Source organism: Salinifilum ghardaiensis, from assembly GCF_054491345.1.
In genome coordinates this window covers 804,007-860,745 of record NZ_CM137101.1, presented here as the reverse complement: position 1 = coordinate 860,745, position 56,739 = coordinate 804,007, and the positions used below count along the sequence as shown (strand labels likewise).

The following is a 56,739-nucleotide window of genomic DNA, read 5'->3' as shown; positions in this document are numbered from 1 at the left end:
GCGACCTGCCGTGGCACCGCGTGCTGCGCGCCGACGGCACCCCTGCCGAGCACCTGCGCAGCCACCAGCTGGCCCTGCTGCGCGAAGAAGGGGTGACCACCGGGCGGCGGCGCATCGACATGCGCCGCTACCGCTGGGGCGCGGACTGACCGCAGCGGCCGAGGACCCCGATCGAGAACCCCGGTCGGGGAGAGCCGCGGGTGGTGAGATCCGGAAGAGCTCGGACGGTGCGGGCGCAGCCGACCGCTTTCCAGCTTAGAATGCCGCCGTGTCGGACGACGTGTGGGCGAGCCTCGCGGACCCCTTCCTCGGCGCGTACGGGACGGTGAAAGGTCGGGTGCGCACGTACGTGCTGCACCAGCACCTGGTGGACCACCTGCCGCTGCCGCCCGCGGCCGTGCTCGACGTGGGCGGAGGTGCAGGACACCAGTCGTTCCCGCTGGCTCGTCTGGGGTACGAGGTGGTTCTGCTCGACCCCTCCGAGGAAATGCTCGCCAAGGCCGAGCAGCGCCTGGCCGCCGAACCGGAGGACGTCCGGGACCGCGTCCGGCTGGTGCTCGGGGAGGGTGCGGACGCGCCCTCGGTGACCGGCGGTCAGCGGTTCGAAGCAGTGCTGTGCCACGGCGTGCTGCTGTACCTGGCCGACCCGGCCCCGGTGATCGAGGCGCTGTGCGCATGCGCTGCCCCGAACGGCGTGGTATCGGTGCTCGCGCTCAACGCCGCAACGCTGGCCGTCCGGCCCGCTCTGGAACGCCGGTGGCAGGACGCGCGGGCAGCCTTCGACGCGCGCGGCGAACGCGGTGTGCTCGGGCTGGACACGCGCGGCGACACCGTCGAGGAACTCTCCCGGATGCTCACCGAGCGCGGAGCCGAACCGCTGGAGTGGTACGGCGTCCTCCTGTTCACCGACTGGATGTCCCTCGACGCGGACGACGACGAGCTGCCGCGGATCGCCGAGGTGGAACTCGAAGCGAGCCGCCGCGACCCCTACCGGCGCCTCAGCCGGGCGTTCCACCTCCTCGCACGCACGTAGCCCGGTGCAGTTCCCAGCCCTCGAAAGGGCGCGGAGGTGACGACCGCCCGTGCAGCTCGGTCGACCAGTCGGAGCACGCGGAGCGGACCCGCCCGGCGTTCCGCCCGCACCTGCCGAAACCATCGGGAACGCCACCGAGCACTGCCGCAGCGCCTGCACCAGCGCAACCACCACCGCGGACGCCACCGCCCGGGAGGACACCCGGCCGTCAGCTGCGCACCCGAGCTCGCAGGTCAGTACAGCTAGTGATCCGCCGCGAGCCGCTCGGTCACGAGCTTCACCAGCGCCGCGGTGCGCGAACGCTCGGGCGTGACGTGCGGCAGCCCCGCCTCGGCGATCGGCGCGGCGGTGACCGGGCCGACGCAGGCCAGCAGCACCCGCTCGCGCAGAGCCGCGTCGAGCTCCGCGCGCCGGCCGATCCGCTCGGCCCTGCGCAGCAGGTTGGCCGCGGCCGGGGCGCTGGTGAACGGCAGCGCGTCGATCCCGCCGGCGATCACCTCGTCGATGAGCCGGTCCAGCGCGTCCAGGTCGACCGGGTCGGTCCAGCGGTACACGGGCACGGCGACGACCTCGGCCCCGGCCTCGGCCAGCCGCTCGCGGAACGTCCACATCGGATCGCCGTGCACCTGCACCACCACCCGCCTGCCCGCGACCCCGGAGCGCAGCAGGTGCTCCAGCACCTCGCCGGACTCCTCGCGCGGGGACGTCCAGCTCTCCCGCAAGCCCGCCGCGCGCACCGCGCCGCAGGCCTTCGCCCCGCGCGCCAGCACCTCCGCACCGGCCAGGTGCGCGGCGAGCCGCTCGCGCAGCCCGCGGTGCTCGGCGGCCTCGAACCAGCCGCGGAACCCCGTGCCGGTGATCGCCACGACGTGGTCCACCGGCCGGGCGAGCACCGCCTCGGTCGCCTCGGCCAGCTCGCCGTCCTCCGGCAGCGGGACCGTGCGCATCGCGGCGCCGTAGTGCACCCGCGCGCCGCGCCGCTCGAACGCGGCCCCGATCTCGGCGGCCTTGCGCTCGGCGGTGATGCCGATGGTGCGTCCCCGCAGCGTCGTCTCCTGCGGTTGCGTCGTGGTGGATTCGGTCACGGGGCGATCGTCGTCCACCGAGCCCGCGGCGCGCCAGCGAATGTGGCGGAAACCAGCGGATGCGGCGAAGCGGTCACAGCACGTCGAGCACCATCTGCGAGGAGCGCTCCAGCCCGCTCAGCGAGCGCAGCGTGGAGCGGGGGTGCAGCGCGTGCACCGCGAGGCGGAACAGCAGCGCCCGCAGCAGCACCTGCGGCCACTCGGACAGGTGCGACCAGCGCTCCACGATCGCAGGATCGGCCCCGCCCCAGGCGAGCGCGTCGATCACGGTGACCGCGGCGGCCCACTCGACGGGGCGCCAGTACGGGTGGAAGTCGATGATCCCCGGCGCGGCGTCGTGGTGGAACAGCACGTTGCCGAACAGGTCGCCGTGCACCACCTGCGCGGGCAGCCGCACCTCGCGCCGCGCGCCGACGAGCACGTCGTACAGCCGGCCGCCCTTGTCCTCGGGCAACCGGTACTCCTCCTCGCCCCAGGACATGCGGTCGGCCAGCGCGTAGATGTCCTGCCGGGCGTGCAGGAACCGCGGAACCTCCAGCTGGCGGCTCGCGGAGTGCAGCCGCAGCGACATGGCGACGACGTCGTCGTGCCGCGGTTCCGGTTGCCCGGCGATGTCCCGGCTGGCCGACCAGCCCGAGACCACCCAGCGGCCGTCGGTGGAGCGCAGCGGCCGCGACACCCGCACGTCCTCGGGGGAGAGGGTGTCCAGCGCCTGCGCGACCCACGCTGCTTCGGCGTTGTGCGCGGCGGGTTTGAGCAGGATGTCCCCGCAGCGCCAGGCAGCGGCGCTGGCGAGCAGTTCCGGCTCCTCCGCACGCGCACCGAACGCCGCGCGCACGTGCGGCGGTGGCGGCTCCGGCGTAGCGTTCACGGCCCCAGACGCTACCTGGCGCGCGGCCGAATCCCCAGCAGGCGCACCGCGTGCCGCGCGCAGCACTTCGCCGGGGCTCCCCGCTCGCCGGCCCCGAACAGCGACCGGGGCCGGTGCGCGCGGCACCGGCCCCGGTGGCAGCTGCTCGGCAGTGCGGTGATCAGTACGTGGGCAGGCTCGGGTCGACCTGGTTGGCCCAGCCGAGCACACCCCCGCCGACGTGCACCGCGTCCCCGAAACCGGCCTTGTGCAGCGCCGCCAGCGCCTCGGCGGAGCGCCCGCCGGACTTGCAGTGCAGCACGATCTGCCGGTCCTGCGGCAGTTCGGCGAGCGCATCGCCGGACAGGATGCGGTCCTTCGGGATGAGGCGGGAGCCGTCGATCTTGACGATCTCGTACTCGTGCGGCTCGCGGACGTCGACGAGCTCGAACTTCTCGCCGTTGTCGAACTTCTCCTTGAGCTCCTGCGGCGTGATGGTGCTCCCGGCCGTGGCCTGCTGCGCGTCGTCGGAGACCACACCGCAGAACGTCTCGTAGTCGATCAGCCCGGTGATCGGCTCCGCGTTCGGGTCCTTGCGGATCTTGACGGTGCGGTAGCTCATCTCGAGCGCGTCGTAGATCATCAGGCGGCCGAGCAGCGTCTCACCGATGCCGGCGATCAGCTTGATCGCCTCGTTGACCATGATCGACCCGATCGAGGCGCACAGCACGCCGAGCACACCGCCCTCGGCGCAGGACGGCACCATCCCCGGCGGCGGCGGCTCCGGGTAGAGGTCGCGGTAGTTCGGGCCGTGCTCGTCCCAGAAGACGCTGACCTGGCCCTCGAACCGGAAGATCGATCCCCACACGTACGGCTTGCCCTGCAGCACCGCCGTGTCGTTGACGAGGTACCGGGTGGCGAAGTTGTCGGTGCCGTCGACGACCAGGTCGTAGTCGGCGAAGATGCCCAGGGAGTTGTCCGAGGTCAGGTGCGTCTCGTGCAGGTTGACCTGCACGAACGGGTTGACCTCGTGGATCGACTCCTTCGCGGACTCCGCCTTGGACTTGCCCAGGTCGGACTGGCCGTGGATGACCTGGCGGTGCAGGTTGGACTCGTCGACCTCGTCGAACTCGACGATCCCGAGCGTGCCCACCCCGGCGGCGGCGAGGTACAGCAACGCGGGGCTGCCCAAGCCGCCGGCACCGATCACCAGCACCTTGGCGTTCTTCAGCCGCTTCTGACCCTCGACGCCGACATCCGGGATGATCAGGTGGCGGCTGTACCGCGCCACCTCTTCCTTGGTCAGCTCCGCCGCGGGTTCCACCAGCGGCGGCAGTGACGTTGCGCCGGACATTCCCAGCTCCTCCTCGATGGTCGGTGCCGGCCACCCTCTCGTGCCGGACCGCGCGGAGAGGACTCCGCTCGCGGTGGCGGCGGGACCGGCCCGGGGCTTTCGCACGAAGGCCGGTACCCGGCCCTCACCACACGTTCAACACCAGCGTGGCCCGCTGACTTCCCGCAGCCCAAGTCCTCCCACGATGCGGGAGCGGTGGGGCGCGCCCGCGCGGCCGGGGCGGGGCACGTCACTTCGCATCGGCCCGCGGGAACGGCCAGGCGTTGTACTCGCACGTCTTGCCGTCCGCCGGGATGTTGCTCCCTCCCTGGTCGGCGAGGTCGTTCAGCTGGTGCAGCTCGTTGTTGTCGGTGCTGAAGGTCTGCTGCATCATGATCGGCGCCAGCGCCCCGTCCTCCGAGCAGCCGACGTGGTCGTTGCCGAAGACGTGCCCCACCTCGTGGTTGATGAGGTAGCGCCGGTAGTTGCCGATGTCACCGTGGAAGTCCTTCGCGCCGCGCACCCAGCGCGCCGCGTTGAGCAGCACCTTGTCCCCGATGCGGCAGGAGGTGTCGTAGGGCAGCCCTTCGGAGTAGCCGCACATCTCCCGCGCCGTCTGCTGGCTGATGAGGATCACGCGGAAGTCGGGGCTCGGTCCGTCCGGGCCGACGCGCTGCACGGAGAGCCCTCCGCCCCGCGGGTTGGTCCAGCTGCGCGGGTCGGCCAGCGTGGCCTGCACGAGGCGTGCGTAGGACTCGTCGCCCTCCACCAGGTCCACCCCGACCTCGGTTTCCACGGTGTAGCGGTGGAGCTCGCCGCTGCCGGTCTTCGGCGATTCGCCTGGCAGCACCTCGAACGTGCGCGCACCGGTGGTGGGGAACGGCGGCCCGGCCGGCAGCTCCGCCGAGGAGCCCTCGTCCTCGGGCGGGTTCGGCTGCGGGGGCGGCGCGGTGACCACCGGCTCCTTCGGAGCGGCCGGCGCGGGGGCCTGCTCGGTCGCCCGGGTGTCGGAGCTCGCCGAGGACGGCAGCACCGACGGCGCGAAGCTCTGCACGAGGGCGAACCCGGTCAGCAGCGCCAGCAGCGGCACCGCGTAGATCCGCCACCCGTAGCGGGCGAGCAGCTGCCGGGGCCGCGAGCGCCGCACCGGCCCGCCGCCCGCGGCCTCGGGGATCTCGTCCTCCGGTCGCCACGACGCGGCCAGCGGGTCCGCGTCGTCGACGCGGGCTGAGCCCTCGTCCCGCGTCGCGGTGTTCCCCGCGCCGGCGGGGCTCCCTGCACGGGTGGGGCTCCTCCCGCGCGCGGGGGAGTCTGCTCGACCAGGCACGGCGACAAGACTGCCACAGCGTTCGCACAGCTCTTCGCCTCGGGAGCGCCCGACACGACCGATCTTGCCCGACCGGGTTAACCGGTGATCCCCTCCTCGGCGCGCCGGCGCGGGGGCGTCGTCGCGCGCACAACCTCCCGTTGCCGCTAGCGTTGTACTACCGGCGAGTAAAGTCCCGTACCCTGCACGGTCGGAATGCCGTGCCGGGGGGTGTGGTGACCCCGCACCCGTGCTCGACGATGGAGCGGGCGTCCCGACCAAACGGGTGAACCGCGCGACGCCGCGCAACCACCGGCGCCGCTCCTCCGGGAGCTGCCGGTGGCTGCGACGCGGTTCCCGAACGGAGTGGAGGCGAGGATGACCGAGACCGCGCAGCCGAACCGTGGCGTTCGGCTGCCCCGCGACGAGCGGCGGGCGCAGCTGCTGGAAGCCGCGAAGTACGTGTTCGTGCACAACGGCTACCACGCAGCCGCCATGGACGACATCGCCGAGCGCGCGGGGGTCAGCAAGCCGGTCCTCTACCAGCACTTCCCCGGCAAGCTCGAGCTCTACCTCGCGCTGCTGGAAACCCACGGCAACGAACTGGTCGACAGGGTGCGCGGCGCCATCGAGTCCACCCCGGACAACAAGCAGCGGGTGCGCGCCGCCGTCGGCGCGCTCTACGAGTTCGTCGCCGGCGAGGGCGGGGCCTTCCGCCTCGTCTTCGAGTCCGACATGCGCGGCGAACCGGCCGTGGAGCAGGCCGTGGAGACCGCCCTGTCCGGCTGCATCGACGCGGTCACCGAGGCCGTCACCGCCGATGCCGGCCTCGACGCCGAGCGCGCCCGCCTGCTGGCCGTCGGACTCGTCGGGCTGAGCCAGGTGACCGCGCGCTACTGGCTCGACGAGCAGCACGCCATCGGCCGCGAGGAGGCCGTGGGCCTGATGTCCACCCTCGCCTGGAAGGGCCTGTCCGGCTTCCCCCTGCAACCCGGGCAGTCCGCCTGAGCGGCGGGTTCCCGCCGAAGACCGCCGACCGTCGAAGACCACCGACCCGGGAGGCCACCGCCCGGGAAGCCACCGGCCGGGAAGCCACCGGCCGGGGAGATCACCGCCCGGGGACGGCGCCGCCCGCCGCGCCCGATCCGGGAGCGGGCCGACCGGTCGAGGCGGAGCGGCGAAGATTGGACTCGTTCCAGAGAGCGCAATTTTCATGAAAATTGGAAGTTGTCCCCACACGGGTGGAGCACAAACGATCACCACACCATCGGAGTGACCGCGCCCGGATTCCGCTCGTTCGGATGGGGATGCTCGCACGTGCGTCAGTCCCCACCCCGCGGTGACGGGGCGGTGACTAGCCCGCGGTGACTAGCCCGCGGCGGACTGCCCCGCGGTGGGCTGCCCCGCGGTGGGCTGCCGGGAACCGCGATCACCGGTGTCCGCGAGCACCGGCCTGATCAGCTCCGCCAGCCGCGCGGTGACCTCCTCGGTGCGCTCCAGCGGCAGCATGTGCCCGGCACCGCCGTAGCCGATCAGCCGCGCGTCCGGCAGCTCCTCGGCGATGCGCTGCGCCTGCCGGTACGGCGTGAGCCGATCGGCGAAGCCGCCGAGCACCACGCACGGCAGCGAGCGCAGCGGCTCCAGGCTCCCCGCGCGCTCGTGCTCGGCCAGCGACCAGCGGAACTCGGCGAACGCGCGCGGTTCGCACGCCGCGACGGCCTCGGCCGCGGCGGCGATGTCGGCGCGGCGCGGTCGGCGCCCGAACAGCAGCCACCGCAGCCCGGGTCGCAGCGGTGCCGAGCGGCGGACGGCGCGGCGCCCCGGCAGGCGCCCCATCCCGCGGGCGAGCGCCTGCTCACCGAGGTAGGCCACCTCGGACAGCGGGTGGGGCAGCCCGAGCGCCACCTTGGCCAGCCCGCCCGCGGCGGAGGCCACGAACGCCACCCCGCGCACGCGCTGCCGCACGAGCTCCGGGTGGCGCTCGGCCAGCGCCATCAGGCTCATCCCGCCCATGGAGTGCCCGGCCAGCACGACCGGACCGTCCGGGACGCGCTCGGCGATGAGCTCGGCGAGGTCGTCGGCGCAGCGCTCGATCGTGCCGGAACCGGCGGGAGCGCCGTCGCTGCCCCCGTGACCCCGCAGGTCGAACCGCAGGATCCGCAGCGAGCTGCCCGCCGCGGCCGGGAGCCCCGCGGCCACGCGGTCCCAGGTGCGCATGCTCAACGTCCACCCGTGCACGAGCACCACCGCGACGGGGGCGTCGGCCGGCCCCTCGTCCGCCACGTTCAGCCGCACACCGTCACGGGTGCGGAACTCGGAGGGTCGGGGGTCTGCTGTCGTCACTGGCCTTCCTCACCTGTCGATCGTTCCAGTTCGGGGCGCGGCGGCCGCGCGAACGGGCTCTCAGTCCCGGATGAGGCACGCCTTCTTCCAGAACCACATCCCGGGCTTTCCGACGAGCCCCGCCTCGTCGAGGAAGGACATGATCTTCTCGCCGGCCCAGTGCAGCGTGCTCTGCCAGTTCGGGTTCTGCCAGGCGGCTTCGAAACCGTCGCGCGGGCGGATGCCGACGGCCTTGTACACGTGCGGGTTGATGAGGCTGTAGCAGATCGCGTAGCCGACGGCGGCGGTGGCGAACTGGTGGTAGGCGCGCTCGGCCTTGCCGCAATCCGCCATGCGCCGCACGACCTCCTCGCGCGCGAACGTGACGTGCCGGGCCTCCTCGAGCACGTGGATGCGGTTGACCATGCGCACCAGGGGTTGGACGTTCTCGTCCCACATCTGGTCGCGCTGGATGCGGTCCAGGATCTCCTCGGCGATGAGGATCGAGGCGTACGCCGAGGGCCCCCGCAGCGTGGCGGGCAGGAAGCGGCCGCCGTTCTTGAGCAGCGGCACGGGCCCGTACGCGGGGGCCCCGATCCGCTCGACGGCCTTGCCGAACATGGTGGAGTGCCGGCACTCGTCGGCGATCTCGGTCAGCGCGTACTGCGCGTGCCCGGTGCGCGGGTCGGCGTCGTAGTACTCCTTGAGCAGCATCTGCATGAGCAGGACCTCGAACCAGAGGCCGTTGGAGGCGACGCTGGCGAACTCGTGCTTGGTCAGCTCGATGCGCTGCTCGTCGGTGAGCCCGTCCCAGAGCCCGGTGCCGTACAGCGAGGAGCGGTGCAGCGGGAGGAACGCCTTGCCGTCCTCGAGCGGGGCGTCCCAGTCGATGTCGACCTCGGGGTCGTAGCTGTTCTTCGCGGAGGACTTCAGCAACCGGTCCGCCGTCTTCTCGCGGTCGTTGACCTGCAGCATCCGGGACATTTGCGAGGACACCTTTCGCCGTGCTCCACAGGATTGCGTGTTACCTCAAGTAACAGCTACCTTCGGTAGCGTGAGCCAGATCTCCCTCCCTGTCAAGACTGCGGCCGGGGCCGCGGACTCCCCGCCCACCGCCCGATCCGGTTCACGTACAACGGAGTCGGTGAGCAGCACAGGGAACACGGAGCCGACGGAGATGCCCACGCCGAAGACCGGGAAGCGGCCGGACGCCCGCCGCGAGCGCTGGCGCGAGCACCGCAAGGCGCGGCGCGCCGAGTTCGTCGAAGCCGCCGTGCGCGCCATCGGCGAGCACGGGCACGAAGTGGGGATGGAGGAGATCGCCGCGGAGGCCGGCGTCAGCAAACCCGTGCTGTACCGGCACTTCAGCGACAAGAGCGACCTCTACGTGGCCGTGGGCCAGTGGGGCACGGAGCTGCTCATGCAGCGGATGCGCCCGCTGTTCGCGGAGCACGGCAGCCCGAACCAGCGGATCCGCAGGCTGGTCGACGCCTACCTCGGCGTGATCGACGAGCACCCCGAGCTGTACCGCTTCGTCGTGCGCCGGAACTTCGCCGACCGCCCGGTGCGGACCGACCCGGTCAGCACCGAGAAGACGGTCATCGCGAACTCGCTGGCGCGCCTGCTCGGCAACTACATGCGCGTGCTCGGGCTCGACTCCGGCGGCGTGGAGGCGTGGAGCCACGGGATCGTCGGAATGGTGCAGGCCAGCGGCGACTGGTGGCTGGAACGCCAGTCGATGAACCGCGCCGACCTCGTGGACTACCTGGCGCAGATCATCTGGTACGGCATCGACGGCGTGCTCCGCAACGCCGGCATCGCCCTCGACCCGGACGAGCCGCTGGACATCGAGGCGCTCAGCTCCGACCCCGCACCGGGGCCCGACGACCCCGCACCCGGTCCCGACGGCGCACCGGGTTCCGCGGCGGAGCCCGAGACCCCCTAGCGCGGAATCCCGCGCCCCGGGGAACGTCCCCGTTCCCGACCACACCGGATGGACACGATGCAGCACGAGCACGCGCAGGACCACGAGCACGACGAGAACGACTACAACGGCCCCGCCCTGGTGTTCACCGCGGACCGCGAGATCACCGTGGACGTGGTGCTGCGGGGGAACTTCCAGCCGATCGACGGCCGGTTCCGCTGGTACGGGCGCACGCGGCCCAGCGCCGAGCTCGACGAGCTCACCGGTGGGAAGAAGGCCCGCGTCGTGCTGCGCACCGAGCAGGGCGAAGCCGCCGCCGACCTGTCCGAACCGGACCCGTGGGGGCGCTACCGCATCACCGGCACGGGCGCCCCGCCGTTCCACGTGCCCGACGAGCACGACCTCGATCTCGACGCGGCGGGCGAGCGCGGCTGAGCCCGCTCCCGACCCGCCCCGCGCGCCGGGGAAACCGGAAAGCCCGGAAGGCGCAGAACCCCGGGAGGCGCGGGTCCCGGAAACACGGCCCGGAAAACGCGCAGGGGGCTGGCTCCCCCGCGGGAAACCAGCCCCCTGCGCGCTGCGCCGACCCGCGCGGGTCGGCACGTCGCGTCGTCAGCTCACGCCGAAGCCCACTCGGGGCGCGTCGGCCGGTCCCAGCTCGACATACGCGATCTTGGCGGCCGGCACGATGTACTGGCGGCCCTTCGTGTCGCTGAGCTTCAGCACGCCGTCGGTGTTCTTCAGCGCGTCGGCGACCAGCGACTCGATCTCTTCGGGGGACTGTCCGCTGGCGAGTGTCAGCTCCCGCGGGCTGTCCACGACGCCGATCTTGACCTCCACGCCGACCTCCGTACTCGTCGTCTCCACTGCCGCGGCCAGGTTATCCCAGACCGCGCGCCCGCCGCCCGAACCCGGCCCGGTCGTCCCGGGGCGGTCATCCCAGGCCGAGGCGCCCCATCCTCTTGGTGTGGTTGTTCTGCAGCTTGCGGAACATCGCAGCCACCCCGGAGACGTCACCGGAGCCGGTGATGATCAGCTCCGCGAGCGAGTCGCGCTCGGCCACGACCCACTGCGCCTGCGTGATCGCCTCGCCGAGCAGGCGCCGGCCCCACAGGGTCAGCTTGTCGCGCAGCGCGTCGTCCTGCTCGCAGGCGGCGGAGACCTCGCGCTCGGCGAACGCCGAGTAGCCCGTGTCGTCGAGCACCGTCAGCACCAGGCCGCGCGTGGGCTCGTCGAGCCACCCGGCCACCAGCCGGTAGAAGTCCGCGGCCAGCCCGTCCCCCACGTAGGCCTTGACCAGTGATTCCAGCCACGAGTGCGGCGCGGTGGAGGAGTTGAACTGCTCGAAGGCGGACACGAACGGGCTCATCACCTCCTCGGCGGAGTAACCGCGCTCGGCGAGGTGGTCCTCCAGCATCCGGTAGTGGCCGATCTCCGCGGAGGCCATCCGCGCCAGCGCCGCGTGGCCGCTGAGCGTCGGTGCGCTGCGCGCGTCCTCGGCGAGCCTGTCGAAAGCGGACAGCTCCCCGTAGGCGAGCGCGCCGAGCAGGTCGATGACGCCGTCGGCGTAGCGCTCACCCAGGGTCAGCGACGCGTTCGCGTCGGAGGCAACGTCCTCGTCGGACAACTCCCACCCTCCTGGAGGTGTGCTCGTGGCGGCGGAGCACTGGCGTTCCGCCCCGGTCGTGCCCGAGACTCTAACTCCATGGTGCGCGAGTGTGGCCCGCATGACAGACCGACCGGCCGCGGACGGGTACCGTGGGCGGCGGTGTCGTCGTGCGTACCCGCAACGGGAACCCACGGTGGCGGGTGTGCGGCCGACGACGGGCGGGCGCCCTCCGGAACGGAGGTCGGCGCCTGCTGGTGGCGCCCCTCGAGCAGCGAACTCGAGCGGCAGCGCTCCGGCCGGTGAGATCGAGCTCACCGCGGAAGTCGTGCGCGGACCCGAGGTGACGAGGACCTGCGCCGCGCACGGGGACACCGCGCACCGGGGCCACCGGAACACCGGATGCCCCGCAACACCGGGGTCACCGGAACACCGGATCCCGCGGCACCGGCCACCGGGCGACCGGTGGAGCCCCGAGCGGGAGGAAGCCCCGCACGTGGACCGCCGCGGCGCCGCCCGGCGCACGTGGCGAACAACACAGTCGCGGCGCGACCGCCGAGTCGCCTCGACAGCCGGAGACCCGAGCGGTACCGGATGGGGGTGGCCGCTCAGCGGAGCAGCCGCGGGGAGGGAACACCGGTCGCGGCGAACGGCGCCAGCTGACCGGCGACAACACGCCGACGGAAACGTGCGGCGACCAAGAGAGGCGATCATTCTGACGTTCACCGACTACGAGGCCGGCGAAAGCCTCGCGGATCAGGACAGCGAGACGCACGCACCGGCCACGTCCGCCGATTCCGCGCCCGCCGCGGAGACGCAGCAGGACGTGACGCCGGACACACCGACCTTCGCCGAGCTGGACGTGCACCCGGAGATCGTGCGCGCGCTCGGCGAGTCCGACATCGAGCACACCTTCGCCATCCAGGAGCTCACCCTGCCCCTGGCGCTGCGCGGCGAGGACATCATCGGCCAGGCCCGCACCGGCACGGGCAAGACCCTCGGCTTCGGCGTTCCGCTGCTGCACCGGCTCGAGCTGCCGGGCGACGGGACGCCGCAGGCGCTGGTGGTGGTGCCCACGCGCGAACTGTGCATGCAGGTCACCCGCGACCTGGAGCACGCGGGCAAGCACCTGGGCGTGCGCACGCTCTCCATCTACGGCGGCCGCCCCTACGAGGAGCAGATCAGCGCGCTGCGCGAGGGCGTCGACGTGGTCGTCGGCACCCCGGGCCGCCTGCTCGACCTGGCCGAGAAGCGCCACCTGGTGCTCGGCAAGGTGCGCGGGCTGGTGCTCGACGAGGCCGACGAGATGCTCGACCTCGGCTTCCTGCCCGACGTGGAGCGCATCCTGCGCATGGTGCCCGAGCAGCGGCAGACGATGCTGTTCTCCGCGACCATGCCGGGGCCGGTGCTCACGCTGGCGCGCACGTTCATGCCGCACCCCACGCACATCCGCGCCGAGCAGGCCGACGAGGGCGCGATCCACGAGCGCACCAAGCAGCTGGTGTACCGGGCGCACGCGATGGACAAGGACGAGCTCATCGCGCGAGCGCTGCAGGCCCGCTCCCGGGGGCTGGCGATGATCTTCGCGCGCACCAAGCGCTCCGCGCAGAAGCTCGCCGACGAGCTCGCCGAGCGCGGGTTCGCCGCCTCCGCGGTGCACGGCGACCTCGGGCAGGAGGCCCGGGAGAAGGCGCTGCGGGCCTTCCGCAGCGGCAAGTCCGACGTGCTCGTGGCCACCGACGTGGCCGCGCGGGGCATCGACGTCTCCGGCGTCACCCACGTGATCAACCTGCAGTGCCCGGAGGACGAGAAGACCTACGTGCACCGCATCGGCCGCACCGGCCGCGCGGGCCGCGAAGGCGTGGCGATCACGCTGGTCGACTGGGACGAGGAATCGCGCTGGAAGCTCATCAACGACTCGCTCGGCCTCGACCAGCCGACCCCGGTGGAGACCTACTCGACGTCGGCGCACCTCTTCGAGGACCTGGACATCCCCGCGGGCACGCTCGGTCGCCTGCCGGCGTCCCAGCGGCCGAAGCTCTCCGAGCCCGGCTCCGGCGCGGCGAAGCGGGACAAGTCGCGCCAGCGCTCCCGCCGGCGCACCCGCGGCGGGGTCGAGCAGCGCTCGACCGAGACCGAGGCCGGGTCCCGCCCGGACGGCGGTGAGGGCCGCGGTTCCGACGAGAGCCGCCCGAGCGGCCGCCGCAGGCGGCGCACCCGCGGGGGCGCGCCCGCGTCGGCGTCGACCGGCGGCGAGTCCACCGCGGAGACGGCCTCCGCGGACGAGTCCGAGCAGAGCGGCACGCGCACCCGCACGCGCCGCAGGCGCCGCCGCGGGTCCGGCAACCGCTCACCCCGGGAAGGCGCCGCCTGAGCGCTCCCGGCTGCGGACGGCCCCGCTGCGGACGGCCCCGCTGCGGACGGCCCCGCTGCGGGCGACTGCGCCGCGCACACACCCACGGACCCGCGACGCCGGCCGAGCCGCGGACTCCCTAAGCTGGCCCGGGCAATGCGCGACGCACCCGGCTGGCTGGAGGAACCGTGGTCCGTCCGGAACGACGCACGAAGGGCGACATCGCGGCGGCGGTGTCGCTCGTGCTCGCCGTGCTCGTCGGGGCCGCGGTGCTGTGGTGGCACAGCGATGCGCGTGCCACCCGCTCCGAACCCGCCGCCGCGCCGATCCCGGAGCGCACCGCCGCCGGGACGGTGCCGCAGCAGTTCGCGGAGCTGTGGCGGGCCCCGTCGCCGGCGACCGAACGCCCGGCCGTCGCCGGTCCCGCCGCCGTCACCGGCCGGGGCTCCGAGGTCACCGGCCGCGACCCGGTCACCGGGCGAGCCGCCTGGCGCTACGCGCGGGACCTGCCGCTGTGCACGGTCGGCGCCGAGTGGGACCGCGCGCTGGCGGTCTACCGCAAGGAGCACAACTGCAGCGAGGTCACCTCGCTGCGCGGTCCCGACGGCGTGCGCGGCCCGCAGCGCAACACCGACGCCGAGTTCGGCACGCAGCTGCTCTCCGACGGCACCTACGTCACCGCGACCGGTCGGAACATCGTGGAGTCGTGGCGCTCGGATCTCGTGCGCACCCAGCAGTTCGGCGTGCCCGTGGCGGTGAAGAACCCGGACAACAACATCCCCCGGCCGGACTGCACCTACTCCTCGACGGCCGCCGGGGACGAGCGGGTGGCGCTGATCGAGGAGTGCCCCCGCGAGGCGACCGACCGCGTCACCGTCCTCAAGGCCCACCCCGAGGACAGCGAGGAGCCCGAGGAGGTCGTGACCACGCTGGCCGGCAGCTCCTCCGCCGAGGTCGTCGCCGTGTCCGAGCAGCGCGTGGCCGTGCTGCTGGCCGACCGCGGGCGCTTGCAGGTGTTCAGCAACTCCTCGGGCAGCCTCGTCGGCGAGTACCCGGTGCGCGTCGGCGCCGACCGCCCGGCGGACGGCCCGGTGCGCACGCCGGAGACCGCGCACGGGCAGTACCTGTACTGGAACACCGGGGAGGACACGGTCGCGCTCGACCCGCACCGGCTGACCCCGGTGTGGACGCTGCCCGGTGCGCTCGGCCCGGGAGCGCACTTCGGCGGGCGACTGCTGGTGCCGGTCGACGGGGGTCTGGCCGTCCTCTCGCCCGGCACGGGTGAGCGGGTGCGCACCGTCCCCGTCGACCGCGGCGACTACACCGGACCGGTCCGGGTGAGCACCACCGGCCCCGTGGTGCTGGAGCAGCGCGGGGACACCGTGGTGGCCCTCGGCGCCCCGCGGGCGCGCGGCTGACGGAGCCGGCCGGGGACCTCCCGTCCCGGGAGCGCGCAGCGGCGGAACACCCCGGCGGGCGGGAACAGCGCAGCGGCGGGCGGGATCACCGCTCCAGGGTCGTCACCACCACCACAGCGCGAGCGCGCCGAGGACGACGACGTGCACGCCGAGGCAGGCCAGGCCACCGCGCGGACCCCCGCGGTGTTCGGCGATCCGCTGCAGCACGAGCGCCAGCAGCGCCGCGACCAGCTGCCCCGCGACGGCACCGAAACCCGGGCCCTGCTGCTCGTGCCCCGTCATCCAGATCTGCACCCCGAGCACGGTCAGCGCGAGCACGCACAGCCCCGCGGCGAGGGTCCCGCTGAGCCCGCGCACCGCCCGCCCGGCGCGCCCGGGCCGCCGCGGTGCCCGCCGCCCCGGTTCCACCGGATCGACGGGAGCGCGGGGCGAGGAGGCCACCGGCTGCGCCAGGCGCGCCGTTCCGCGCGGCGCAGGAGGCTTCGGGGATGTACGCATGGACGGTTCCTCAGTCGGTCAGGTCGTTGGGCGCGGCGACGAGCGCCCCCAGTGCCGGCGCGCCGCCCTCACCGAGGCATCACCGCGCGGCTGCCGCTGCACGCACCCCAGACTACGCAGGACGCGGGCACCGCGCGCCGCAGCCTCGAGCGCCGCGGTCTCATCCGACGATCGAGCTGCCGGTGGCCAGCTCGACGAGCCGCTCCAGCGACGCCGGCGGCGTCTGCTCCTGGCCGATGTGCAGCGTCTTGTTCGTCCCGTGGTAGTCGCTGCTGCCGGTGGGCACGAGCCCCAGCTCACCGGCGAGCGCGCGCAGCTGCTCCCGCTGGTGCTGGCCGTGGTCCGGGTGGTCCACCTCGACGCCGGTCAGGCCGCAGCCGGCGAGTTCGCGGATGACGTCGGCGGTGACCCGCGAACCGCGGGGGGCGAAGGGGTGCGCCAGCACGGTCACGCCGCCCGCCTCGGTGATCATCTCGATCGCCCTGCGCACCGGCGTGTCGGCGCGCGGGAGGTAGTACGGCCCCGCGGAGTGCAGGTACCGGTCGAAGGCCTCGTCCACCGAGGCGACCGCTCCACCGCGCACGAGGGCGCGCGCCAGGTGCGGCCGTCCGCCCGGTGAGTCCGCGGGCAACCGGTCCATCACGTCGTCCGGGTCGACGGGGAAACCCGCCTCGGCCATGGCACCGGCCATCTTCCGGAGCCGCTCGCGCCGCTCGGCGCGCAGCCGGGACTGCTCGGCCGCGAGCGTCGGGGACGTGGCGTCGAAGAGGTAGGCCAGCAGGTGCACGGTCGCCGTGCCGCCGCGCCCGTTCGGGCAGGCGCAGGACAACTCGGCGCCCGGGACGAGGCGCAGCTGGCCGGGACGGGCGCGCACCGCCTCCGCAGCGGCCTGCCAGCCGGCCGTGGTGTCGTGGTCGGTCAGGGCGATGACGTCCAGGCCCGCTCCGATCGCCACGTCGACGAGCCGGGCCGGCGTGTCGGTTCCGTCCGATTCCGCGGAATGCGTGTGCAGGTCGATTCGCACCCCGCCAGTGTCCCCCACGCCCGATCGGAGCCGGACACCGCTCGGCCGCGCCGCCGGTGCGGGGCGGGTCGGGCTCCGGTGCCGTCACAGCTTCGTGGCGCGGCGCTTGCCGTGCGCGGCGCGCCGCGCCTTGAGCATCGAGAACCGGTCCTGCTGGGCCTTCTTGTCACCGAAGACGAGACCGGAGATGGCGTCCTCCACCTCGTCCGGGTTGGGCACGTAGCCGACGCGGTTGAGCGCCTGGATCTGGCCCGCCGACTCGACGATCAGCGTGCCGTAGCCGAGCAGCCGGCCGGGCACGCTGCGGTGGAAGGTCAGGTCGGTGACCTTGGTGACCGGCATCATCGCCACGTTGGTCGTGAAGATCCCGCTGGTGAGCAGGAACCGCTTGTCGGTGACGACGATGCGCTCGACGTACCAGTCGAGCACCTGGTAGGCGAACCGCAGCAGCACGACCAGCCCGAGGTACCAGAGGACGTTCTGCGCCAGCGACGCCCCCGGGGGGATCAGGTGGGACACCATGACGAGGCCGATGAGCAGCCCCACGGCCTCGAACAAGTCCCACATGAGACAGGCCCAGTGCCGCCGGACGCGGATGACCCGGCGTTCCGTGTCGAGCAGGTACTCGTCGGGGTCTCTAGGGGAGAACACGGTGTCCCACCTTCCCAGCCCGCGGGCTACACGAACAGATTCTCCATGAAGGTGATGACGGATTGAGCGGCCGACCGGAGGCTGCCGAGTATGCCGGTGACCAGGTCGCTGGCCTGTGTCGGTGAGCTGAACAGGAAGAACAACAGGAACGCGACAACGGTCCAGGTCAGAATTTTCTTGATGTTCACTGTGACGCACCCCGTCCAAATGCCCGTGATGTAGCGCAGGCGCTTGCCGATCCGTTGTACCGCACCGAGCCGCCGAACGGGAGCACTGTCCCGCACTTGGGTCAGTCTCCCAGCGGCACCCGACTTCCAACTACCCTCCGTGTCGGTGATCTTACCCGACGACAACGCCGACTGCCGGGCGGGCACGTCGAACGTGCTCCGCACGGGTGAGGACTACAGGTCAGACGGCGGAATTTCGCGCGCTGCCCGGCGCGCTCGCAGCAGTCGCGTTTCCGTCCACAGAGGACGGAACTGCGCCGGGTGGAGCAGCGGTGGCCGCCCGCCCGGGACCGCCGCGGGGCGGCCGGCGGCGGGCACCGGGTGCCGGAATGCCCCCGCCCTCCAGCGCACCCGGGAATCGCGGAATCCGCGCCGGCGGCGCGGCGGAATCGCGGAAAACCGAACCCGCGCCGCGCGGCAGCCCCGCGCGGCGGGAATTCCGGAAGGGGCGGGCCGGGCGCCGCGAAATCCCGGCGGCGGAAAACGCAATCCGTCCGGACGAATCGAGCTCCCGCATTCCGGGATGCACTCCGGTGGGATCGACGGAGCGCGCGGACACCTCCCCCGCCCACCGCGGCCGGGGAGCGCGCACCGCTCTCCCCCGAGCGGAGCAGCGGGGCGTCAGGACGTGGACGGCGGCGGGCGCATCGCCAGCCGCGCCAGCATGTTCCGCCCCTGCTCGGCGTGCTTCGGCTGGGACAGCACGTCGTAGCGGCCCGCGACGAGCTGGCTGGCCGAGGAGAAGTCGCGCCGCCCGCGGGCCGAGGCGTAGGTCACCGCGGCGAAGACGAGGCCGAAGAGCACACCGACGCCCAGCCCGACGAGCACCGGCCCGAACCAGCTGCTCTCCGGCGGCGTGAACAGACCCATGAGGATGCCCACGAACAGACCGAACCACGCGCCCGACGCGGCCCCGCCGCCGAGCACGCGGCCCCACGTCAGGCGCCCCGTGACGCGCTCCACGAGCATGAGGTCCACACCGACGATGGTGACCTCCTGCACCGGGAACTCGTTGTCGGCCAGGTAGTCGACGGCGCGCTGGGCCTCCTCGTACGTGCTGTAGGAACCGATGGGCCATCCGGTCGGCGGCGTGGGCAGGTTCGGCGTGCCCGGCGTCGGCCGGCCGCCACCGGTGAACGGGTTGGACACCGTTGACACCTCCGAGAAGCGTGCTGCCACGAGCTGGGGCCGACCGGGCTCCCCGTCCCGAGGAGCACTTCCTGCGCGAACGTCCTCTTCGCCACCAGGGTACCGCGTTCGACCCGCCCCAGATCGTCTCATCACACCTGATCGGCGCGCCGACGCGGCGGCAGCACGTCCACCAGGCCGACGAACAGCGCCTGCACCGCGGCCGCGAACACCGCGCCGGTGAACACCCACCCGCCGGACACGACGCCGAGGCCGGCCAGCTCCCAGGCCAGCGGTACGAGGACGAAGCACGCCGCGCTGAGCACGCTCGCCTCAGCCCGCGCCTCGCGGTGGTAGGCGAACGCGGCGAACCACGTCAGCACCCCCAGCACCGCGGCGAGTCCGAGCGGGGTCAGGCGCACCCCGGTGGTGAACACAGCACCGGCCGCCACCACCAGCACGGCACCGAGCGCGATCGCGGCGGCCCACCGCCGCGCACCGCCGCCGAGGGCCCGCGTGCCGAGCGCCCCCGCGCAGCCGGCCGCCACCACCGCCAGCACCCCGGCCAGCAGCACGCCCGGCCCGAAGGACGCCCCCGAGACGTCGAACAGCAACCGCGGCAGCCCCCCGCCGGAGCCGAGCACGGCGTCCAGCGACGAACCGCTGCGGATGCCCTCGCCCGGGGCCACCGCTGCCGTCGGCGCCAGCGGCCCCGTGCACAGCACCGCGGTCGCCGCGGCGAAGCCCAGCGCCGCCGCCCGCAGCGGCACGGCGCAGGCGAGCACGGCCAGCAGGGCGACCGGCTTGCCCAGGGTCAGCGCGGCCCGGCCGAACCAGGCGGCCACCCCGCCGCCCCGGGGCCGGACGGCCCCGTAGGCCACCAGCCCGAGCCGCAGCGCCACGCGAGCCCGGTGGCGCGCGGGCAGGTCGCCGAGGCGCTCGCGCCCCACCTCGTACTCGGCGACCCGCCGCGCGATCCCGTCCGGCCCCGCCACCGCGGAGTCGTCCGGCGCCGTCCGGGCAGCCGGCTCGGCTGGCTCGGCCTGCTCGGACCCGCCGGCCTGCTCGGACCCGCCGGCCTGCTCGGACCCGCCGGCCTGCTCGGAACCACCGGCCGACTCGGAACCGCCGGCCGGCCCGGAACCGCCGGCGCCGGTCTCCCCGCCCGGGCGCGCACCGACCGGAACCGAGCCGTCGGTGCCGGTCGCCCCGGCCCTCTCCACGTGCGGCAGTTCCTCGGCCGCGATCATCCAGTGCACCCGCTCGACGAGCACCCGCCGCGTCGCGACCAGCTCGTGCGCCTCCTCCGGCCGGGCGAACAGATCCGCCAGCTCCTTGCCCACGTCCTCGGAGCAGCGCTCCCACAGCTCGCCGAGGAACTCCCGCCACCGCTCCTGCTCGCCCCGCTGCGCACCGAGCTCCGCAGCGGACGGGGTGCTCACGATCCGGCGCAGCGCGCCGGTGAGCTCCTCGGCGCCGTCGGCGCGCCGCACCCAGCGGTCCGGGTCGACCAGCAGCCGCACGAGGCTCGCGGCGGCGTCCATCCGGCCCCACATCCAGTCGTTGGCCCGCCAGCTCGCGGACAGGAACGCGGCGAAGTTGCCGAGATCACCGCCGCGGACCTTGTCCGCCGCGGCCGTCCGCTCCGCACCGCGCCGCAGCGCGGTGAACGGCAGCGGAGTGGGTTCGTCGCTGGCCACGCGCAGCAGGTTGATCGTCGTGCCCGGGTCCCGCCCGAGGTCCAGCCCGGCGGTGAGCACGACGAGCTGCTGCAGCACCGCCGCCGGATCGGCCGCCCGCTCCAGCAGGTCGTAGCCCAGCTGCGCGGCCGTCTCCGGCTCCGAGCGCGCAGCGGCGGAGCCGGCGAGCCGCTGCACGACCTCGTCCAGCACGGCGCGGGCCTCGGCCACCGCGTCGACCGGCTCGGACTCCTCCGCGACCGCGTCCCCGCCCGAGGAGTCCACGACGGATTCGAGCTCGCGGGCGAAGTCCGCCAGGTGCGCGGCGAACGCGTCGGCCTCGGTGATCGCCCGCAGCGTCGCTGCCAGCAGCGGGCGCACCGGGGAGGGCAGCCGGCGCTGCAGCCGCTCGCGGCGCTGCCACACGCGCCGCACCCACGCGTCGATCTCGCCGCGTTCGACGATCGGCTCCCAGCGCGCGCCGTGCAGCCAGTACCGGTCGGCGCAACCGGCGAGGACCTCGGTGAACGTCCACAGGCGGTAGAGCACGTCCTTGCACCCGCCCACGTCGGCGCCCTGCACCGCCTCCAGGTCCCGGGCCCAGCCGAGGCACTCGCGCACGGCCGCGCGCAGGCCGGTGACGTCGTGCAGCGCCTCCGGACCGACGAGCTCGGGCAGCACGGCCGACAGCCGCGGGCGCAGGTCGGCCACCGCCTCCGCCGACCACTCCTCCAGCGGCTCCCGCGTCGTCGGCGTCAGCGGGCGCTCCGGCTCCACCTCGTGCGGTGCGGTGAGCAGCCGGTACGTGGCCTGCGCGTCGAGTTCCGCCCGCAGGGAGGTGCTGCGGGTGCGCAGGACCTCCGCGTGCCGCTCGAGCTCGTCCGGGCGGCGCTCCGGTTCGGCCCGGCGCACCGGTGCGAGCAGTTCCGCGCGGCGGGCCTCCCGGCGCCGCACCGCGTCGTTGTGCTCCCACAGCACCTCGAGGTCCGAGCGCAGCGACTCCTGGCTGAGCCGGGCCTTGAGCGCGGTGGAGGTCACCGGCAGCGGCAGGCCGTCGGGGCGTCCCGCGGGTTCGGCCGCCTCCGGGTTGAGGTAGAGCAGCCAGCGGCTCGTGGGGCGGTTCGCGGGGGCGCGGGCGATCGCGCGGATGGCCGCGGCCACGGGGATGTTGTCCACCACCCCGCCGTCGATCACGCGGAACGGCGCGTCGGTCCGGTCGGTGGCCTCGGTGAACACGCCGAACAGGTTCGGCTCCCCGGCCGGCGGCCGGTGCGGCGAGCTGTGCACGCGGGAGGGTTCGAAGGCGAACGGGTAGCTGGCGGAAGTGCGCGCGGCGTGCGCCAGCCGCCCCGCCGTCGTCGTGACGTCCGCCCCGGTGCCGAAGTCCGAGAGCGGATCACCGGGCACGCCGTGCTGCTGGAACCGCAGGCCCGCTTCGCGCCGCCGCAGGTGCAGCGAGGCACCGCGGTCGTCGTGCTGGTGGTCGGGGCGCGGGTCGAGCAGCGTGGCGGTCAGCAGCAGGTCCAGCCGCGCGGGCAGCCCGCCGGGTTCGGTGGCGTGGTCGAGGATCGCCCGCGCCAGGTGGGGGCGCAGGTACCCGTCGGCGTCCAGCAGCGACCGGGGCGCGGGCTGCCCGAAGCGCGGCGTCTCGTGCGCCATGGCCTCGATGTCGGCCAGGCGCACCCACAGGTCCCGCATCCGGTCGAACGGCACGCCGTAGACGAGGCCCGCGGCGAGCAGGCTGCCGTTGAGCCCGCCGGCCGAGGCGCCCGCCAGGACGTCGACGCCGACCGAGTCGTAGCCGGCCAGGCGGACGAGCTCGGCCCACGGGTGCGCGGCCGCGTCCTCCTCCTCGGCCAGCGCGCGGCGCAGCCGGTCGATCTCCGCGACCGCTCCGCCGATCCACACCCCCAAGCTCGCACCGCCCCGCATGGCCAGTGCCAACCGGAGCTCTCCCCGGTCCTCCGAGCCCGCCGTGCTGCCCACCTGGACGCTTCCACCTCTCGTTCGCTGCACCCGTCCGCGGAGAACCTACCGCGTGCGCGGGCGCGGCGGGGCGGAGATCGCGGGGAACGGGCGGTGCTACTCCTCCGGCGGCACCCACCGGTCGCTGCGCTGCAGACCGGCCGCGCGCCCCTTGCCCGCGACGACCAGCGCCATCTTGCGGGAGGCCTCGTCGATCATCTCGTCGCCGAGCATCGCCGCCCCCCGGGCTCCGCCGGAGGCGGAGGTGTACCACGCGTAGGCGTCGAGGATGTTCTCCGCGTGGTCGTAGTCCTCCTGCCGCGGGGAGAACAGCTCGTTGACGACGTCCACCTGCTCCGGGTGCAGCACCCACTTGCCGTCGAAGCCGAGCGCGGCGGTGCGGCCGCCGACCCGCCGCAGCCCGTCGGCGTCCTTGATCTGCAGGTACGGCCCGTCGACCGCCTGCACGCCGTGGGCGCGGGCGGTGGTGAGCAACCGCATGAGCACGTAGTGGTAGGCGTCGCCGACGTCGTAGCCGGGCGGCTGGTGGCCGACGGCCAGCGAGCGCATGTTGATCGAGGCCATGAAGTCGGCCGGCCCGTAGACGAGCGCTTCCACGCGCGGCGAGGCGGCGGCGATCGCGTCGACGGCCGCGAGGCCCGCGGCGCTCTCGATCTGCGGCTCGACGCCGATCGCGCCCGCGGGCAGCCCGCAGGCCCGCTCGATCTGCGTCAGCATCAGGTCCAGCCAGCGCACGTGCTCGGCGGCGTCGGCCTTGGGCAGGATGATCGTGTCGACGTGCGCGCCCGCGCGCTCCACCACGCTCACGACGTCCTGGTAGGTCCACGCGGTGTCGAGGGCGTTGACGCGCACCGAGCGGGTCCTGCCTCCCCAACCGCCGGCCTCGAGCGCCTCGACCACCCGGTCCCGGGCCTCGGCCTTGGCCAGCGGAGCCACCGCGTCCTCCAGGTCGAGGAAGAACTGGTCCACCTCCAGCCCGCGCGCCTTGTCGATCATCTTGGCGCTCGAGCCGGGGACGGCCAGGCAGCTGCGCCGGGCCCGATGGCGGTCGACCATGGTGCCTCCAACCGGTGCGGGTGCGGTCCGAGCCGCCTGTCTATCACGCGGGCGGCGGCCGGGAGCCCGTGCCGAACACCACTCCGCTGCGCTCCGCGCGCCCCTCAGGGAGGCCGCTCGGCCCACATGGCCAGCACGGCCGGGGCCGGTTCGGCGGTGGCCCGGTACTCCGCGCGGGTCATCCAGGCGAGCTCGGCGATCTCCGCGGCCGGCCGCGGCTCGCCGCGGAGCTGCCCGGTGTAGCAGCTGAGCTCGACCTGCACGCCCGCGCCCTGACCCACGGCGTCGGCGCGGTAGCGGCCGAGCAGCCGGGGCGCGCGCACCTCGCCGCCGAGTTCCTCGCGCACCTCGCGCCGCAGGGCCTCCAGCTCGGTCTCACCGGGGTCGATCTTGCCACCGGGCAGGTAGAAGGAGCGCTGGCGCGCCGCGCGGACGAGCAGCAGTCGCCCGGCGGCGAAGTGGACGAGGCCGACCGCGCGGATGACGGCCCGCCGGCGGCCCGCGACGTCCTCGTCGCCCGCGGGGTCCGGGCGGGGTGCGGGGTCGTGTTCGCGTTCGTGCACCCGTTCAGGCTTGCGCACGGTTCCCGGGCGGTGCGGGCACCCCTCCCTCGGACAGCCGCAGGCAGATCCGGTGCAGCGCGTCGAGGTCGCCGGCGGCCGCGTGCACGAAGTAGTCGGCGACGCCGGAGCGGTGCGTGCTCACCGCGCCCCGCAGGCGCTGCTCCCCCCGCTCCGTGATCACCGCCTGGATGCCGCGCCCGTCGGAGCGCACGCGCACGCGGTCCACCAGTCCGAGGCGCTCCAACCGGTCGACCAGGCGCGTCACGCCGGAGCGGGACAGCAGCACCGCGTCGGCGAGCTCGGTCATGCGCAGCCGCTGCCCGGGCGCGTCGACGAGCGCCTCGAGGACCTCGAACGCGGCCAGCGACAGCTTCTGCTCGTCGATGAGGTCGCTTTCCAGGCAGCGCGTCACCCGGGCGTACGCGCGCAGAAAGCTGCGGTACGCCAGGACCTCGTCGTGGGTCGGTAATCGGTCGAGCTCCGCGTGAGCCACGCCCGCGATATTACGAAACGCGATCGCGTGACTTCGCACAGCCCCGGTCGACCCTCCCGACACGCGGACTCGCGACCCCCTGCCGTTGAGTTCGACAGGGCCTCGGCCGGACAATCGAGACGATCCCTCCGACGGAGGGCGATCTCACGCCGCCGCGCACAGCGGTATTACCCGTCCGTAGCATGGTGGGTGAGCGCACACGCAGGAAAGGTCGGTGTCAGGCAGTCGTGACTACGCAGTCCACCCCCGCCGAGAAGGACATCCGCAGTGCTCTCGGCGAGGTCCACGACCCGGAGATCCACAAGCCGATCACCGAGCTGGGCATGGTCAAGTCCGTCTCGATCGGCGACGACGGGGACGTGACCGTCGAGGTGTACCTGACGGTCGCGGGCTGCCCCATGCGGGAGACCATCACGCAGCGGGTGGACACCGCGGTCTCCGCGGTGGGAGGCGTCCGCTCCGTGCACGTCGAGCTCGACGTGATGAGCGACGAGCAGCGCACCCAGCTGCGCCAGCAGCTCCGCGGCGACTCCGAGGAACCCCGCATCCCGTTCGCGGAACCGGGGTCGATGACCCGGGTGTACTGCGTGGCCTCCGGCAAGGGGGGCGTGGGCAAGTCCAGCGTCACCGTGAACCTGGCGGCCTCGATGGCCGAGCGCGGCCTGTCCGTCGGCGTCGTCGACGCGGACATCTACGGCCACTCGGTGCCGCGCATGCTCGGCACGGAGGGCAAACCCACCCAGGTCGAGAAGATGATCATGCCGCCGCAGGCGCACGGCGTGAAGCTCATCTCCATCGGCATGTTCACCCCGGGCAACACCCCGGTCGTCTGGCGCGGCCCCATGCTGCACCGCGCGCTGCAGCAGTTCCTCTCGGACGTGTTCTGGGGCGACCTGGACGTGCTGCTGCTCGACCTGCCCCCGGGCACCGGCGACGTCGCGCTGTCCACGGCGCAGCTGATCCCCAACGCCGAGATCCTCGTCGTGACCACGCCGCAGCAGGCCGCCGCGGAGGTGGCCGAGCGCGCCGGCGCCATCGCGATGCAGACCCGCCAGCGGCTGGCCGGCGTGGTGGAGAACATGTCGTGGATGGAGATGCCCGACGGCACCCGCATGGAGCCGTTCGGCTCCGGCGGCGGGCAGCTCGTGGCGGACTCGCTGAGCCGCTCGGTCGGCACCGACATCCCGCTGCTCGGCCAGGTCCCCCTGGACACGCGGCTGCGCGAGTCGGGTGACCGCGGCTCCCCGCTCGTGCTGGAGGACCCGGACGCGAGCGCGTCCGTGGTGCTGGCCGACGTGGCCAAGCAGTTGTCGACCCGCGCGCGGGGGCTCTCCGGCAAGCTGCTGTCCGTCTCCCCGGCCTAGTGGCCGCGCGGATTGGCTGACGTAGTGGGGCCGGTAGCGGAACCTCAGCGCTTCCCCGGACTGCGGGTGCCCCTCCTCATGTAGCGCCCCTACACAGCGTCGGGACCGTCCTCGCCAGGAAAGCGCTGAGAACCCGCGTCGGGTCGGTCTGCGTGCGTGGGGAGGAAGCGGCTGCGCCGCTTGCCTGACGAGCGGTGCAGCCCGAGCACACAACTGCTCATCCGCGGGCGCCCTCAGAGCAGAGTCCGCGGGTTGGCTGTTGCGGGCGCGCGGACGGGGTAGCTGGGAGGAACCTCCGCGGGGCCTCGCTGCGGGATCCCCGAGTTCCGGCGGCCGCGCTCAGGCGCTCCTCGCGACGGCGAGCATCCCCGTGCCCACGGGCAGCGCCAGCGGCACGAGTTCCTCCTGCGCGCGAACCGCGCCGAGCAGTTCGCGCGCACCGGCGGTGAGCCGCGCCCCGTCCGCCCCGTCCGCGCGGACGCCGTCGAAGGCGACGACACCGCCGGGCCGCAGCAGCCGCAGGCCCAGGTCCAGGTACGCGGCGGGCTCGGTCGTCGCGGTCCGCACGGTCACGAGGTCGTAGCCGCCTTCGGTCAGCCGCGGCAGCACCTCGCGGGCGGCACCGCTGATCAGGCGCACGCGGCTGTGCGGGATGCCGGCCTGGTCCAGGGCCAGCCGCGCCTTCCGCTGCGCCTGCGGGTCGACGTCGATGGAGGTCAGCACGCCGTCCTCGGCCATCCCGCGCACGGTGGCGCAGGTTCCCTCGGCCGCCGTGCCGATCTCCACGGCCGCCTTCGCGCGCAGCACCGCCGCGAGGAAGCGCAGCACCTGCCGCGGCGACGGCGCGGTATCCTCACCGGGGACGTTCGCCGGCGACCGGTCGTCCCGCCGCGCGGGGCCGGCGCCGACCGAGGTCTCGGGTCTCACGCGAGGTAGGCTATTGCACCGCTCCCGCGCGCGGGACGGGGTTGCGCACATCGTTAGGGCTTGGTTGTTTTCCCGGCGTGACCCGATCGCCGCCGAGGTGTTGTGAGTTCCACCACCGCTGCGGCATTCTCAGATTCCTCTCAGTTGCCTATCACCCGGGTTTCACCTGCGTAGACGAGGCTTACCCGCACGTCGCGGCAGTGCCGGAGCCGTTTGCGCACCGGGCGCTGCCGGGAACACGCGAGTCCACCCGGACGTTTCCCGTACGTACCTGCCGCAGGAGGTGGCATTCCGGCCCATGGCAACTCAGCCGATCACTCCCGGCCCGAAGACCGAGGAACTGCCGACCGTGCAGACCCCGGTCTCGCAGCCTGCGGCCACCGGTGAGTCGACCTGGACTCCGCCCACCTGGGACGAAGTCGTGCGCCAGCACGCGGACCGGGTGTACCGGCTGGCCTACCGGCTGAGCGGGAACAAGCACGACGCCGAGGACCTCACCCAGGACACGTTCATCCGGGTGTTCCGCTCCTTGGCCTCCTACAAGCCCGGCACCTTCGAGGGCTGGCTGCACCGCATCACCACGAACCTCTTCCTGGACATGGCCCGCCGCCGCTCGCGGTTGCGCATGGAGGGCCTGCCCGAGGACAGCGAGCGGTTGCCCGGTGGTGATCCGAGCCCGGAGCAGGTCTACCACTCCACCCGGCTCGACCCCGATCTGCAGGCAGCGCTCGACGAGCTCGCCCCCGAGTTCCGCGCCGCGGTCGTGCTCTGCGACGTCGAAGGACTGTCGTACGAGGAGATCGGCGCCACCTTGGGCGTCAAGCTGGGCACCGTCCGCAGCCGGATCCACCGCGGCCGGCAGCTGATGAAGACGACTCTGGAAAAACGCCGTGCGCAGACTCAGGAGGGTTGTTCCGCATGACCGGTGTGCGCGGATGGGGGTTTTCCGAGCAGCACCTCGCACTGGACGCGATCGTCGCGTTCGTCGACGGTGAGCTCAGCGCGAACGCCCGCGACCGCGCGGCGTCCCACCTGGCGCACTGCTCCGCGTGTGCCGCCGAAGCGAGCACGCAGCGGCAGGCCCGCAGCGCCGTCCAGGAGGCCGACTCGCCGGCCATCTCTTCGGACCTGGTGCGCAACCTGCTGTCCATCCCGCACCACACCGAACTGCCCGCGCAGCCGGAAGAGCTGGCGCTGTCCGAGGACGGGCAGCTGCTCACCTCGCAGCGCCTCGGTTCCGGCGCAGCACTGGGCAGCAGCGCTGCCCTGGGCGGCCGCCCTTTTGCCTGCGGCGCACCGCTCGGCTCGGACGCGTCGAACGCGCCCGAGCAGGGTGACGACCGCTCCGCGCAGCCACCGCGGCACGACGGCAAGCGCCGCAGCCGGCACGGCGCCGGCGTGGTGTTCTCCGGGCTGATGCTCGGAGCACTGGCCCTGGTCAACCCGCCCAGCGACGAGCAGGAGACCGTGCCGCAGCGGGCCTCGCTGCCGGACGGCGACAGTCGCCTGCCCGCGACGGCCCGCACGGACCTCGCCCCCGCGAGCACCTCCGCGTCCACGTCCTCGGCACCACAACCGGCACCGCAGCACGAACCCGCTCCCGGCGGCGCAGCGCCCTCCGACGACGCCGGCCGCGTCTCCGCCACCGCCGGCTCCTGACCACCGCCCTCCCGCCCGCTCCGGCGACCGCGCGGTCGCACCGGTAGCGCGCGCACCCCTCCGATGTGGTGAACTCGTGGGCGGCCACGTGTTTCGAACGCATTCCCCGGGGAGCGATGAGCGAGCAGCCGCCAGCATCCGCGCACGGGCCGGGTCGTGGGCGCGACGAGGACGACGCCGACCGGCCGGGCTCGCCGCGCGCGGACCGCGCCTCCCCCGCGTCCGACGAACGACCGGCTGCCGAGGACCCCGCCGCCGCGGCCGCACCGGACCGCCCGCGCCTCCAGCCGCGCCCGCTCGAACGCCCGGCGGTCTCCGACGAGCAGGAAGCGGTCTTCGGCCGGCCCTCCGATGTCCGCGGAAGCTTCGACCGCCGCGAGGACGCCCCGGCCCCGCCGCACGGCCTGCAGCAGCAGCCGCCGACGTCCGAAACCCTCGCCGAGGCGTTCGGCCGCCCGCCGCACAGCGGTGCGACGCTGCAGCGCCCCCCTGGTGAGCAGCCGGGAACCGAGCCCGCGGAGGAACCGGTGAGCTGGGACTCGCCGGAGCAGGAGCCGTGGCGGGACCCGGCCTGCCCGGTCGCGCTCGGACCGCCCGCCGCCCAGGAGGACACCGGCGACGGCGAGCCGGCGCAGCGGGGGCCGCTGCTGAGCGCGCGCGACGTGCTGTTCGGCGGCCGCGTCCGCCCCCGCTCGCTGCTCGCCCTGGGGGCGCTGGCGCTGGTGATCGGCCTGTGCGGGGCGCTGCTGGGCACCTTCGCCGGGCGGGACGGCGGCTCGCTGACGAGCCCGGAGGCGACGCTGGCCGAGGTGGCCCCGGGCGAGGACCGGCCCGCCGGGTCCAGCTCCTCGGTCGCGCAGCGCATCGTCCCCGCCGTGGTCTCCGTCGAGGTGCAGCTGGGCGCGCAGGGCGGCACCGGTTCGGGCGTGGTCATCGACGGCGAGGGCTACGTGCTCACCAACAACCACGTGGTCTCCATGGCCGCCGACTCGCCGAACGCCGAGCTGACCACCGTTTTCCACGACGGCACGCGCGTTCCGGCGCAGCTGGTGGGGCGCGACCCGAAGACCGATCTGGCGGTGCTCAAGGTCGACGTGGCCAACCCGACCGTGGCGCAGCTCGGCAACTCCGACCGGTTGTCCGTCGGCGACGAGGTGCTGGCGGTCGGCTCGCCGCTGGGCCTGTCCGGCACGGTGACCAACGGCATCGTCAGCTCCGTGCACCGGCCGGTGCGCCTGGCCGGGGAGGGCACCGACACCAACGCGGTCATCGACGCGATCCAGACGGACGCGGCGATCAACCCGGGCAACTCGGGAGGCGCCCTGGTGGACGGCAGCGGCGCCGTGGTGGGCATCAACAGCGCCATCCGCACGGCGGACAGCAGCGGCGGCGAAGGCGGATCGATCGGTCTGGGCTTCGCCATCCCGATCGAGGACGCCCGCCGCATCGCCCAGGAGATCATCCGCACCGGGCACGCCCAGCACGCCGACCTCGGGGTGAACGCGAAGTCCGTCACGGACGGGCTGCAGGACGGCGCGCAGGTGCAGAACGTGCGCAACGGCGGTCCGGCCGCCGCAGCGGGGATCGCCGAGGGCGACGTGATCACCCGCGTCGGCGACCGCCCGGTGGGCAGCGCCGACGAGCTGGTCGTCGCGGTGGACGGCCACCGGATCGGCGAGCAGGTCCCGGTGACCGTCGTCCGCCAGGGCCGGGAGCTCGTCTTCGACGTGACCCTCTGAGCAAGAGGTCGAGGGCGGGAGGCCGGCACGCCCCGCCGGAACCCGAGGTGAGGACGGGGTGATGCCGCGGCAACACCCGCGGGAACGCGCGCGAGGCCCGGCGGCGCGGGGTTCCGTCCGCTCCGCGGACCGGTACCCTGGCCGCGGTGGCGCACTCGGACGACCGGGTGGCGGCAACCCCGGAGCACCGGAGGTCCGCGCGGGCCGCGTGTGCGTCGGCGAGAACGACCCGCGCCCTGACGTGCCCGGCCGGGTGCGGCGGGAGACCAGATCCGAAAGGTAGGGCAGGTGTTCGGTTCCATCGGGTGGGGCGAGATCCTGGTCCTGGTCCTCGTCGGCTTGTTCGTGCTCGGCCCCGAACGCCTCCCCGAGGGCGCGGCGTGGTTGGGCCGCACGGTGCGCCAGGTCAAGGACTACGCGACCGGCGCCCGCGATCAGATCCGCTCGGAGCTCGGTCCCGAGTTCGACGAGCTGCGCAAGCCGCTGGAGGACCTCCGCAGCGTCCGCGACCTCAACCCGCGCACCGCCGTGCGCCGGCAGTTGTTCGACTCGGACGGCGACCTGCTCCGCGACTCGACCAGCGGCAACGGCCACGGGAACGGCCACCGTCCCAGCACCGGTCCTTCCAGCACCGGTCCGGACGCCGCTCCGCGGCAGCGCCCGCTCGACTCCGGCGAACGCCCGCCCTACGACAGCGACGCCACCTGACCGGCTCCCCGGGCGCCCCGCCGGACCGGACTCACCGGACACCTGAGCGGGCTCACCTGGCCGGACAGCTGACAGCCCCTCCCCTTCACCCGACCAGGTGGAATCGGTGGACATTTCTCGGGCGGGCTCAGGAGGCGGAGGACGCGGGGGACTCGACGCGCTCGGCCGCGGCGCCGCCCGACCTGCCGCTGTCCGGTTCACCGCTGTCCGGTCGGCGCCTCGAAGCCAGCACCACGCCGAGGGCGGCGAGCACGAACCAGCTGGCCAGCAGCGCGCTCATGCCCGCCCAGCCCCACACGCCGTAGGCGACGCCGCCGAGCACACCGCCGACGCTGCTGCCGCCGTAGTAGGCGAACTGGTAGATCGCGGAGGCCTGCCCGCGCACCCGGCTGCTCGCCCGCGCGCTGACCCACCCGTTGGCGACCGCGTGCGCGGCGAAGAACCCGCCGGTGAACACGACCAGACCGAGCAGCAGCACCGGCAGCCGGTCGGAGAGCATGAGCCCGAGGCCGAGCACGGCGGCCCCCAGTCCGCTGAGCAGGGCCACCGCACGTCCCCACCGGTCGGCGGCGCGCCCGGCCAGCGCCGAGGTCACCGTGCCCGCCGCGTAGGCGAGGAACGCCAGCGCCGCCAGCGCCGGCGGCACGTTCAGCGGTGGCGCGCTGAGCCGGAAGCTCAGCACGTTGTAGACGGCGACGAAGGCGCCCATGCCCAGCGCGGCCACGAAGTACGGCGCGTACAGCACGGGGTCGCGCAGCGCGGCGCTCAGCCCCTCCAGCAGCGGCCGCCAGCGCAGCGGTTCCCGCCGGTGGTGCTGCTCGGCGGGCAGGAGCACGACGAAGGCGGCGGTGCACGCGGCGGCCACCACCGCGACGGTGAACATGCCGCCGTGCCAGCCGAGGAAGTCACCGGCGATGCCGCCGAGCAGCCGCCCGGACATGCCGCCGATGGTGGTGCCCGCGACGTACAGCCCCATGGTCACGCCGAGCTGCCGCCCGCCGGTCTCCTCGGCCAGGTAGGCCGCGGCGATCGCGGCCAGACCGGCGATGGCCGCGCCCTGGACGAGCCGCAGCCCCACCATGAGCGGGAAGTTCCCGACCCACGGCAGGAGCAGCCCGAGCACTTCGGCCGTGACCAGCGAGACGATCATCAGCGTGCGCCTGCTCATCGCCTGCGACAGCGTGCCCAGCGGGACCGCGGCGACGGCGAGGCCGAGGGTCGCGGCGGAGACGAGCAGGGCCGCGGTCCCCGGGGACAGGCCGAACTCCGCCGACAGCTGCGGCAGCACCGGCTGCGGCGTGTACAGCAGCGCGAACAGGGCCAACGCCCCCAGCAGCAGGCTCACGCGGATGCGGCGGACTCGCTCGGGATCGACTGCGCTCACGCCGCCAGGATCGAGCGGCGGTCATTGATGCGTCCAATACGGCGATGTCGGATGATCGGTACAATGACGCATGAATCCACGCTGTCCGAGGAATCTTCGCAGCTCGCGGGGCGCCTCGCTCCCGCGCTGGCGGTGCTGCGCGCGGTCGCCGCTGAGGGGCATCTCACGAGGGCGGGCGAACGGCTGGGCATGCCGCAGCCGACGGTGAGCCGGACGCTCGCGCGGCTGGCCGAGCACGTCGGGCACCCCCTGCTGGTCCACCGCGGGCGCGGGGTGGAGCTCACCCGGGCCGGCGAGCAGCTCGCCGCGTCCGCCGAGGAGGCGCTGCGCACGCTGGAGAACGGCTGCCGCCGCGTGGTCGAGGACCTCGACCCGGAGCGCGGCCGGGTGGCGCTCGGGTTCCAGCACACCATGGGCAGCAGCCTCGTGCCGCCGCTGCTGCGGGACTTCCGCGACCGCCACCCGCAGGTGCGGTTCGACCTCTCCCAGGGGCCGCGGGACGAGCTGGTGGAGCGCACCGCCACCGGCGACCTCGACCTGTGCCTCGTCGCGCCGCTGCCGAACTCGGACCACTGGAACACCGCGCCGCTGCGCACCGAACCGCTGGTCCTCGTGCTGCACGCGGAGCACCGACTGCACCGGAGGAAGCGGCTGCGGCTGGCCGACGCGGCCGAGGAGGAGTTCATCATGATCCGCCACGGCTACGGGATGCGCCGCATCATCACCACCCTGGCCGAACGCGCCGGGGTCGCACCGCGCATCGCTTTCGAGGTCGACGACGTGGACACCGTGCGCGGGCTCGTCGCCGCCGGGCTCGGCATCGCGCTGCTGCCGGAGGCCGAGACCGCGCCCCTGCCCGGCACGGTGGAGGTCCCGCTGCACCCGCCCGCGCACCGCACGATCGGACTCGCCTGGCCGAGGGGGACGAGCCTGCCGCCCGCCGGGGCGCGCTTCCGCGACTTCGCCGCCGAGCAGGCGCGGACCCCGGGGTGCTGAGGGGTCCGCGGATCGGCTGTTGCGGGCGGGTGGATGGGGTAGCTGGGGAGAACCCCCGGCGAGTCCCAGCTGCCCCGACCACCCGCCCCGGACAGCGGACGTCGGGTGGCCACCCGGAACCGAGCACCGGCGAACGCGCCCCGGAGGTGACGGAGAACACCGAACCGGGCGGCGGATGCCGGTGTCCGATTCACGGATTCTGCTCCCGCGGCTCGGAGCGAAGTTGTACAGTGCTCTCCGGATCAAGCACTGATCGCTCGAACTCCAGCAGGGGGACTCCGGACGATGGCTGACAGCAACGCCGACCCGAGCGCGGCGCCGCCACCGCTGCCGCTGCCGAGCACGGACACCACCGCGGGCGCGGGAGCACCGCCGCTCATGGGACTCGGCCTGCTGCAGGGCAGCACGGCACTCGTGAACACCCACGTCAACGACGGCAGCGGCGGCGTGCAGCAGGCCACGTTCAGCGTCGACGTCGAGCAGATCCCCGACCTCGTCGCCAAGTACAAAGAGGCGCGGGAGAAGTTGCACGGGATCCGGCAGAAGGCCAACGATCTACAGCGCCCCGCCGAACCAGCAGCGGACGAGGTCAGCCAGAAGATCAAGCAGTCACTGGGGAACATGGCCGGCGAGGAGCCCGGCCAGCTCTCCTGGGTCGTGGACAAGACCATCGAGCGGCTGAACAACCAGATCGAGCAGCTCGAGGCCGCCCAGCGCGACTACCGCGCCACCGACGACGAAGCCACGCCCCGGCAACTGTGAGGACCACGACCGTGCTCCGCCGCACCACCCTCGGCACCACCGCGCTGCTCGCCGCGCTCGGCCTCGCCGGCTGCGCCCTGCCCGCCGACAGCGGCTCGCAGTCCGAGCAGCCCAGCAGCCAGGCCCAGTCGACACCGGGCCAGCAGCAGGACGCCGCACCGCGGATCGACCAGCCCAAGAACCTGCAGGCCGTCGGCAGTGCGTGCGAGCTGCTGAAACCGGAGCAGCTCCAGCAGCTCGGACTGGGTACCGAACCGAAACCCGACGAATCCCTCTGGGGCGATTCCTCCTGCACCTGGGAGAACGACAACGCCATCGTCTCGCTGACCCAGCAGAACAGGATCGGCGCACAGGGGATGTACAAGAACGCCAAGTCGTTCGACGAGTACCACCCGGCCGAGGTGCAGGGGTATCCCGCCAACCACACGGACCGGCAGAGCCTCCTCTGCACCACGGACGTCGGCGTCTCCGACAGCGCGTCGTTCCGGGTCGACTTCACCCGCACCGGCGGCAAGGCACCCGAGATGCAGGACCCCTGCGGCTTCGCCGACACGATCGCCACCCGAGTGCTGAAGAACATTCCCAACGCCTGACCGACCCGCACGTGTGAGGGGGACACGTCCATGCTTCCAGCCATCGCCGCCGGTGGTGTCGCCATCCTCAGCGCACCCGTCGACAGCGGCAGCAGCGACGACATCACGAACTCGGTGGGGTTCCACCACGAGCAGAAGTACAACCAGATCCACAGCGGTCCCGGCAACCCCGCCATCGAGAAGGCGATCACCGCCTGGCGCAACTCCATCGTCGAGGACTTCGAGGAAGTCTCCGCGCTGCTCGACGAGGCGAACCGCAAGGCCGGTGTCATGTGGCAGGGCCAGGCGGCCGAGCAGCACGGCGACTCGCTGCGCCCGATGACCCAGTTCATCCGGGACGCGCAGGACGTCTCCCGCTCCGTCGGTGACGCCGCCACCGAGCAGGGCGACGCCTTCGGCAAGGTCAAGGGCATGCCCGAGCCGGTGAAGGTCGACGCCACCGACAGCATGCTGGAGAAGGGCGGCGCCTTCCTGTTCGGCACGGAAACGGACCTGCAGAAGCAGGAGCAGCAGGCCACCGAGAAGGCCCAGGAAGCCAAGCGCATCTACGACAACTACGACCAGGCCGTCCAGACGTCGTCCAGCCGGATGCCGGCCTTCCCCACCCCGCCGGAGATGGCCTACGAGCAGAACGCGGGCCCGCGCGGTGGCGGCACCGGCGTCAGCACGTCGACCGGCGCGCCCGGCAGCACCGGAACCTCCCAGCCCGTCGGCGGCGGCATGAGCACCGTGAACGCCACCGGCGGCGGCAGCCAGCTGCCGTCCACCCCGGGCGCGACGGGCACCCCCGCCGGCACCGGCTCGTCCTGGGCGACGCCGCCGGGGACGACCCCGGGTGGTGCGAGCCCGGGCGTGCCGGGGACCCCGGGAACCCCGGGCGCGACGCCCGGTGGTCCCGGTGCGGGCGGCGGAGTCGCCGCTCCCGGCGTGGCCCCGGGCGCTCCGCGCGGCGGCGCGTCCACCGGTGGTCGCACGGGGGCACCCGGGTCCCGCGGCGGCACGGGCTCCCGCGGCGGCACCGGCGCCCGCACCGGCACCGGCGCTCCGGGAGCGCGCGGTGGCGCCGGCAACGGCCTCGGCCCCGGCGGGCGCTCCGGCGTCGGCGCCCCCGGTGCGAACGGCACCGCGAGCGGCACCACCCCGGGCTCCTCGGCCCCGGGGCGCGGGGGCATGGCCGGCGCGCCGGCCCGCGGCGGCCGTCCCGGGGAGGACGAGGAGAACGAGCGCTCCACCTGGCTGGAGGAGAACGACGACGTGTGGTTCAACGACATGCCGCGGACCGCACCGGCCGTCCTCGGCGACTGGGACGCCGAGGAGCGGTAACCCCGGCCGAACCCGCGCGGGCCGGTGGCTCCGTCCGGCGCCACCGGCCCGCGGCCGCATCTGCCGAGGACCGGAAACGCGATCGCGCACCGCCGGCTGCTCGATGTCGGGCACCGGGAGCGGGAGCCGCGCTCGAGGTTCCGCTGCGCCACCACCCCCGGCGGTACCGGCGTCCTCCCGGTGCGGCCGTCAGCGCTGCACGGTCAGCCCCGCCTGGACCACCTTGACCACGAGCTGCGCCCGGTCCCGCGCGCCGAGCTTCACCATCGCCCTGCTGACGTGCGTGCGCACCGTGGCGGGGCTGATCACGAGCTCCTCGGCGATCTCGGTGTTGGACCGCCCGGTGGCCACCCAGGCGGCCATCTCCCGCTCCCGCTCGGTGAGCTCGTCCACGCCCGGCACCGCGTCCTGCGGGGCCGCGGCGCTCCTGCCGAACATGTCGATCACGCGGCGGGTCACCGAGGGCGACAGCAGCGCCTCCCCCGCGGCGACGACGCGGATGCCCGACACCAGGTCGCTCGGCGCCGTGTCCTTGAGGACGAACCCGCTGGCCCCCGCGCGCAGCGCCTCGTAGACGTAGCGGTCGATCTCGAAGGTGGTCACGACGATCACCCGCGTGTGCGCCAGCTCCGGGTCGCAGGTGATGGCGCGCAGCGCGGCGAGCCCGTCCACGCCGGGCATGCGGATGTCGAGCAGCAGCACGTCCGCGCCGGTCTCCCGCACCCGCGCGAGCGTCTGCTCGCCGTCGGCGGCTTCGGCGACCACGGCCATGTCGGACTCCCGGTCGACGAGCACGCGCAAGCCCATGCGCACGAGCTCCTGGTCGTCCGCCACCACGACTCGGATCATCACGCCTCCCCGGCGGGTATCCGCGCGGTCACCCGGAATCCTCCTCCCGCGCCGCTGCCGGTGACCAGTGTTCCGCCGGCGGCCTCCACGCGCTCGCGCATGCCGGAGAGGCCGCGTCCTTCCCGCGCGGTGCCGGTCGCCGAACCGTGGTCGCGCACGTCGACGACGACCTCCGCGCCCTCCCGCCGCACCAGCACCTCGGCGCGCGGGCTGTCAGCGTGCCGCAGCACGTTCGTCAGCGCCTCCCGCACGACCCGGTGGACGAGGCGGCCGAGATCGGCGGGCAGCGGCCGGTCCAGCCCCGCGCTGTCCACGTCCACCCGCAGCCCGCCGGCGCGGACCGCGTCGACGAGCTCGGCGAGCCCGGCGGGGTCCTGCGCGGAGGGTTCCGGCGCGCGCGGCCGGTCGGACGGGTCCGGGTGGAACGTGTCCAGCATGGTGCGCAGCTCGCCGAGCGCGGTGGTGCTGGTGGACTGGATCGCTTCGAGGCTGCGCCGCACCTGGGCGGGGTCCTCGTCGAGCACGAGCAGCGCCACCCCGGCCTGCATGGCCACGGCGGAGAAGCCGTGCCCGGCGATGTCGTGCACCTCCCCGGCCACGCGCATCCGCTCGGCCGTCCTGGCCCGCTCGGCCAGTTCGCGGCGGTCGCGCTCGGCGGCCTTGGCGCGCACCCGCGCCAGCGCCCCGAGGGTCCACGGGATGATCAGCCAGCCGGCCCCGGCGAACGCGGTGAACAGCCACGAGCTGTCCCCGTGCGCTTCGCGCAGCGCGATCACCGCGACGACGGCCGCGGCGGCGGCGGCGCAGGCGGGCAGGGATACCCGGCGGTCGGTGTTCCGGGCGGTTTCGAACAGGGCGAGGAGCACGCACAGCAGCACCGGGCCGAACGCGTACCCGGCGGCCAGGTAGCCCGCCGCCACGAGCACCACGCCGATGAGCGCGAGCAGCGGGGCGCTGCGGCGCCAGGCGAGCAGACCGCCGGCGAGGGCCCCGCTGACGAGCATGCCCGCGTCGGGACCGGTGGCCACGTCCTGGCCGATGTTCGCGCCGATGGTGCCGATCGCGGCGATGACGGCCGCGGCGGCGCCCAGCACCAGGTCACCGGCCGGGGGGCGTTTCGGGAGCAGCGCGATGCGCACGACCGCCACCTCTCGCGGGTAGGGAACGGAGCGCCTCCGGCGGGCGGAGGCGGGGCTCCTCGGCAGGATCTCCCGACCGCGGTCCGGCCGCGCGGGCGCCACCCGCCCGTCGCGGGTGCCCGCTGCCCGCCGTCCCGCGCGGGCGCGGCCGCCCGGGCGCACGACCCGGGCGGCCGCCGGTGCTCCTACTTCTCACCGAGCACCCCGCGCCGGCGGCGGTACTCGTCGGCGTCGATCTCCCCGCGCGCGTACAGCTCCGCGAGCACGGCCTGTCCCGCGCGGGGTCCCGAGCGGCGCTCGGCGCGGCGCCGCAGCAGGACGACCGCGGTCACCACCGCCGCCAGGATCACCAGCCACACCAGGGGGAAGACGAATCCCGGTGGCCCGTGTCCGGCGTGCGGTCCCCACGCCAGCAGCACGTCGTGCATGGTGGTTCACCCCCGTTTCCGATTCCGTCCGGTCGTGCTGGTCACCAGCTTCGCCGGAGCGCGGGGGTCGCGTCGTCAGCGCGCGAGCGGATCCGCGCCTACGCGGATCCGCGTAGGCGCGGATCCGCCACCGCGGACTGGCTACGTGGCCGCGGACTCCTCCGGGTCGGCCGCGTAGGCGGCGGCGAGCTCGACGAGGCTGCGCGCAGCGAATCCGGAGGCGCCCGCGGTGACCTCGTCGCGCTCCGATTCGGCCCGCGCCGGCCCGGCGATGTCCAGGTGCGCCCACGGCAGGTCGCCGTTGAACTCGCGCAGGAACAGCGCCGCGGTCACCGCGCCCGGTCCAGCGGGGGCCTGCTTGAGGTCGGCGCGCTCGCCCCGGACCGCGTCGGCGTGGTCGTCGAGCAGCGGCATCGGCCACCAGGCCTCCCCGGTGCGCCGGCCCGCGTCGCGCAGGCGCCCGGCGAGCTCGTCGTCGGTGGCGAACACGCCACCGGTGCGCAGTCCCAGCGCGACCTTCACCGCACCGGTCAGCGTGGCCACGTCGACGACCAGGTCGGGCCGGTGCTGCTGCACGCCGTAGGCCATGGCGTCGGCGAGGACGAGCCGCCCCTCCGCGTCGGTGTTGTCGATCTCGCTGGTGGTGCCGTTGTAGTGGCGCACCACGTCACCGGGCCGGTAGGCGCTGCCCGAGACGTGGTTCTCCGCGGCGGGCACGAGCGCGGTCACCCGCACCGGCAGGGCGAGCTCGGCGATGGCCGACAGCGCTCCGACGACGGCGCCACCACCGGCCATGTCGGTGCGCATCCAGTGCATCCCGTCGGCGGGCTTCAGCGACACCCCGCCGGTGTCGAAGGTGATGCCCTTGCCGACGAGCAGCAGGTGCGGCGCGTCGGAGGCGCCGTCCGGGCGGTAGGTCAGCTCCAGCAGCCGCGGCGGCCGCGCCGAACCGCCGCCGACGGCGAGGACACCGCCGAAACCGCGCTCGGCGAGCCACTTCTCGTCGCGGACGGTGGCGGTGACGGCGTCGTGCTCACCGGCGATCTCGGCGGCCGTGCTCACCAGCCACGCCGGGTCCTTGACGTTGGACGGGGCGTTGGCCAGGTCGCGGGCGACGGACGTCGCGCGCGCCCACTGCCGCGCCCGCTGCGCGGCCTCGCGCAGCGCGGCGGTGTCCTCGCCCGGCGCCGCGACGAGCCAGACGCGGCGCAGCCTGATCGGGTCGGGGCGTTCGGTGACGCGGAAGCGGTAACCGCCGAGGGCCAGGCCGAGCACGAGCGCGGCGACGGCCTCGGCGGTGATGCCGGCGGGCAGTCGCACCTGGAGGTACTCGGCTTCGGCGGCGTCGCCGAGATCTTCGGGATCGCCCTCGTCCGGGGTGGACGCGGCGAGCCGCTCGCGCACCGCGCGGCCGAGGGCTCCGCCGGCGCGGCGCCACTGGTCGGGTTCGCCGTCGGCGGCGCCGACGGCCCACCCGGAGCGCCCGTCGGTGAACGGCAGCGGGTGCAGCGAACCGGCGTCGGCCCGCGCACCGATCGCGGTGAGCACGGCGCCGTCCACGTCGGCTGCCGCGGCGGGCACCGGTTCGGAGGCGGATTCACCGGTGAACAGCGGAACGGCACCCGGCACGCCGTCCCGCCACGTCCCGGTCACGTCCACTTCGACCAGTGGGGTCGGAACGGCGGGCAGGTTCGGCTCGACTGCGCGGTGCGACCGCGACGTACGAAACACAGCGGCGGACAACAGCAGACCTTTCGTGCGCGGCAACGTGTTCGGGCCACCGGCGCCGCGGCGGCACCGCCACCGGCACGTGTTCCGGCGCGCGCCGGAGCCGTGCCGGTCCGGCGCCCCCGCCGTCCGAGCGAACCGGGTGGTCGCCGACGCCGCGGCCGGCGTCGGCGGCCGCCCGGTCGTTCGTCACCGTCGATCGGCGGCCCGAGAAGTGAATGCGATCGAATCGCGTCGGACTGTCCACACCGGCGGGCGCGCTGGCCGGCAGAACAGCCCCGCTCGCCGCGTGCCCTGCTGCCTGCGCACCGGCACCTGCGGGGTGTCCGCTGCCTTCCAGCGTCCGGTCCGGAGGGCGCCCGGCCGAGGCGGCTCCCCCAGGCGGGGTCTGGTCCGCGCGATCCATCCGTGCGAACCTAGCCCGTGGTCGACTCCAGAGCGTCGCCCAGGTTCTTCGCCTCCTCAACCGACATCTCGACGACGAGACGCCCACCACCCTCGAGCGGAACGCGCATCACGATGCCGCGTCCCTCCTTGGTCACCTCGAGGGGACCGTCTCCGGTCCGGGGCTTCATGGCCGCCATAGCGTGCTCCCTCCGTGAACTCCAACACCCCGCGGCTTCGCGCACGGCTAGCTCGGGTCTGCCCCATTGTCCCCCATGCAGAGCGCAGGATGAAAGCGAACCGATCAACTCGGGTCCGCCCTGCGCTGGTCGAATCCGCCGGACCACGGGCACTTCCGGGGCTTGTGCGGCGTTCATCCGGATCACGCGCACGCGCCCCCGGGCGCGATCCGGGGCACGCGTCCCGGCGTGTCGCCCCGCGGAGGAGCGCAACGCGGTCGGTGCCAACTCGCCGCTGTCGAACGGGAAACCACCCGCCCCGACAATCCACTGTGCACACTCCGGTGAGGGTGAAAACGACTGACACGCCTGACGATCGTTCCAGCGGCGCCACTCGCCGTTCACCTCGCGCAGCGTGTCCGAGGGTTCACGCGCCGCGCCGTGTGCTTCTGGTCACACTCGCGCGCCGGGGTGATCACGCAGCGCGATGCCGCGGGCCGGGAGGTGCCGATCATCCCGCGCGCCAGCAGTCCGCCAGGTGATCGTCGACCATGCCCGTGGCCTGCATCAGCGCGTAGCACGTGGTCGGACCGACGAAGGAGAAGCCGCGTCCCTTCAGCGCCCGGGCCATCGCCGCGGACTCGGGCGTGCGCGCGGGCACCTCAGCAGCCGTGCGCGCCCGGGAGCCGCGCCCGGCCGGCGCGAAGGACCACAGCAGCTCGTCGAGGGACTCACCGGAGCCCACCAGCACGCGCGCGTTGGAGATCGCCGCGTCCACCTTCGCACGGTTGCGCACGATGCCGGGGTCGGCGAGCAGCGCGGCGCGCTCGTCCTCGCCGAAGGCGGCCACCCGGTGCGGATCGAAACCGGCGAAGGCGCGGCGGAAGGCGGGGCGCTTGCGCAGGATCGTCAACCAGGCCAGCCCCGACTGGAACGCCTCCAGGGTGAGCCGCTCGAACAGGGCCCGGTCCCCGTGCAGCGGGCGCCCCCACTCGTGGTCGTGGTACTCGGCGTAGTCCGGCGGGTGCGCACCCCAGGGGCACCGCGCGTACCCGTCGTCACCGCGGATCGCGCCGGTCATTCCCGCTCCCCGGCGTCCGGACGCGGGTGCTCCCCCTCCGCGGTGCCCGCAGCTCCGCTCCCGGCGGCCGCGGAGCCCTCGGCGGTGCCCGCCCCTCCCCCGGCCTCCGCTGCGCCGAGCTCCGCTGCACTGGCCTCCGCTGCGCCGGTTTCCGCGCGCTCGGGCACCTCTCCGGTGCCGGTCGCGGCCTCCTGCGCCGTCGCTGAGCGCCCGTCCGCGGGGTCACCGGCCGGGCCGGGCTCCCCGCCGCGCGCGCGGTGCAGCTGCTCCTCGGCCGCCGCGAGCTGGCGCTGCAGCACCGCCACCCGGCCGCGCAGCTCGTCGAGCTCACCGGCGACGCGTTCCAGCGCCCAGTCGACCTCGACCGCCTTGTAGCCGCGCAGCACCTGCTGGAACCGCAGCGCGCGCACATCGGAACCGTCGACCTCGGAGGACGGCAGGCGGGTCGGCGTCGCCCCGGGCGGCAACGACTCGAGCTGCTCGCCGCGGCCGAACACCACCGAGGCCAGCAGGAACACCACGGCCCCGACGACCAGGGCCGCGAACAGGTAGAGGAGCGCACTAGCCACGGTGGCCCATCGTGACACGGTGCGCCCCGGCCGCGGTCCGGGACCTGCGCACCCGCACGCCCGGGAGGAAGGGACCCGCCGAGGGCGTCCGCGGGCGGTGGCGCGCACGGGACCGCCCGGGGCGGACGAGACCCCGGCGGTGCGCGCGCGAGCGCCGCACCGGAGCGGCCGTCACACCGGCGCGGCCGTCCGGCCGCCCAGCACGCCCTCGATCGCGGAGGTGAACTCGCGCCAGGCCCGGCGCTCGGCGTTCAACGTCTGCTGCCCGACGTCGGTGAGCTGGTAGGTCCGCCGCCGGCGGCCGCCCACCGTGCTCCACGTGCTGCGCACGTAGCCTGCGCTTTCCAGCCGCCGCAGCGCCGGGTAGACGGTCCCGGTCGGCAGGTCGACCGCACCACCGCTGCGTTGCTGCAGGACCTCGATGATCGCGTATCCGTGCAGTGCCTTGCCGTCGAGCGTGGCGAGTAACAGAGCATCCAGGTGACCGCGTAGCGCATCTGCCTTCACAAGTAGCGACTCTACGGATGTTCGGGCGCACTGTCACCGTCTTCCGGCAAGGGACCTTGGTCCCGGAAATGCGCGCGCTCGAATGATTTGCCTCACGCCTCGCCGCGTGCCCGCGCCCCGGGGCGCCCCGACACGCGAACCCCGCGCGCCGCCCCGCAATCTGGACTCGTTCCAGGGAGCGCAATTTTCATGAAAATTGTAAGTTGTCCCCACACGAATGGAGCACAATCCATCCACAGGGGGTGGAGTTGTCCCCGGGCGCGGGGGCCGAGGGACGACTGCGGGGCGCTTCCTAGGCCAGGGCGCGCAGCACGGCGTCGGGCGGGCGGGTCCCGGCGATCGACGCGACCATCTCCACCACCCGCCGCGTCTGCGCCACCTGGTGCGCGCGGAAGACCCGCGCGCCCTGCCAGGCGGCGACCGCCGTGGCCGCCAACGTGCCCTCGACGCGCTCGTCCACACCCGTCCCGAGCGTTTCGCCGATGAAGTCCTTGTTGGACAGGGCCATGAGCACCGGCCACCCGGTGGCCGCGAAACGGTCGGCGTGCCGCAGCAGCGCCAGCCCGTGCCAGGTGTTCTTGCCGAAGTCGTGGGTCGGGTCGATGAGCACGCCCTCCGCGGGCACACCGGTGGCGACCATCCGCTCGGCCCGCTGCACCAGCTCCTCGGCGACCTCGGCGACCACGTCGGTGTAGCGGGGGCGGAACGGGTCGGTGCGCGGCGGCAGCCCTCCCGTGTGCGAGCAGACCACGCCCGCGCCGAACTCCGCGGCCACCTCGGCCAGCAGCGGGTCAGCCCCCGCCCAGGTGTCGTTGAGCAGGTCCGCGCCCTCCGCGCAGACCTGGCGGGCCACCTCGTGCCGCCACGTGTCCACGCTGAGCACCAGCTCCGGGTGCCGGCGGCGGACCTCCCGCACGAACGGGACGACGCGGTGCGCCTCCTCCTCCGCGTCGACCGGCTCGCCCTGGGCCCCGGCGCGCACCCCGCCGATGTCGATGATGTCCGCGCCCTCCTCGGCCGCGCGGTCCACCGCCTGCACCGCGGCGTCGGCCGCGAACGTGCTGCCGCGGTCGTAGAAGGAGTCGCGCGTGCGGTTGACGATCGCCATCACCAGCGGGCGCTGCCCGGGCACGACCTTGTCCCGGAAGCGCAGCCCGGCCCGCCCCGGCATCACGCCGAGCTCGCGGCGCAGGCGTCCAGCGCCTGCTCCACGTCGGTGGCCACGGTCAGCACGTCCAGCGAGGACTGCGCGGCGAAACCGGACCGCACCATGCCGCGCAGCCAGCTGAGCAGGCCGTCGAAGTGCCCGTCCGGGTCGAGCAGCACCACCGGTTTGGCGTGCAGGCCGATGTAGCGGGAGGTCCACACCTCGAACAGCTCCTCGCAGGTGCCGATGCCGCCCGGCATGGCGAGGAACGCCGAGGCGTGGCTGTCCATGAGGCCCTTGCGCTCGCGCATGTTGTCCACGATCAGCAGCTCGTCGGCCTCGTCGTCGGCGATCTCGTGCTCCACGAGCGCCTGCGGGATGACCCCGATCGTGCGGCCACCGCCCGCCCGTGCGGCCCGGGCGACCTCGCCCATCATCGACACCCGGCCGCCGCCGGAGACGAGCGTCCAGTCGCGCTTGGCGACGCCGCTGCCCACCTCGGCGGCCAGGTCCATGTAGCGCTGCGGCACGGCGCGGGACGCGCAGTACACGCACACGGCCGTGGCCCCGGTGGACTCGTTCGTGCTCACCTTCGAACCTCCTGCTGCATCGTCCCACCCCTGCGGCGCCCGCCGGGATCATCGTAGCGGCGCGGCGGCGCGCGGAACCCGCGGCCGCGTCCCCCCGCCAACCAGAAATACCAGTTCACCGGGGATTCACATGTCGTCTCGGCGGCGTACGATGAGCACACACGAAGCAGTCACGCACCGTGGACGCCGGCGCACCTCGCGTGCGCGACGACAAGGATCGTTCCCGGCGGGCACCGATCCCGCGCCGGACGGCCCCGCCGGCGGACCGGCTTCGCGCCCCGAGGGGGCTGTCATGTTCACCGAAATCGCGGTCATCATCCTGGTGGTGCTGGTGCTCGGGCTCGCCACCAGCATCAAGGTCATCCGGCAGTACGAGCGCGGCGTCGTCTTCCGGTTCGGCCGCCTGCTGGAGCACACCCGCAGCCCCGGCCTGACCATGATCGTCCCGGCGATCGACCGCATGCACAAAGTCAGCCTGCAGATCGTCACCATGCCCATCCCCGCGCAGGAGGGCATCACGCGGGACAACGTGACCGTCCGCGTGGACGCGGTGGTGTACTTCCGCGTCGAGGACCCGCCGCGGGCGATCATCAACGTCGAGGACTACCAGTTCGCCATGGGGCAGGTCGCCCAGACCTCGCTGCGCTCCATCATCGGCAAGAGCGACCTCGACGACCTGCTGTCCAACCGGGAGAAGCTCAACCAGGGCCTGGAGCTGATGATCGACAACCCCGCCCTGGGGTGGGGTGTGCACATCGACCGGGTGGAGATCAAGGACGTCTCGCTGCCGGACACGATGAAGCGCTCCATCGCGCGGCAGGCCGAGGCGGAGCGGGAGCGCCGCTCGCGCATCATCTCCGCCGACGGCGAGTACCAGGCCTCCCGGAAGCTCTCGGACGCGGCCAACGTCATGTCCGACACGCCCGCCGCGCTGCAGCTGCGCCTGCTGGAAACGGTCGTCGAGGTCGCCGCGGAGCGGAACTCGACGCTCGTGCTGCCCTTCCCGGTGGAGCTGCTGCGGTTCGTCGACCAGACGGCGGGGATGGCGACCGGTGCGGGCGAGCAGTCCGCGGAGAGCACCACCTCCGCCGCGAGCACCCCGGCGGACACGAAGAACACCGAGCCGGAGGAGCCGGGCACGCCGTCGACCGCGGCGCTGGCCGCCCTGGCCGACCCGGAGATCCCCGCCGCCGAGGTGCCGCCGGCTCCGCGCTCGAGCGAGGAGGACTCCCCCGCCGAGGAGGACTCCCCCGCCGAGGCGTCTGCTGCCGAGGCGGCCCCGGCTGCCGAGGCCGCCGAGGAAGTCGCTCCCGAGGGCGCCGAGGAGGGCACTACCGGGGCGAGCGGGTACTCCGACCGGCCCGGGGCTGCGGACGCCGCGGACTCCGCGCGGGCTTCCGCGGACGAGGACGGCCGCGCGGCCGCGCACAACGGCCTCCCCGGCCAGCGCGGGACCGAGGAGCGCGAGTTCTCCGGCTACTCCGGCCTCTCCTGAGCGGCCCCAGCCCCGAGCGGCCCTGCCCCGAGCTGCCGGGCGGAGCTGCGCCCGGGCACCGCCGTGCACCCCTGAGCGGGGTGCACGGCGGTCGGCGCGTCCGGGGGTTCTGACCCGGCCCGCAGGCCGACCACGACCGCGAGGTCGCCGAGGACCGGCTCGGAGCTGCGCTCGACGCGCTCCGCCCGGCTGAGCGCCCGGCCCGGCGGGAAGCGCCCGGTCAGCCGAGGAAGCTGCGCAGCACCTCGGTGCAGTGGCGCACGTGCGCGGCGTGCACGTGCTCCTGCCGGGTGTGCGCCAGCGCGGGGTCGCCCGGCCCGAAGTTCACCGCCGGCTGCCCGCGCGCGGCGAACCGGGACACGTCGGTCCAGCCGAGCTTGGCCACCGGTTCGGCCCCCGAGGCGGCCACCAGCTCCGTCGCGGGCGCCCGGTCCACACCCGGGCGCGCGGGCGCGGCCGCGTCCTCCACCGCCACCTCGAAGCCCTCGAACACCTCGCGCAGGTGCGCTTCCGCCTCGGTCACGGTGCGGTCCGGGGCGAAGCGGTGGTTGACCGTCACCACGCAGGAATCGGGCACCACGTTGCCGGCGACCCCGCCCTCGACGCGCACCGCCTGCAGTCCCTCGTGGAAGGCGAGCCCGTCGACCTCCGGCCGCCGCGGGGTGTACTCGGCCAGGCGCCGCAGCACCGGTTCGGCGGCGTGGATCGCGTTGCTGCCCATCCACGCGCGCGCGGAGTGCGCCCGCACGCCGGTGGTGCGCACGCGCACCCGCATCGTGCCCTGGCAGCCGGCCTCGACGACCGCGTTGGACGGTTCGCCCACCACGGCCAGGTCCCCGTCCAACCACTCCGGCAGCTCGCGCTCGATGCGGTTGAGCCCGTTGCGCTCGGCCTCGACCTCCTCGCAGTCGTAGAACACGAACGTCAGGTCGTAGCGCGGCGCGGTCAGCTCGGCGGCCAGCCGCAGCAGCACCGCGTCGCCGCTCTTCATGTCCGTGGTGCCGCAGCCGTGCACGACCTCCTCCTCGCCCGCGCCGGTGCGGTGCGACGGCAGGTTGTCGTTGACCGGGACGGTGTCCAGGTGCCCGGCGAGCACGACCCGCCCGGACCGGCCGAGGTCCGTCCGCGCCAGCACCGCGTGCCCGCTGCGCACGACCTCGAGGTGCGGTGCCTGGCGGCGCAGCGCCGACTCCACCGCGTCGGCGATCTCCCCCTCCTCGCCGGAGACGCTGGCGACGTCCACCAGCGCGGCGGTGAGATCGACGGGGTCGGCGGCCAGATCCAGCGCATCGCTCATGACCCGGCAGGTTACCGTTTTAGCCATGAGCACAGGTACTCCCGACCAGCAGAGCACGGGCGCCCAGGGCGTGGGCGTGGCCACGGTCACCGATGACGGCACGGTGCTGGACACGTGGTTCCCCAGCGTCAAGCTCACCGACCCCGGTGAGGCCACCGAGCCCGGCAGCACCCGGCTGACCCCGGAGCAGGCCGCCGAGTACCTCGGCGCCGCCGGCGCGGAGCTGCTCGGCCGGGACGACGCGCGCAACGTGGAGATCGTCGCCGTGCGGACCGCAGTCGACCGGCTCGACACGCCGCCCGCCGACACGCACGACGTGTACCTGCGGCTGCACCTGCTGTCGCACCGGCTGGTGCGCCCGCACGGCCAGAGCCTGGAAGGCATCTTCGGCCTGCTGTCGAACGTCGTGTGGACCAACCACGGGCCGTGCGCGGTGGAAGGCTTCGAGGCCACGCGGATGCGGCTGCGCGCCCGCGGCGCGGTCACCGTCTACAGCGTCGACAAGTTCCCCCGGATGATCGACTACGTCGTGCCCTCCGGGGTGCGCATCGGGGACGCCGACCGCGTACGGCTCGGTGCCCACCTGGCCAGCGGCACGACGGTGATGCACGAGGGCTTCGTCAACTTCAACGCGGGCACGCTCGGCGCGTCCATGGTGGAGGGCCGCATCTCCGCCGGGGTCGTCGTCGGCGACGGCTCCGACGTCGGCGGCGGCGCGTCGATCATGGGCACGCTCTCCGGTGGCGGCAAGGAGGTCATCTCCGTCGGCGAGCGCTGCCTCATCGGTGCCAACGGCGGTGTCGGCATCTCGCTCGGCGACGACTGCGTCGTCGAAGCCGGCCTGTACGTCACCGCAGGCACCAAGATCACCCTGCCGGACGGCACGATCACCCGCGCCCGCGACCTGTCCAGCTCCAACGGGCTGCTGCTGCGCCGCGACTCCACCACCGGCGTCGTCCAGGCCAGCGCCCGCAGCGGCGGTCCCGTCGAGCTGAACGCCGCGCTGCACGCCAACGACTGACAGGACTCCGGGAATCCGCGGAGCGGCCGTTGAGGGCGGGGGATGGGGGTAGCTGGGAGGAACCTCCGGCGGGGCCTCGCTGCGGGACCCCCGACATCGGGTAGCCACCCGCAGGCCGCCTGGCGGACCAGCTGCGCCCCAGCGCACATCCACCGGTCCGCGCCCGCGGACACCGGTGGCAGTTGCCGGGGCGGTCGGCACGCCCGCCCGCCCCGGCAACTCACCGTTCGGAGCAACCGCCAGTGCCGCGTGCGCTCCTAGAATCGGGTGATGGCTGTTGAGCAGCGCGGCGCCTCCTCGTCCCCGGACGGCGCGCACCCCGCCGCGGGGAGTTCGGACGCGCCGGGAGCGACGGGCCGCACCGCTCGCGGCGAGCTCGCCGCGAGCATCGGCCTGACCGCCGCACCCGTGACCCCGGCCGACGACAGCGATCCGGCCGAGCAGGTGCGCGCCGGGCTGGACCACCGCCTGCGGGTGCTCGTCGACCGCGACCCGGGCACGCGCAGCGGCGAGGACCCGGAAGACCTGCACCAGATGCGCGTGTCCGTGCGGCGCATGCGCGCCATGCTCAAAACGGCGCGCGACTTCCTCGACCGCGGCCGCTCGGACCCGTTGCGCGCCGAGCTCGGCTGGCTCGGCCGCTCCCTCGGCCCCGTGCGCGACCTCGACGTGCAGCTCGGGCACCTCGCCGAGCAGGTCGCCGCGCTGCCGGAGATCGACCGCGCCGGCGGTGAGTCGCTGCTGCGGGAACTGCGCCGGCGGCGCGAGCGGGAGCGGGAGGCGATGCTGTCCGCGCTGGACAGCGCCCGCTACGACCACCTGCTGCGCCGGCTCGTCGAGTACACCTCCGCCCCGGTCGGCGCAGCCGTCCCGACCGGCCGGACCGCCACGACCGGGGCGGCCGAGCAGCTGCTGCGGCTGACCGGGCGGCAGTACCGCAAGCTGCGCAAGGCGGTGCGCGAGCTGCCGGACGAGCCGAGCGACGAGCAGCTGCACGACCTGCGCATCCGCGGCAAGTCGCTGCGCTACACCGCCGAGTTCGCCGAACCGCTGTGCGGCGAACCGGTGCGCGGGGTGCGGAAGGCGGCGAAGGCGCTGCAGGACGTGCTCGGCGAGCACCAGGACGCCTGCGTGGCCCTGGAGCAGCTCCGCGAACTCGGCGGGCAGCTGGGCTCGCGCGGTGACGCCCCGGCGGGGTTCACCGCCGGCCGCCTCGCCGAGCAGGAGAACCGGCGGCGCCTGCAGCGCCGCGAGCAGTGGCCGCGGACCTGGCAGGAGCTCCGCTCAGCGGCCGGCGAGCTGAGCTGAGGGCCCGCGGACCGGCCGTCGCGGGCTGGCCCGGTGCGGCGGGGATCACCGGCGTGCAGCGGGGATCACCGGCGCGCCGCCCCGCCTCGCGAGGCGCCCGCGCCGAACCCCGCTCGCAGCGGAGAAGGTCGCGGAACGAGCTCAGGTCAGGCGCTGCACGGCCGCGGCGATCCGCTCGTCGGTGGCGGTCAGCCCGATCCGCACGTGCTGCTGCCCCGCGGGCCCGTAGAACGTGCCGGGCGCGGCGAGGACGCCGCGGCGGGCCAGCCGGTCGATCGTGCTCCACGCGTCCTCACCGCACGTGGCCCACAGGTACAGCCCGGCGCGCGAGTGCTCGACGGTGAACCCGGCGGACTCCAGCGCGGGCAGCAGCGCGGCGCGCCGCTCGGCGTAGCGCTTGCGCTGCTGCTGCACGTGGGTGTCGTCCTGCAGCGCCGCGGTCACGGCTTCCTGCACCGGGCGCGGCATGATCATGCCGGCGTGCTTGCGCACCTCCAGCAGCCGCCGCACCAGGTCCGGGTCGCCGGTGACGAAGCCGGCGCGGTACCCGGCGAGGTTCGACGACTTCGACAGCGAGTGCACCGCCAGCACGCCGGTCGGCTCCAGGCCCACGGACGGGTGCAGCACGGACACGGGATCGGTCTCCCAGCCGAGCGCGAGGTAGCACTCGTCCGAGGCGACCACCGCCCCCACGTCCTGCGCCGCGCGCGCGGTGCGCCGCAGCTCGCCGGCGTCGGCCACCCGGCCGGTGGGGTTCGACGGCGAGTTCAGCCAGACCAGCGCCGTCCCCGCCGGGGGTTCCTCGCCGGGCGCGAGGCGCACGACGTCGGCGCCCGCCAGCCGCGCCCCCACCTCGTAGGTCGGGTAGGCCAGCTCGGGGATCGCGACCAGCTCACCCGGCCGCACCCCGACGAGCGTCGGCAACCACGCGACGAGTTCCTTCGACCCGACCGTCGGCAGCACCGCCTCCGGATCGGGCGCGGTCACGCCGTGCCGCCGGTGCAGCGCCCCGGCGGCGGCCTCGCGCAGCGCGCGGGTGCCGTGCGTGGCGGGGTAGCCCGGCTGGTCCGCGGCCGCGTTCAACGCGGTGCGCAGGACCTCCGGGACCGGGTCCACGGGGGTGCCGACGGACAGGTCGACGATGCCGTCGGGGTGCGCCCGCGCGGTCGCCGCGTGCTCCGCCAACGAGTCCCACGGGAACTCGGGCAGCCGCGGACCGCGCGGCGCACCACTGCTCGCGGTGCTCATTCGGCCTGCGGAGGCAGGCTCACGACCGGCTCGACGTCCTTGTTGACCTTGCCGACCTTGGCGGCGCCGCCCGGCGAACCCAGGTCGTCGAAGAAGTCCGCGTTGGCCTGGGTGTACGCCGTCCACTCGTCCGGGACGTCGTCCTCGTAGTAGATGGCCTCGACGGGGCACACCGGCTCGCACGCGCCGCAGTCGACGCATTCGTCCGGGTGGATGTAGAGCATCCGACCGCCCTCGTAGATGCAGTCGACAGGGCACTCCTCGATGCAGCCCTTGTCGAGCACGTCGACGCAGGGTTCGGCGATCACGTAGGTCACGGTTGCTCTCCTGCTTGCAGCGTAGTTCCGACGCGCAGGAATCTCCTGGCGCGACGCGTCGAGAATATCGCTCCGCGGGCCCGCGAGCTCGCAGCAGTCCCAGAGTGCGGAACGACATCGACTTCACCGGGCGACTCTATGCGGAGCGGGAAAACAGCGTAAACGATCGGGATCACAGCCCGGCGGCGCCCATGCCGCCCGCCCGCCGCACGTACCCGCCCGGCGGCGTGCGGCAAACCCGAGGTGCACCCCGGCGACGTGGGGATTCGCCGGCCGGCGGGCGCACGCACCGCCGCGCCCGCAGCCGCGGCGACATCCCGCGCAACCCGGACATGCCGTTCGCCACACCCGGTGTGCCCCGTTCGGCGGTCGCCCCGCCGCGCTCCACGGCGACGGCGCCTCCGCAGACGCACCCATCCGGGTGGTGGGAACTTTTCCCGGGCGCGGTCAGGGACGGGGGCCGAACCGCACGCCGCGCTGGCCCCCGCCCCCGCGGGCGTTGGCCCGGGCGCCCTGCTCGCCCAGCGCCACGCCGAGCATCAACGCGCCGGACAGCGCGCCACCGCCGAGCAGCAGCAGCGTGCGCCAGTCCTGCAGCAGCACCGCGTCCCCGCCGGGACCGACCATGCCGAGCACGAACACCGCGGCGAACCACGCCACGAGCGGTGCCGCGGACACCGCGCGGTGGTCCGACGTGCGGGAGGCGAGGCGCACCAGCAGCGGCGTGGTCACCACGGCCACCGCCGCGGTGATCGGGAACTGCACCGGACCGAGGTACAGCGGCAGGTACATCACCTCGAGCACGCCCAGCAGCACCGCGTCCAGCACGAGCAGCCCGGACAGCGCGCGGTCGGAGCGGCTCACCGCTCGCTCACCACCCCGAGGTCCAACCCGCCGAACAGGTCCGCCCCGCAGCCGGCGCCCTCCCCCGCGGCCAGCGCGAAGTGCTCGCGCCGCAGGACCGGCAGGCCGATGTCGTTCGACAGCGCGTAGGCGCGGGCGGCCGAACCGGCGGGGCCGTCCGGCCACACCTGCACCTGGGTGCGGTGGGCCCGCAGCGCTTCGGTCTTCGCCGCCAGCTGGTCGGAGACGTCCACGACCGTGGTGATCTCCTCGTCCGGCACGTGCGGCACCTCCTCCAGGTGCGGCAGCCGCCACGGCAACCCGTCCGCCCCGGCCAACGCGCTCAGCTCGGCGGCGAGCTCGTCCCGGGAGGTGACCGCGTGGAACACGCGCCGCACCTCCGGCACCCGGGCGGCCGCGGCCGTGGTCACGTGGTGCGCCCGCACGTGGTCGGGATGCCCGTAGCCGCCGTCGTCGGCGTAGGTCACGACCACCTGCGGTCGCACCTCGCGCAGCACGTCTTCCAACTCGGCCACCTGCTCCTCCTGGTCACCGGTGGCGAACGCCCGCGGGTGCGCGCTCGGCAGCGCCGCGGCCCGGCCCGGGCCCTCCCAGCGCATCCCCGAGTCCCGCCAGCGGCCGGTGCCGCCGAGGAACCGGTGGTCGTGCACCCCCAGCGCCGAGCAGGCCGCCCGCAGCTCCCCCACCCGGTAACCGCCGAGCTGGTCGGCCCGGTCCGCCGCGAGGGTCCGCAGGCCCGCCGGGATGACCTCGCCCTCCTCGCCGAGCGTGCAGGTCACCAGCGTCACGTGCACCCCGCGCGCGGCGCAGCGGGCGATCGCGCCCCCGGTCATCAGCGTCTCGTCGTCGGGGTGGGCGTGGACCAGCAGCAGGCGCGGAACATCTGCGAACGTCACCCGCCCAGGGTAGGTGAGTCCGCGGATCGGCCGGTTCAGGGAGTCCGCGGATCGGCTGTTGAGGGCGGGGGGATGGGGGTAGCTGGGAGGGGCCTCCGGCGAGGCCTCGCTGCGGGACCCCCGACATCGGGTAACCGCCCGCCCGGTCGCACCGGAGCTCACCAGCCGTCGTGGTCCATCGGGCTGCCGCGCCACTCGCCGGCGGTGGAGAACGGGCCGGCGAAGCCGTTGCCCGGGCCGACGCCCTCGGTGTCCCGGCGCACGGCCACCACCTGCGCGTCCTGGTACAGCGGCAGCGACACCGCCTCGGCCCACACCTCGCCCTCGACCGCGCGCGAGGCCCGCCAGGGGTCGACCCGGCCCGCCAGCGCGGCGTCGATCCGCGGCTGCAGCAGCGGATCGCAGAAGCCCGTCGGGTTGAACGGCACCGGCTGGTCCGAACCGGGCACGGTGCCCGCGCAGCCGAACGAGGAGGCCAGCATGGCCGCGGGATCGCCTCCCGCGGCGCGCGGCGCCACCGCCATGTCCACGGCCGACTCGCCGGAGGACTCCTGCTGCAGCGGGTTCGCCGAGAGCATCGACCCGTACAGCTCATCACCGGTGGGGGTGACCACGGTGGCCCCGATGCCGAGCTCGCGCAGCTGCCGGGCGGCCTCCTCGGCCACGTCGCGGTAGCTCTGCCGCTCGAACGGGGCGGCGATGGTCAGCGTCAGCCGCTCGCCGCCGCGGGTCCACCGCCCCCCGGACTCGGTGTAGCCGGCCTCGCGCAGCAGCTGGCGGACGCGCTGCGGATCCGGCTTCGAGCGGACCGCGGGCGGTTCGGTGGGCCGGTAGCTCGGCTCGGAGGGCGCACGCACCTGGGCGTGCGCGGTCAGGCCCTGCGCGGGGCCGCCGCCGGTGCCCGCGGTGACGAGCCGCTGCCGGTCCAGCCCGGCGAGCACGGCGCGGCGCACCGGCGTGTCGGCCAGGGCCGGGCTGTCCGGCCGCAGCAGCATCTGCAGCGTCTGCGGCCGCGGCACCGTGCGCACGTCCACCTTGTCCCCGAGGGAGCGCAGCGTGTCCAGCGTGCGCTTGTCGCTGTCGAACACGGCCAGGTGCGAATCACCGCTGCGCAGGGCTTCCACCTGCAGGGGGGTGTCCACGGCGCGCAGCGTCAGGCGGTCGGCGCGCGCCGGCGGTCCCCAGTAGCGGTCGTTGCGCTCCAGCGAGACCTCGCCGCGGTCCAGGTCGACCTGCCGGATGGCGAACGGTCCCCCGGAAGCGGGGTATCCGTTGTCGAGGACCGTGTTCCAGCCGCGCGGTGCGTCCCGCATCAGGTGCGCGGGCAGCAGGTGGTCGAACAGGGAGCGCCAGCCCTGGAACGGCTGGGTGAACGTCACGTCGACGACCTTGCCCCCGTGCGAGGAGGACACGTCGTCGATGAGCTGGTACCCGGCGGGGTTGGCCACGCCGGCCTGGGTGCTCATCTGCTCGGCGAGGTAGACGAAGTCCTCGGCGGCGATCGGCGCGCCGTCGGACCAGCTGGCCTCCCGCTTGATCCGGTAGCGCACGGTGAACTTCTCCGCGCCCGGGACCGGCTCGGCCGACTCCATCAGCGTCGTGTTCAGCGCGGGCGCGCCGTCCTTCCCCGGCACGAACACCGAGGGCAGCATGAGGTTGGCCAGCGCCGAGGTGGACGGGGACATGTCGGCGAGGGTGTGCGGGTTGAAACCGCCCTCGAAGTCGTCCACCCCGACGACGACCTCGGTCGGCATGGGCTGCGTGGTCGGCACGTCCGAGGAGGGCGGCGGCGGGGTGGTCTCGTTCGGGTCCGCCAGCGGCGGCGGTGGCGCGTTGGTGCAGGCTGCCACCAGTCCGACCGCGCTCACCAGCACCGGGAGCGCGACGCGTCGGCGGCGGTGCCCCTGCTGCACGCCGAACCTCCCCTCGGTCGACACCCGCGGCGGAACCCCGCGAGGCTCCTATCGTTACGTGCCGGCCCGCGCGCCCGGACATCGGGGCCCCGGCACCGGGCCTGCCCGGGGACCGGGCAGACCGGAACCGGCGGCCGCACCGGACGGGCGGGGCGTCCGCACACGGGTCCCGAGCCGGTGCGCGCCCCCGCACACCGGGTGGCAGGCGGGGCCGCGCTCGCGGCAGGACGGGGCAGTCCGCGGACGGCCGGCGCGGCGAGTCGGGCGGGGACGTCCGACTCACCCGCAGCCCCCGGCCGCCCACCCCGGACAGCGGAGACCGGGCGGCCACGCGCGGCGGGCCGTCAGCCGCGGGACTTGGCGCGGGAGCGCTCGCGGGCGCGGGCACCCCCCTCGAGAGTGTTCTTGCGCACCCGGACGGCCTTCGGTCCCGCTTCCACGCACTCGTCGCCGCCGCAGAACTCGAGGGCCTCCTCCAGGCTCAGCGTGCGCGGCCGCGCGAGCCGCTCCAGCTCCTCGGCTCCGGCCGAGCGCATGTTGGTGAGCTTCTTCTCCTTGGTGACGTTGAGGTCGAGGTCCTCGTTGCGCGGGCTCTCGCCCACGACCATGCCCTCGTAGACCTCGTCACCCGGGGAGACGAAGAACGTGCCGCGGTCGGCCAGCTGCATCAGCGCGTACGTCGTGACCGGCCCGGACCGGTCGGCCACCAGCGAACCGGAGTGGCGCGTGTGCAGATCCCCCGCCCACGGGAAGTAGCCCTCGAAGACCTGGTTGGCGATACCGCCGCCGCGGGTCTCGGTGAGGAAGTCGGTGCGGAAGCCGATGAGCCCGCGGGAGGGCACCAGGTAGTCGAGCTTGATGCGCCCGGTGCCGTGGCCGGACATGGTCTCCATCTTGCCCTTGCGCCCGGCCAGCAGCTGGGTGACGTTGCCGAGGTGTTCCTCGGGCACGTCGACGCTGAGCCGCTCGAAGGGCTCGTGCAGCTTGCCGTCGACGTGCTTGGTGACCACGTCCGGCTTGCCGATGGTGAGCTCGAAGCCCTCGCGGCGCATCGTCTCCACCAGCACGGCCAGGGCGAGCTCGCCGCGGCCCTGCACCTCCCACACGTCGGGGCGCTCGGTGTCCTCGACGCGCATGCTCACGTTGCCGATGAGCTCCTGGTCGAGCCGGGACTTCACCTGGCGCGCGGTGAGCTTGGTGCCGCCGTTGCGGCCGGCCATCGGCGAGGTGTTCACACCGAAGGTCATGGAGATGGCGGGCTCGTCGACGGTGATCCGCGGCAGCGGCTGCGGGTCCTCCGGATCGGCGAGCGTGTCACCGATGGTGATCTCCGGGATGCCCGCGATGGCGACGAGATCGCCCGCGGAGGCCTCCTCGGCGGGGACGCGCTCCAGCCCGTCGTTCTTCAGCAGCTCGGTCAGGCGGACCCGCTGGGCGCTGCCGTCGGCGCGGCACCAGGCCACGTTCTGCCCCTTGCGGAGCGTGCCCGCGTGGATCCGGCACAGCGCGATCCGGCCGAGGAACGGCGAGGCGTCCAGGTTGGTCACCAGCGCCCGCGTGGGGGCGTCGAGGTCGACCGTCGGCGCGGGGACGTTCCGCAGCAGCAGGTCGAACAGCACGTCGAGGTTCTCGTCCTCGGGCACCTCCCCGTCGGTGGGGCGGGTGAGGCTGGCGCGGCCGGCGCGGGCGGAGGCGTAGACGACGGGCATGTCGAGGACGGCCTCCTCGTCGATCCCGCCGTCCTCCATCTCGGCGGCCAGTTCGGTGGCCAGCTCGAGCAGCAGGTCGT

The 56,739-nt window shown here is 74.1% G+C and carries 54 protein-coding genes and 1 pseudogene (2 of these 55 cut by a window edge); 19 read left to right on the top strand and 36 right to left on the bottom strand.

The genetic code is table 11. From position 1 onward, the window contains the following. Together ACVGV0_RS03860 and ACVGV0_RS03855 are read left to right on the top strand one after the other, a co-directional pair. On the top strand, nucleotides 1-149 hold the 3' portion of the coding sequence (locus ACVGV0_RS03860; protein ID WP_459158477.1) for an MGMT family protein. The gene continues 142 nt to the left of window position 1, outside the view; only the last 149 of its 291 coding nucleotides appear in the window; its start codon lies beyond the left edge, outside the window; its stop codon occupies nucleotides 147-149. A 119-nt stretch (nucleotides 150-268) separates the two neighbouring features. Further along, a complete protein-coding gene (locus ACVGV0_RS03855; protein WP_459158476.1) occupies nucleotides 269-1,033 on the top strand; it encodes a methyltransferase in 765 nt (254 codons plus the stop codon). A gap of 242 nt (nucleotides 1,034-1,275) precedes the next feature. Here ACVGV0_RS03855 and ACVGV0_RS03850 read toward each other — a convergent pair whose 3' ends face one another. The 4 genes from ACVGV0_RS03850 to ACVGV0_RS03835 form a co-directional block, all read right to left on the bottom strand. Then, nucleotides 1,276-2,118, bottom strand: a complete 843-nt coding sequence (locus ACVGV0_RS03850) for a uroporphyrinogen-III synthase (RefSeq protein ID WP_459158475.1) — start codon at nucleotides 2,116-2,118, stop codon at nucleotides 1,276-1,278. A gap of 73 nt (nucleotides 2,119-2,191) precedes the next feature. Continuing rightward, complete coding sequence (locus ACVGV0_RS03845) at nucleotides 2,192-2,989, bottom strand: TIGR02569 family protein (protein WP_459158474.1); 798 nt, start codon at nucleotides 2,987-2,989, stop codon at nucleotides 2,192-2,194. 160 nt (nucleotides 2,990-3,149) lie between these two features. Next, nucleotides 3,150-4,322 carry an adenylyltransferase/sulfurtransferase MoeZ gene (gene moeZ, locus ACVGV0_RS03840; RefSeq protein ID WP_459158473.1) on the bottom strand — a complete coding sequence of 391 codons (1,173 nt, stop codon included), beginning with the start codon at nucleotides 4,320-4,322 and terminating at the stop codon, nucleotides 3,150-3,152. A 229-nt stretch (nucleotides 4,323-4,551) separates the two neighbouring features. Beyond that, on the bottom strand, nucleotides 4,552-5,628 hold the full coding sequence (locus tag ACVGV0_RS03835; RefSeq protein WP_459158472.1) for a DUF3152 domain-containing protein: 1,077 nt from the start codon (nucleotides 5,626-5,628) through the stop codon (nucleotides 4,552-4,554). A gap of 357 nt (nucleotides 5,629-5,985) precedes the next feature. Here ACVGV0_RS03835 and ACVGV0_RS03830 point away from each other — a divergent pair, with 357 nt between their 5' ends. Next, nucleotides 5,986-6,615: a TetR/AcrR family transcriptional regulator gene (locus ACVGV0_RS03830; RefSeq protein WP_459158471.1), complete on the top strand. Its 630-nt coding sequence runs from the start codon at nucleotides 5,986-5,988 to the stop codon at nucleotides 6,613-6,615. Between the two features lie 360 nt (nucleotides 6,616-6,975). Here the strand turns inward: ACVGV0_RS03830 and ACVGV0_RS03825 are convergent, their stop codons facing one another. Then, complete coding sequence (locus ACVGV0_RS03825) at nucleotides 6,976-7,950, bottom strand: alpha/beta fold hydrolase (RefSeq protein WP_459158470.1); 975 nt, start codon at nucleotides 7,948-7,950, stop codon at nucleotides 6,976-6,978. Between the two features lie 60 nt (nucleotides 7,951-8,010). Beyond that, a complete protein-coding gene (locus ACVGV0_RS03820; protein WP_459158469.1) occupies nucleotides 8,011-8,913 on the bottom strand; it encodes an AurF N-oxygenase family protein in 903 nt (300 codons plus the stop codon). A 160-nt stretch (nucleotides 8,914-9,073) separates the two neighbouring features. Between ACVGV0_RS03820 and ACVGV0_RS03815 the strand changes: the two genes are divergently transcribed. After that, entirely contained in the window at nucleotides 9,074-9,874 is an 801-nt protein-coding gene (locus ACVGV0_RS03815) for a TetR/AcrR family transcriptional regulator (RefSeq protein WP_459158468.1), read from the top strand. A gap of 48 nt (nucleotides 9,875-9,922) precedes the next feature. Continuing rightward, nucleotides 9,923-10,288 (top strand): DUF4873 domain-containing protein, encoded by a 366-nt coding sequence (locus tag ACVGV0_RS03810; RefSeq protein ID WP_459158467.1) that lies wholly within the window; start codon nucleotides 9,923-9,925, stop codon nucleotides 10,286-10,288. A 177-nt stretch (nucleotides 10,289-10,465) separates the two neighbouring features. Here the strand turns inward: ACVGV0_RS03810 and ACVGV0_RS03805 are convergent, their stop codons facing one another. Continuing rightward, nucleotides 10,466-10,693, bottom strand: a complete 228-nt coding sequence (locus tag ACVGV0_RS03805) for a DUF3107 domain-containing protein (protein WP_459159916.1) — start codon at nucleotides 10,691-10,693, stop codon at nucleotides 10,466-10,468. A 94-nt stretch (nucleotides 10,694-10,787) separates the two neighbouring features. Next, on the bottom strand, nucleotides 10,788-11,441 hold the full coding sequence (locus ACVGV0_RS03800) for a ferritin-like fold-containing protein (protein ID WP_459159915.1): 654 nt from the start codon (nucleotides 11,439-11,441) through the stop codon (nucleotides 10,788-10,790). A gap of 844 nt (nucleotides 11,442-12,285) precedes the next feature. On the opposite strand from ACVGV0_RS03800, the gene ACVGV0_RS03795 reads away from it, so the two are divergent. Next, entirely contained in the window at nucleotides 12,286-13,833 is a 1,548-nt protein-coding gene (locus ACVGV0_RS03795) for a DEAD/DEAH box helicase (RefSeq protein WP_459159914.1), read from the top strand. Between the two features lie 167 nt (nucleotides 13,834-14,000). After that, complete coding sequence (locus ACVGV0_RS03790) at nucleotides 14,001-15,230, top strand: Rv3212 family protein (protein WP_459158466.1); 1,230 nt, start codon at nucleotides 14,001-14,003, stop codon at nucleotides 15,228-15,230. A gap of 102 nt (nucleotides 15,231-15,332) precedes the next feature. Here ACVGV0_RS03790 and ACVGV0_RS03785 read toward each other — a convergent pair whose 3' ends face one another. The 9 genes from ACVGV0_RS03785 to ACVGV0_RS03745 all read right to left on the bottom strand — a co-directional run bounded on the left by ACVGV0_RS03785 (nucleotide 15,333) and on the right by ACVGV0_RS03745 (nucleotide 24,535). Beyond that, the gene (locus tag ACVGV0_RS03785) at nucleotides 15,333-15,728 is read right to left on the bottom strand and encodes a hypothetical protein (protein WP_459158465.1); all 396 of its coding nucleotides are present in this window, start codon (nucleotides 15,726-15,728) and stop codon (nucleotides 15,333-15,335) included. A 160-nt stretch (nucleotides 15,729-15,888) separates the two neighbouring features. After that, the gene (locus ACVGV0_RS03780; protein WP_459158464.1) at nucleotides 15,889-16,752 is read right to left on the bottom strand and encodes a PHP domain-containing protein; all 864 of its coding nucleotides are present in this window, start codon (nucleotides 16,750-16,752) and stop codon (nucleotides 15,889-15,891) included. Between the two features lie 84 nt (nucleotides 16,753-16,836). Further along, on the bottom strand, nucleotides 16,837-17,403 hold the full coding sequence (locus tag ACVGV0_RS03775) for a PH domain-containing protein (RefSeq protein WP_459158463.1): 567 nt from the start codon (nucleotides 17,401-17,403) through the stop codon (nucleotides 16,837-16,839). Between the two features lie 26 nt (nucleotides 17,404-17,429). Next, nucleotides 17,430-17,795: a hypothetical protein gene (locus ACVGV0_RS03770; RefSeq protein ID WP_459158462.1), complete on the bottom strand. Its 366-nt coding sequence runs from the start codon at nucleotides 17,793-17,795 to the stop codon at nucleotides 17,430-17,432. A gap of 456 nt (nucleotides 17,796-18,251) precedes the next feature. Beyond that, a complete protein-coding gene (locus ACVGV0_RS03765) occupies nucleotides 18,252-18,779 on the bottom strand; it encodes a general stress protein (protein WP_459158461.1) in 528 nt (175 codons plus the stop codon). A gap of 131 nt (nucleotides 18,780-18,910) precedes the next feature. Next, nucleotides 18,911-22,423 carry a patatin-like protein gene (locus ACVGV0_RS03760; protein WP_459158460.1) on the bottom strand — a complete coding sequence of 1,171 codons (3,513 nt, stop codon included), beginning with the start codon at nucleotides 22,421-22,423 and terminating at the stop codon, nucleotides 18,911-18,913. Between the two features lie 96 nt (nucleotides 22,424-22,519). Then, a complete protein-coding gene (locus ACVGV0_RS03755) occupies nucleotides 22,520-23,479 on the bottom strand; it encodes an HpcH/HpaI aldolase/citrate lyase family protein (RefSeq protein ID WP_459158459.1) in 960 nt (319 codons plus the stop codon). A gap of 104 nt (nucleotides 23,480-23,583) precedes the next feature. After that, on the bottom strand, nucleotides 23,584-24,042 hold the full coding sequence (locus tag ACVGV0_RS03750; RefSeq protein WP_459158458.1) for an NUDIX hydrolase: 459 nt from the start codon (nucleotides 24,040-24,042) through the stop codon (nucleotides 23,584-23,586). A 4-nt stretch (nucleotides 24,043-24,046) separates the two neighbouring features. Continuing rightward, the gene (locus ACVGV0_RS03745) at nucleotides 24,047-24,535 is read right to left on the bottom strand and encodes a MarR family winged helix-turn-helix transcriptional regulator (RefSeq protein ID WP_459158457.1); all 489 of its coding nucleotides are present in this window, start codon (nucleotides 24,533-24,535) and stop codon (nucleotides 24,047-24,049) included. A gap of 182 nt (nucleotides 24,536-24,717) precedes the next feature. Here ACVGV0_RS03745 and ACVGV0_RS03740 point away from each other — a divergent pair, with 182 nt between their 5' ends. Further along, complete coding sequence (locus ACVGV0_RS03740; RefSeq protein ID WP_459158456.1) at nucleotides 24,718-25,899, top strand: Mrp/NBP35 family ATP-binding protein; 1,182 nt, start codon at nucleotides 24,718-24,720, stop codon at nucleotides 25,897-25,899. A gap of 339 nt (nucleotides 25,900-26,238) precedes the next feature. On the opposite strand, the gene ACVGV0_RS03735 is transcribed toward ACVGV0_RS03740, so the two are convergent. Beyond that, complete coding sequence (locus ACVGV0_RS03735; protein WP_459158455.1) at nucleotides 26,239-26,826, bottom strand: O-methyltransferase; 588 nt, start codon at nucleotides 26,824-26,826, stop codon at nucleotides 26,239-26,241. 298 nt (nucleotides 26,827-27,124) lie between these two features. Here ACVGV0_RS03735 and sigE point away from each other — a divergent pair, with 298 nt between their 5' ends. The 4 genes from sigE to tatB all read left to right on the top strand — a co-directional run bounded on the left by sigE (nucleotide 27,125) and on the right by tatB (nucleotide 30,932). Next, nucleotides 27,125-27,748 carry an RNA polymerase sigma factor SigE gene (sigE, locus tag ACVGV0_RS03730; RefSeq protein ID WP_459158454.1) on the top strand — a complete coding sequence of 208 codons (624 nt, stop codon included), beginning with the start codon at nucleotides 27,125-27,127 and terminating at the stop codon, nucleotides 27,746-27,748. Further along, nucleotides 27,745-28,485 carry an anti-sigma factor family protein gene (locus ACVGV0_RS03725; RefSeq protein WP_459158453.1) on the top strand — a complete coding sequence of 247 codons (741 nt, stop codon included), beginning with the start codon at nucleotides 27,745-27,747 and terminating at the stop codon, nucleotides 28,483-28,485. Before sigE ends, ACVGV0_RS03725 begins: the two co-directional genes overlap by 4 nt. 116 nt (nucleotides 28,486-28,601) lie before the next feature. Further along, entirely contained in the window at nucleotides 28,602-30,224 is a 1,623-nt protein-coding gene (locus tag ACVGV0_RS03720; protein WP_459158452.1) for a S1C family serine protease, read from the top strand. A gap of 288 nt (nucleotides 30,225-30,512) precedes the next feature. Next, entirely contained in the window at nucleotides 30,513-30,932 is a 420-nt protein-coding gene (gene tatB / locus ACVGV0_RS03715; RefSeq protein WP_459158451.1) for a Sec-independent protein translocase protein TatB, read from the top strand. Nucleotides 30,933-31,059: 127 nt separating this feature from the next. Here the strand turns inward: tatB and ACVGV0_RS03710 are convergent, their stop codons facing one another. Next, entirely contained in the window at nucleotides 31,060-32,316 is a 1,257-nt protein-coding gene (locus ACVGV0_RS03710; RefSeq protein ID WP_459158450.1) for an MFS transporter, read from the bottom strand. A gap of 63 nt (nucleotides 32,317-32,379) precedes the next feature. Between ACVGV0_RS03710 and ACVGV0_RS03705 the strand changes: the two genes are divergently transcribed. The 4 genes from ACVGV0_RS03705 to ACVGV0_RS03690 all read left to right on the top strand — a co-directional run bounded on the left by ACVGV0_RS03705 (nucleotide 32,380) and on the right by ACVGV0_RS03690 (nucleotide 35,990). After that, complete coding sequence (locus tag ACVGV0_RS03705) at nucleotides 32,380-33,312, top strand: LysR family transcriptional regulator (RefSeq protein ID WP_459158449.1); 933 nt, start codon at nucleotides 32,380-32,382, stop codon at nucleotides 33,310-33,312. Nucleotides 33,313-33,597: 285 nt separating this feature from the next. Next, entirely contained in the window at nucleotides 33,598-34,074 is a 477-nt protein-coding gene (locus ACVGV0_RS03700; RefSeq protein WP_459158448.1) for a hypothetical protein, read from the top strand. Between the two features lie 11 nt (nucleotides 34,075-34,085). Next, the gene (locus ACVGV0_RS03695; protein WP_459158447.1) at nucleotides 34,086-34,667 is read left to right on the top strand and encodes a DUF3558 domain-containing protein; all 582 of its coding nucleotides are present in this window, start codon (nucleotides 34,086-34,088) and stop codon (nucleotides 34,665-34,667) included. Between the two features lie 30 nt (nucleotides 34,668-34,697). Further along, the gene (locus ACVGV0_RS03690; RefSeq protein ID WP_459158446.1) at nucleotides 34,698-35,990 is read left to right on the top strand and encodes a hypothetical protein; all 1,293 of its coding nucleotides are present in this window, start codon (nucleotides 34,698-34,700) and stop codon (nucleotides 35,988-35,990) included. Between the two features lie 189 nt (nucleotides 35,991-36,179). Here the strand turns inward: ACVGV0_RS03690 and ACVGV0_RS03685 are convergent, their stop codons facing one another. The 10 genes from ACVGV0_RS03685 to ACVGV0_RS03640 form a co-directional block, all read right to left on the bottom strand. Further along, on the bottom strand, nucleotides 36,180-36,839 hold the full coding sequence (locus ACVGV0_RS03685; protein ID WP_459158445.1) for a response regulator transcription factor: 660 nt from the start codon (nucleotides 36,837-36,839) through the stop codon (nucleotides 36,180-36,182). After that, complete coding sequence (locus ACVGV0_RS03680) at nucleotides 36,839-37,978, bottom strand: sensor histidine kinase (RefSeq protein WP_459158444.1); 1,140 nt, start codon at nucleotides 37,976-37,978, stop codon at nucleotides 36,839-36,841. The genes ACVGV0_RS03685 and ACVGV0_RS03680 overlap by 1 nt, the downstream gene beginning before the upstream one ends. A 185-nt stretch (nucleotides 37,979-38,163) precedes the next feature. Further along, nucleotides 38,164-38,406, bottom strand: coding sequence for an SHOCT domain-containing protein (locus ACVGV0_RS03675; protein ID WP_459158443.1), 243 nt, complete (start codon nucleotides 38,404-38,406; stop codon nucleotides 38,164-38,166). A 141-nt stretch (nucleotides 38,407-38,547) separates the two neighbouring features. Next, nucleotides 38,548-40,065 carry a leucyl aminopeptidase family protein gene (locus tag ACVGV0_RS03670; RefSeq protein WP_459158442.1) on the bottom strand — a complete coding sequence of 506 codons (1,518 nt, stop codon included), beginning with the start codon at nucleotides 40,063-40,065 and terminating at the stop codon, nucleotides 38,548-38,550. 485 nt (nucleotides 40,066-40,550) lie between these two features. Next, the gene (locus tag ACVGV0_RS03665; RefSeq protein ID WP_459158441.1) at nucleotides 40,551-40,718 is read right to left on the bottom strand and encodes a DUF3117 domain-containing protein; all 168 of its coding nucleotides are present in this window, start codon (nucleotides 40,716-40,718) and stop codon (nucleotides 40,551-40,553) included. A gap of 490 nt (nucleotides 40,719-41,208) precedes the next feature. Beyond that, a complete protein-coding gene (locus tag ACVGV0_RS03660; protein WP_459158440.1) occupies nucleotides 41,209-41,778 on the bottom strand; it encodes a DNA-3-methyladenine glycosylase I in 570 nt (189 codons plus the stop codon). Next, entirely contained in the window at nucleotides 41,775-42,347 is a 573-nt protein-coding gene (locus tag ACVGV0_RS03655) for a DivIVA domain-containing protein (protein WP_459158439.1), read from the bottom strand. The genes ACVGV0_RS03660 and ACVGV0_RS03655 overlap by 4 nt, the downstream gene beginning before the upstream one ends. Nucleotides 42,348-42,518: 171 nt before the next feature. Next, nucleotides 42,519-42,854 (bottom strand): PadR family transcriptional regulator, encoded by a 336-nt coding sequence (locus ACVGV0_RS03650; RefSeq protein WP_459158438.1) that lies wholly within the window; start codon nucleotides 42,852-42,854, stop codon nucleotides 42,519-42,521. A gap of 292 nt (nucleotides 42,855-43,146) precedes the next feature. Then, nucleotides 43,147-44,025: a dihydropteroate synthase gene (gene folP / locus ACVGV0_RS03645; protein ID WP_459158437.1), complete on the bottom strand. Its 879-nt coding sequence runs from the start codon at nucleotides 44,023-44,025 to the stop codon at nucleotides 43,147-43,149. Beyond that, on the bottom strand, nucleotides 44,025-44,591 hold the full coding sequence (locus ACVGV0_RS03640) for an LOG family protein (protein WP_459158436.1): 567 nt from the start codon (nucleotides 44,589-44,591) through the stop codon (nucleotides 44,025-44,027). The genes folP and ACVGV0_RS03640 overlap by 1 nt, the downstream gene beginning before the upstream one ends. Nucleotides 44,592-44,883: 292 nt before the next feature. Here ACVGV0_RS03640 and ACVGV0_RS03635 point away from each other — a divergent pair. After that, nucleotides 44,884-45,622: pseudogene (locus ACVGV0_RS03635) on the top strand (slipin family protein); the annotation flags it as partial. 684 nt (nucleotides 45,623-46,306) lie between these two features. Here the strand turns inward: ACVGV0_RS03635 and dapE are convergent. Beyond that, nucleotides 46,307-47,383, bottom strand: coding sequence for a succinyl-diaminopimelate desuccinylase (gene dapE / locus ACVGV0_RS03630; protein ID WP_459158435.1), 1,077 nt, complete (start codon nucleotides 47,381-47,383; stop codon nucleotides 46,307-46,309). Between the two features lie 25 nt (nucleotides 47,384-47,408). On the opposite strand from dapE, the gene dapD reads away from it, so the two are divergent. Both dapD and ACVGV0_RS03620 read left to right on the top strand, forming a co-directional pair. Beyond that, on the top strand, nucleotides 47,409-48,404 hold the full coding sequence (dapD, locus tag ACVGV0_RS03625) for a 2,3,4,5-tetrahydropyridine-2,6-dicarboxylate N-succinyltransferase (RefSeq protein ID WP_459158434.1): 996 nt from the start codon (nucleotides 47,409-47,411) through the stop codon (nucleotides 48,402-48,404). A 270-nt stretch (nucleotides 48,405-48,674) separates the two neighbouring features. Beyond that, a complete protein-coding gene (locus ACVGV0_RS03620; protein ID WP_459158433.1) occupies nucleotides 48,675-49,712 on the top strand; it encodes a CHAD domain-containing protein in 1,038 nt (345 codons plus the stop codon). 141 nt (nucleotides 49,713-49,853) lie between these two features. Here the strand turns inward: ACVGV0_RS03620 and dapC are convergent, their stop codons facing one another. The 6 genes from dapC to typA all read right to left on the bottom strand — a co-directional run. After that, entirely contained in the window at nucleotides 49,854-50,960 is a 1,107-nt protein-coding gene (dapC, locus tag ACVGV0_RS03615) for a succinyldiaminopimelate transaminase (protein WP_459158432.1), read from the bottom strand. Continuing rightward, a complete protein-coding gene (gene fdxA, locus ACVGV0_RS03610) occupies nucleotides 50,957-51,277 on the bottom strand; it encodes a ferredoxin (RefSeq protein ID WP_459158431.1) in 321 nt (106 codons plus the stop codon). The genes dapC and fdxA overlap by 4 nt, the downstream gene beginning before the upstream one ends. A gap of 447 nt (nucleotides 51,278-51,724) precedes the next feature. Beyond that, nucleotides 51,725-52,141, bottom strand: a complete 417-nt coding sequence (locus ACVGV0_RS03605) for a hypothetical protein (protein ID WP_459158430.1) — start codon at nucleotides 52,139-52,141, stop codon at nucleotides 51,725-51,727. Further along, nucleotides 52,138-53,037, bottom strand: a complete 900-nt coding sequence (mshB, locus tag ACVGV0_RS03600; protein WP_459158429.1) for an N-acetyl-1-D-myo-inositol-2-amino-2-deoxy-alpha-D-glucopyranoside deacetylase — start codon at nucleotides 53,035-53,037, stop codon at nucleotides 52,138-52,140. The genes ACVGV0_RS03605 and mshB overlap by 4 nt, the downstream gene beginning before the upstream one ends. Nucleotides 53,038-53,195: 158 nt before the next feature. Further along, nucleotides 53,196-54,950 carry an ABC transporter family substrate-binding protein gene (locus ACVGV0_RS03595; RefSeq protein WP_459158428.1) on the bottom strand — a complete coding sequence of 585 codons (1,755 nt, stop codon included), beginning with the start codon at nucleotides 54,948-54,950 and terminating at the stop codon, nucleotides 53,196-53,198. Between the two features lie 344 nt (nucleotides 54,951-55,294). Further along, on the bottom strand, nucleotides 55,295-56,739 hold the 3' portion of the coding sequence (gene typA, locus ACVGV0_RS03590) for a translational GTPase TypA (RefSeq protein ID WP_459158427.1). 556 nt of this gene lie beyond the right edge of the window; only the last 1,445 of its 2,001 coding nucleotides appear in the window; the start codon falls outside the window, past its right edge — the gene reads right to left on this strand; it ends in the stop codon at nucleotides 55,295-55,297.

Excerpts from the sequence above, each read along its gene's own strand:
- moeZ (WP_459158473.1), bottom strand. The coding sequence starts at position 4,322 with ATGTCCGGCGCAACGTCACTGCCGCCGCTGGTGGAACCCGCGGCGGAG.
- ACVGV0_RS03830 (WP_459158471.1), top strand. The coding sequence starts at position 5,986 with ATGACCGAGACCGCGCAGCCGAACCGTGGCGTTCGGCTGCCCCGCGAC.
- ACVGV0_RS03820 (WP_459158469.1), bottom strand. The coding sequence starts at position 8,913 with ATGTCCCGGATGCTGCAGGTCAACGACCGCGAGAAGACGGCGGACCGG.
- ACVGV0_RS03810 (WP_459158467.1), top strand. The coding sequence starts at position 9,923 with ATGGACACGATGCAGCACGAGCACGCGCAGGACCACGAGCACGACGAG.
- ACVGV0_RS03785 (WP_459158465.1), bottom strand. The coding sequence starts at position 15,728 with ATGCGTACATCCCCGAAGCCTCCTGCGCCGCGCGGAACGGCGCGCCTG.
- ACVGV0_RS03755 (WP_459158459.1), bottom strand. The coding sequence starts at position 23,479 with ATGGTCGACCGCCATCGGGCCCGGCGCAGCTGCCTGGCCGTCCCCGGC.
- ACVGV0_RS03740 (WP_459158456.1), top strand. The coding sequence starts at position 24,718 with ATGGTGGGTGAGCGCACACGCAGGAAAGGTCGGTGTCAGGCAGTCGTG.
- sigE (WP_459158454.1), top strand. The coding sequence starts at position 27,125 with ATGGCAACTCAGCCGATCACTCCCGGCCCGAAGACCGAGGAACTGCCG.
- ACVGV0_RS03725 (WP_459158453.1), top strand. The coding sequence starts at position 27,745 with ATGACCGGTGTGCGCGGATGGGGGTTTTCCGAGCAGCACCTCGCACTG.
- ACVGV0_RS03720 (WP_459158452.1), top strand. The coding sequence starts at position 28,602 with ATGAGCGAGCAGCCGCCAGCATCCGCGCACGGGCCGGGTCGTGGGCGC.
- ACVGV0_RS03705 (WP_459158449.1), top strand. The coding sequence starts at position 32,380 with ATGACGCATGAATCCACGCTGTCCGAGGAATCTTCGCAGCTCGCGGGG.
- ACVGV0_RS03700 (WP_459158448.1), top strand. The coding sequence starts at position 33,598 with ATGGCTGACAGCAACGCCGACCCGAGCGCGGCGCCGCCACCGCTGCCG.
- ACVGV0_RS03690 (WP_459158446.1), top strand. The coding sequence starts at position 34,698 with ATGCTTCCAGCCATCGCCGCCGGTGGTGTCGCCATCCTCAGCGCACCC.
- ACVGV0_RS03685 (WP_459158445.1), bottom strand. The coding sequence starts at position 36,839 with ATGATCCGAGTCGTGGTGGCGGACGACCAGGAGCTCGTGCGCATGGGC.
- ACVGV0_RS03675 (WP_459158443.1), bottom strand. The coding sequence starts at position 38,406 with ATGCACGACGTGCTGCTGGCGTGGGGACCGCACGCCGGACACGGGCCA.
- ACVGV0_RS03665 (WP_459158441.1), bottom strand. The coding sequence starts at position 40,718 with ATGGCGGCCATGAAGCCCCGGACCGGAGACGGTCCCCTCGAGGTGACC.
- ACVGV0_RS03660 (WP_459158440.1), bottom strand. The coding sequence starts at position 41,778 with ATGACCGGCGCGATCCGCGGTGACGACGGGTACGCGCGGTGCCCCTGG.
- folP (WP_459158437.1), bottom strand. The coding sequence starts at position 44,025 with ATGCCGGGGCGGGCCGGGCTGCGCTTCCGGGACAAGGTCGTGCCCGGG.
- dapE (WP_459158435.1), bottom strand. The coding sequence starts at position 47,383 with ATGAGCGATGCGCTGGATCTGGCCGCCGACCCCGTCGATCTCACCGCC.
- dapD (WP_459158434.1), top strand. The coding sequence starts at position 47,409 with ATGAGCACAGGTACTCCCGACCAGCAGAGCACGGGCGCCCAGGGCGTG.
- ACVGV0_RS03620 (WP_459158433.1), top strand. The coding sequence starts at position 48,675 with ATGGCTGTTGAGCAGCGCGGCGCCTCCTCGTCCCCGGACGGCGCGCAC.
- dapC (WP_459158432.1), bottom strand. The coding sequence starts at position 50,960 with ATGAGCACCGCGAGCAGTGGTGCGCCGCGCGGTCCGCGGCTGCCCGAG.